At 47.3% G+C, this 57671-nt stretch carries 49 protein-coding genes and 1 tRNA gene (1 of these 50 running past the window's edge); 11 read left to right on the top strand and 39 right to left on the bottom strand.

The annotated features are described in order from the left end of the window. Positions 1-88 precede the first annotated feature (88 nt). The 3 genes from OL444_RS06850 to OL444_RS06840 form a co-directional block, all read right to left on the bottom strand. Entirely contained in the window at positions 89-643 is a 555-nt protein-coding gene (locus OL444_RS06850) for a hypothetical protein (RefSeq protein WP_264733967.1), read from the bottom strand. A 143-nt stretch (positions 644-786) separates the two neighbouring features. Beyond that, on the bottom strand, positions 787-1617 hold the full coding sequence (locus OL444_RS06845) for a fucose-binding lectin II (protein ID WP_264733968.1): 831 nt from the start codon (positions 1615-1617) through the stop codon (positions 787-789). Positions 1618-2645: 1028 nt separating this feature from the next. Further along, positions 2646-2718, bottom strand: a tRNA-Lys gene (locus OL444_RS06840). Between the two features lie 152 nt (positions 2719-2870). On the opposite strand from OL444_RS06840, the gene OL444_RS06835 reads away from it, so the two are divergent. Next, a complete protein-coding gene (locus OL444_RS06835; RefSeq protein WP_264733969.1) occupies positions 2871-4049 on the top strand; it encodes an acetyl-CoA C-acyltransferase in 1179 nt (392 codons plus the stop codon). A gap of 67 nt (positions 4050-4116) precedes the next feature. Here OL444_RS06835 and OL444_RS06830 read toward each other — a convergent pair whose 3' ends face one another. The 3 genes from OL444_RS06830 to OL444_RS06820 form a co-directional block, all read right to left on the bottom strand. Beyond that, a complete protein-coding gene (locus OL444_RS06830; RefSeq protein WP_264733970.1) occupies positions 4117-4761 on the bottom strand; it encodes an SDR family NAD(P)-dependent oxidoreductase in 645 nt (214 codons plus the stop codon). A gap of 93 nt (positions 4762-4854) precedes the next feature. After that, positions 4855-5745: a helix-turn-helix domain-containing protein gene (locus tag OL444_RS06825; protein ID WP_264733971.1), complete on the bottom strand. Its 891-nt coding sequence runs from the start codon at positions 5743-5745 to the stop codon at positions 4855-4857. Positions 5746-5823: 78 nt separating this feature from the next. Continuing rightward, positions 5824-6969 carry an MFS transporter gene (locus tag OL444_RS06820; protein ID WP_264733972.1) on the bottom strand — a complete coding sequence of 382 codons (1146 nt, stop codon included), beginning with the start codon at positions 6967-6969 and terminating at the stop codon, positions 5824-5826. A gap of 128 nt (positions 6970-7097) precedes the next feature. On the opposite strand from OL444_RS06820, the gene OL444_RS06815 reads away from it, so the two are divergent. Further along, positions 7098-7454, top strand: a complete 357-nt coding sequence (locus OL444_RS06815; RefSeq protein ID WP_264733973.1) for a winged helix-turn-helix transcriptional regulator — start codon at positions 7098-7100, stop codon at positions 7452-7454. A gap of 3 nt (positions 7455-7457) precedes the next feature. Here the strand turns inward: OL444_RS06815 and OL444_RS06810 are convergent, their stop codons facing one another. Further along, positions 7458-9233 carry an ABC transporter ATP-binding protein gene (locus OL444_RS06810; protein ID WP_264733974.1) on the bottom strand — a complete coding sequence of 592 codons (1776 nt, stop codon included), beginning with the start codon at positions 9231-9233 and terminating at the stop codon, positions 7458-7460. A gap of 47 nt (positions 9234-9280) precedes the next feature. Then, positions 9281-11035: an ABC transporter ATP-binding protein gene (locus OL444_RS06805; protein WP_264733975.1), complete on the bottom strand. Its 1755-nt coding sequence runs from the start codon at positions 11033-11035 to the stop codon at positions 9281-9283. A gap of 117 nt (positions 11036-11152) precedes the next feature. Here OL444_RS06805 and OL444_RS06800 point away from each other — a divergent pair, with 117 nt between their 5' ends. Then, positions 11153-12142, top strand: a complete 990-nt coding sequence (locus OL444_RS06800) for a helix-turn-helix domain-containing protein (RefSeq protein ID WP_264733976.1) — start codon at positions 11153-11155, stop codon at positions 12140-12142. 63 nt (positions 12143-12205) lie between these two features. On the opposite strand, the gene OL444_RS06795 is transcribed toward OL444_RS06800, so the two are convergent. The 4 genes from OL444_RS06795 to OL444_RS06780 form a co-directional block, all read right to left on the bottom strand. Then, a complete protein-coding gene (locus OL444_RS06795) occupies positions 12206-13534 on the bottom strand; it encodes a RagB/SusD family nutrient uptake outer membrane protein (RefSeq protein WP_264733977.1) in 1329 nt (442 codons plus the stop codon). 20 nt (positions 13535-13554) lie between these two features. Beyond that, complete coding sequence (locus tag OL444_RS06790) at positions 13555-16695, bottom strand: SusC/RagA family TonB-linked outer membrane protein (protein ID WP_264733978.1); 3141 nt, start codon at positions 16693-16695, stop codon at positions 13555-13557. Positions 16696-16940: 245 nt separating this feature from the next. Beyond that, entirely contained in the window at positions 16941-19421 is a 2481-nt protein-coding gene (locus OL444_RS06785; RefSeq protein ID WP_264733979.1) for a bifunctional glycoside hydrolase family 9 protein/polysaccharide deacetylase, read from the bottom strand. Positions 19422-19553: 132 nt separating this feature from the next. Further along, entirely contained in the window at positions 19554-19922 is a 369-nt protein-coding gene (locus OL444_RS06780) for a VOC family protein (protein WP_264733980.1), read from the bottom strand. Positions 19923-19967: 45 nt separating this feature from the next. Here OL444_RS06780 and OL444_RS06775 point away from each other — a divergent pair, with 45 nt between their 5' ends. Next, on the top strand, positions 19968-20351 hold the full coding sequence (locus OL444_RS06775) for an SRPBCC domain-containing protein (protein ID WP_264733981.1): 384 nt from the start codon (positions 19968-19970) through the stop codon (positions 20349-20351). A gap of 55 nt (positions 20352-20406) precedes the next feature. Here OL444_RS06775 and OL444_RS06770 read toward each other — a convergent pair whose 3' ends face one another. Further along, a complete protein-coding gene (locus OL444_RS06770; RefSeq protein ID WP_264733982.1) occupies positions 20407-21048 on the bottom strand; it encodes an SMI1/KNR4 family protein in 642 nt (213 codons plus the stop codon). A gap of 46 nt (positions 21049-21094) precedes the next feature. Beyond that, positions 21095-21916, bottom strand: coding sequence for a metallophosphoesterase family protein (locus OL444_RS06765; protein WP_264733983.1), 822 nt, complete (start codon positions 21914-21916; stop codon positions 21095-21097). 248 nt (positions 21917-22164) lie between these two features. Here OL444_RS06765 and OL444_RS06760 point away from each other — a divergent pair, with 248 nt between their 5' ends. Beyond that, complete coding sequence (locus tag OL444_RS06760) at positions 22165-23679, top strand: malate:quinone oxidoreductase (protein WP_264733984.1); 1515 nt, start codon at positions 22165-22167, stop codon at positions 23677-23679. Between the two features lie 76 nt (positions 23680-23755). Here OL444_RS06760 and OL444_RS06755 read toward each other — a convergent pair whose 3' ends face one another. Beyond that, complete coding sequence (locus OL444_RS06755) at positions 23756-26914, bottom strand: chondroitinase-B domain-containing protein (protein ID WP_264733985.1); 3159 nt, start codon at positions 26912-26914, stop codon at positions 23756-23758. Between the two features lie 10 nt (positions 26915-26924). Further along, entirely contained in the window at positions 26925-30053 is a 3129-nt protein-coding gene (locus OL444_RS06750) for a PQQ-dependent sugar dehydrogenase (RefSeq protein ID WP_264733986.1), read from the bottom strand. A gap of 402 nt (positions 30054-30455) precedes the next feature. On the opposite strand from OL444_RS06750, the gene OL444_RS06745 reads away from it, so the two are divergent. After that, entirely contained in the window at positions 30456-30827 is a 372-nt protein-coding gene (locus OL444_RS06745; protein WP_264733987.1) for a VOC family protein, read from the top strand. A 49-nt stretch (positions 30828-30876) separates the two neighbouring features. Here the strand turns inward: OL444_RS06745 and OL444_RS06740 are convergent, their stop codons facing one another. Further along, on the bottom strand, positions 30877-32412 hold the full coding sequence (locus OL444_RS06740; protein ID WP_264733988.1) for a sulfatase family protein: 1536 nt from the start codon (positions 32410-32412) through the stop codon (positions 30877-30879). A gap of 261 nt (positions 32413-32673) precedes the next feature. Here OL444_RS06740 and OL444_RS06735 point away from each other — a divergent pair, with 261 nt between their 5' ends. Then, a complete protein-coding gene (locus tag OL444_RS06735) occupies positions 32674-34038 on the top strand; it encodes an alpha-L-fucosidase (protein ID WP_264733989.1) in 1365 nt (454 codons plus the stop codon). A 45-nt stretch (positions 34039-34083) separates the two neighbouring features. Here the strand turns inward: OL444_RS06735 and OL444_RS06730 are convergent, their stop codons facing one another. Next, complete coding sequence (locus OL444_RS06730) at positions 34084-34482, bottom strand: DUF1634 domain-containing protein (RefSeq protein ID WP_264733990.1); 399 nt, start codon at positions 34480-34482, stop codon at positions 34084-34086. 4 nt (positions 34483-34486) lie between these two features. Beyond that, positions 34487-35323 (bottom strand): sulfite exporter TauE/SafE family protein, encoded by an 837-nt coding sequence (locus tag OL444_RS06725; protein ID WP_264733991.1) that lies wholly within the window; start codon positions 35321-35323, stop codon positions 34487-34489. 156 nt (positions 35324-35479) lie between these two features. Here OL444_RS06725 and OL444_RS06720 point away from each other — a divergent pair, with 156 nt between their 5' ends. Then, positions 35480-36310: a CvfB family protein gene (locus OL444_RS06720; protein WP_264733992.1), complete on the top strand. Its 831-nt coding sequence runs from the start codon at positions 35480-35482 to the stop codon at positions 36308-36310. An 88-nt stretch (positions 36311-36398) separates the two neighbouring features. Then, positions 36399-36626, top strand: a complete 228-nt coding sequence (locus OL444_RS06715; protein WP_264733993.1) for a hypothetical protein — start codon at positions 36399-36401, stop codon at positions 36624-36626. Here the strand turns inward: OL444_RS06715 and OL444_RS06710 are convergent. Further along, complete coding sequence (locus OL444_RS06710) at positions 36616-36834, bottom strand: helix-turn-helix domain-containing protein (protein ID WP_264733994.1); 219 nt, start codon at positions 36832-36834, stop codon at positions 36616-36618. The genes OL444_RS06715 and OL444_RS06710 overlap by 11 nt on opposite strands. A gap of 98 nt (positions 36835-36932) precedes the next feature. Here OL444_RS06710 and OL444_RS06705 point away from each other — a divergent pair, with 98 nt between their 5' ends. Further along, on the top strand, positions 36933-37166 hold the full coding sequence (locus tag OL444_RS06705) for a hypothetical protein (RefSeq protein WP_264733995.1): 234 nt from the start codon (positions 36933-36935) through the stop codon (positions 37164-37166). 11 nt (positions 37167-37177) lie between these two features. Here the strand turns inward: OL444_RS06705 and OL444_RS06700 are convergent, their stop codons facing one another. From OL444_RS06700 to OL444_RS06620, 17 genes are all read right to left on the bottom strand, one after another. Then, entirely contained in the window at positions 37178-38626 is a 1449-nt protein-coding gene (locus tag OL444_RS06700) for a hybrid sensor histidine kinase/response regulator (RefSeq protein WP_264733996.1), read from the bottom strand. A 33-nt stretch (positions 38627-38659) separates the two neighbouring features. Continuing rightward, entirely contained in the window at positions 38660-40081 is a 1422-nt protein-coding gene (locus OL444_RS06695) for an MDR family MFS transporter (protein WP_264733997.1), read from the bottom strand. Further along, on the bottom strand, positions 40078-40425 hold the full coding sequence (locus OL444_RS06690; RefSeq protein WP_264733998.1) for a hypothetical protein: 348 nt from the start codon (positions 40423-40425) through the stop codon (positions 40078-40080). The genes OL444_RS06695 and OL444_RS06690 overlap by 4 nt, the downstream gene beginning before the upstream one ends. After that, positions 40418-41377, bottom strand: coding sequence for a DnaJ C-terminal domain-containing protein (locus tag OL444_RS06685; RefSeq protein WP_264733999.1), 960 nt, complete (start codon positions 41375-41377; stop codon positions 40418-40420). The genes OL444_RS06690 and OL444_RS06685 overlap by 8 nt, the downstream gene beginning before the upstream one ends. Before the next feature lie 124 nt (positions 41378-41501). Continuing rightward, positions 41502-42506: a glutaminase A gene (gene glsA / locus OL444_RS06680; protein ID WP_264734000.1), complete on the bottom strand. Its 1005-nt coding sequence runs from the start codon at positions 42504-42506 to the stop codon at positions 41502-41504. Between the two features lie 24 nt (positions 42507-42530). Then, positions 42531-43757: a DcaP family trimeric outer membrane transporter gene (locus OL444_RS06675; RefSeq protein ID WP_264734001.1), complete on the bottom strand. Its 1227-nt coding sequence runs from the start codon at positions 43755-43757 to the stop codon at positions 42531-42533. Between the two features lie 324 nt (positions 43758-44081). Next, positions 44082-44423 (bottom strand): DUF6686 family protein, encoded by a 342-nt coding sequence (locus OL444_RS06670; protein ID WP_264734002.1) that lies wholly within the window; start codon positions 44421-44423, stop codon positions 44082-44084. 308 nt (positions 44424-44731) lie between these two features. Then, positions 44732-45514, bottom strand: a complete 783-nt coding sequence (locus OL444_RS06665; RefSeq protein ID WP_264734003.1) for an HmuY family protein — start codon at positions 45512-45514, stop codon at positions 44732-44734. Between the two features lie 30 nt (positions 45515-45544). Continuing rightward, positions 45545-46246, bottom strand: coding sequence for an HmuY family protein (locus OL444_RS06660; protein ID WP_264734004.1), 702 nt, complete (start codon positions 46244-46246; stop codon positions 45545-45547). A gap of 5 nt (positions 46247-46251) precedes the next feature. Further along, the gene (locus tag OL444_RS06655; RefSeq protein WP_264734005.1) at positions 46252-48393 is read right to left on the bottom strand and encodes a TonB-dependent receptor plug domain-containing protein; all 2142 of its coding nucleotides are present in this window, start codon (positions 48391-48393) and stop codon (positions 46252-46254) included. Between the two features lie 35 nt (positions 48394-48428). Then, entirely contained in the window at positions 48429-49352 is a 924-nt protein-coding gene (locus OL444_RS06650; RefSeq protein ID WP_264734006.1) for an SGBP N-terminal domain-containing protein, read from the bottom strand. A 92-nt stretch (positions 49353-49444) separates the two neighbouring features. Next, positions 49445-50107, bottom strand: coding sequence for a MerR family transcriptional regulator (locus tag OL444_RS06645; protein ID WP_264734007.1), 663 nt, complete (start codon positions 50105-50107; stop codon positions 49445-49447). A gap of 72 nt (positions 50108-50179) precedes the next feature. Further along, positions 50180-50902 (bottom strand): SGBP N-terminal domain-containing protein, encoded by a 723-nt coding sequence (locus tag OL444_RS06640; protein ID WP_264734008.1) that lies wholly within the window; start codon positions 50900-50902, stop codon positions 50180-50182. A gap of 207 nt (positions 50903-51109) precedes the next feature. Then, complete coding sequence (locus OL444_RS06635) at positions 51110-52135, bottom strand: hemin-degrading factor (RefSeq protein WP_264734009.1); 1026 nt, start codon at positions 52133-52135, stop codon at positions 51110-51112. Then, on the bottom strand, positions 52110-52958 hold the full coding sequence (locus OL444_RS06630; RefSeq protein WP_264734010.1) for a heme ABC transporter ATP-binding protein: 849 nt from the start codon (positions 52956-52958) through the stop codon (positions 52110-52112). Before OL444_RS06630 ends, OL444_RS06635 begins: the two co-directional genes overlap by 26 nt. Beyond that, a complete protein-coding gene (locus OL444_RS06625) occupies positions 52958-54013 on the bottom strand; it encodes a FecCD family ABC transporter permease (protein ID WP_264734011.1) in 1056 nt (351 codons plus the stop codon). Before OL444_RS06625 ends, OL444_RS06630 begins: the two co-directional genes overlap by 1 nt. Before the next feature lie 21 nt (positions 54014-54034). Then, entirely contained in the window at positions 54035-54880 is an 846-nt protein-coding gene (locus OL444_RS06620; protein ID WP_264734012.1) for a heme/hemin ABC transporter substrate-binding protein, read from the bottom strand. A 484-nt stretch (positions 54881-55364) separates the two neighbouring features. On the opposite strand from OL444_RS06620, the gene OL444_RS06615 reads away from it, so the two are divergent. Beyond that, positions 55365-55622, top strand: a complete 258-nt coding sequence (locus tag OL444_RS06615; protein ID WP_264734013.1) for a hypothetical protein — start codon at positions 55365-55367, stop codon at positions 55620-55622. A gap of 16 nt (positions 55623-55638) precedes the next feature. On the opposite strand, the gene OL444_RS06610 is transcribed toward OL444_RS06615, so the two are convergent. Next, positions 55639-56493: a DUF4249 domain-containing protein gene (locus OL444_RS06610; protein ID WP_264734014.1), complete on the bottom strand. Its 855-nt coding sequence runs from the start codon at positions 56491-56493 to the stop codon at positions 55639-55641. 10 nt (positions 56494-56503) lie between these two features. Further along, positions 56504-57671 carry the end of a TonB-dependent receptor gene (locus tag OL444_RS06605; protein WP_264734015.1) on the bottom strand. The gene runs 1478 nt beyond the window's last position, so only the last 1168 of its 2646 coding nucleotides appear in the window; its start codon lies beyond the right edge, outside the window — the gene reads right to left on this strand; it ends in the stop codon at positions 56504-56506.

The raw sequence follows: 57671 nt of genomic DNA, 5'->3' as shown, positions 1-57671 counted from the left end.
AAAAATATTGTAAGTAACGGATCGTAGGCCGAACAGATAATAAAGTTTCCAACACATATTGTAGTAGGGACACTTAATTTATTTTAAATTAAAAGCTTCTATGAAGAACCGGGCTAATTGACGTATTTTGAAGTGCCTCGTAATCCGATTTATATCGAATAGTAATGGTCGTTACTGGGAAATTTAATACAGAATGCTCTCTTCCTTCTTTGAACATAAGAACTGTAGTACCAGCATTTGTTGACCAACCGTAAACAATATTACCATAAGGTTGCCCCATTGAACTTTGCCCGGTAGTGTGTTCAGGTCCTAAAACTCTTTTCAAGATGGATAATGCATTATTATTACTATCATCAATGAGAATAAAAATTTTGTTTAACTCTTTATCATTATTGCATTGTAAGAATACATACTTTACAATCAACGAATCCTGACTATCTATTATTGGGAGATAATAAAAATTTAAATCTGGCTCTGCACTGAAAAGGTGCTTTTCTGCAAAATCTTTATAACTAATACATCCCGGTATGTCCTTTATATTAGTATGCAACGCTACTCCATTAAATGAAGTGGCAGAAATTTGACCAGTTACGTTCATTTGAAAAATTAAAAAGAAGGTGACAACGATTAATACCTTTGTCATAAATTTTTATTGAGTATTATAATAAGGAATTAGGATGACACTTTGAAGCGCCACTCTAAAAAATAAAATCAGTCGCACCCCATGCGCAGTATTCCGTTATATTTGGCCATCACCGGAGCCGTTCCTCAAAGGGCAATTTGTATCTATGGTGTAACTTTTGAAATTTTCATGGTACAATTTGATCCAGCCAGTACTGCTTCCCAATCCAAGCGTCTATTCCCAGTAGGGAAACTTACCCAATAGGAATCACGAGCACTTAGCAGCAACTGACAACCATAAAAATTAATATCCAGTTCATTTACAAGCACTAAATTGATTATGATATTACCGCCTAATGGACCAGTATGAAAGCCTATGTATGCATCTTGTAATGTCCAACTAGTAGATGAATATTTATAATCATTTATGAGCGTCCATTTATTTGGCGAAGAAGCTGGATTTGGAACTGGAATATTTAAATAATGTTCATCTCCATAATAAGAAGGATCTGTATAATATGTTTTACAGTGTGCTTCCATTTGAGGTCTGTCGTCCGTAATTGTATTGACTACTTGCGATTTTTGTGGAGAACTAGAACTTTGTCCTGCTGTCACTAAAAAAAGCGAAAGATAGGAATCGTTGTTGTCATTATCTGTAGAGTCTTCAGACATTATCTCTATTGTGGTAAACATTGCCTTCTGAGTGATTATTGGCTGCTGAACAGAATCTACTGTTGAAAATTTCTCAAATGGCTCTTCAGCAAATTCGAATAACGCCTGAATATTGTACGAAGACGGCGCAAAAGGAAGCAAAAAAGAATCATCCCCATTTGGTAGAAGCATCGGCTTGTCTTCTCCATTTCCTGTAAATACTATTTCTGCATTGTCCCAGGAAAGAGTGACTCTTTGCATGTTATATGCATTTGATATACAGCTAATTATGCCTTGAGTTTTTGCTGGGATAGCAATAATTGTTGGATTTGGTCCAGAGTCCATTGGTTAAAGGTTTACGGGTTAATAAAAAGTATTAATGGTTATGAGATTATTACTTTGGATAGTGTTTTCTAAATTAACGCTTTTCATTTAAGAATAATGAGATTCAAGGCCAAATTTTAAACCAATAAATTATTCGGTATTTCAGCATCTAACATGATAAGATGAAGGCAGGCATTTAATGGCAGCACAAACCCTAATACTGGACCTCCGTCACATCTAATATGATATAAAAAATTTTCCTCAAAGCCACCAACTGCCAAATCTCACCACAACATGCCAAAAGTTAATTAGGGCGCTGCTTCCATAGCACATTTGCTGCGACACCCCGTCATAGTGGGATTTACGCAACAAAAAATCGCTATCCTGGCAGCCGGGTTTAACTTTTTAAATGAGCGATTATGACCCGTATAGATAGGAAAACTACAATACCTCTAGACATACATCATTTTGTGGTAAAAAAAGCCGTTGAAGAAGCTGAAATACGTATTACTGCTCATTTACAGTTACAGATTGATCTATATAAGACACTATGCCGGTTACTAATATATCTATTAGGAATAATTACATTAATATTTCTCTCATCAATCGCATATTACTTTATAAAAAGTAACGTGGATATACTTCTCCTGTTTTTCAAGGTTGAGGGATAATTTAGGTTATGATAATTCATTGGGACTTGTTAAGGAATTAATCAATCGGGAATAATTATGAACGTATTTAGACATACAACCAAACGCTCTAACCATTCCTGGTTGGGGTTTAATCATAAACACTTCAACTATCAGTGTTTTCTGACATATAAAAAAGGTAAATGTTCATAAACGATTAGACAAGAGCAGTAATACAATAGCCTATAATGTAGGATGTGCAGGGAATGTAGCAGTAAAGAATAGTTTTAAAAATCCGTGAAACACTTCAATACCAATCAACGTTTAGGTACAAGATTTTGAAGCCCTTTGTATGCAAATTGTATGCAAATAAAAAAAGGATCTCAAAGCTAAAAACTTTGAAATCCTTTATCGTGGCTGTGACCCTGTAGGGACTCGAACCCTAGACCCGCTGATTAAGAGTCAGCTGCTCTACCAACTGAGCTACAGAGTCATCAATCCGTTAAAAAACGTGAGGTCAAATTTAATGGTTCTGTTGAACTTTTGTGTACTTTATTTATTTAAATTTGGTAAAACCGAAAAATAGGGGATAATTATCCAATCAGTTGATAATCTAATCGTTAGCTCATTATAAAATTTTTTCTCATGCAAGAAGCGTATATAGTAGCTGGATTCCGCACCGCAGTGGGCAAAGCAAAAAGAGGAGGATTCCGATTTTCAAGACCCGACGACCTGGCCGTAGATGTCATCACCGGTTTAATGCAGTCCTTACCACAACTCGACCCTAAACGGGTAGACGATGTTATTGTAGGGAATGCCGTGCCGGAAGCAGAACAGGGCTTACAGATAGGACGCCTCATTGCAGCAAGAGCATTAGGTATTGAAGCTTCCGGCGTTACCGTTAACCGTTATTGCGGTTCCGGCCTGGAAACCATCGCCATCGCTACCGCTAAAATCCGCACCGGTATGGCAGATTGCATTATCGCCGGTGGTACCGAAAGCATGAGCCTTGTACCCACCATTGGCTGGAAAACAGTTCCCAACTATTCCGTAGCCAGTACCACCCCCGACTTTTATTTAGGCATGGGACTCACCGCTGAAGCAGTGGCTAATCAATATAAAGTAAGCCGCCAGGACCAGGATGAGTTCTCTTATAAATCTCACCAGAAAGCATTGGCAGCTATTCAACAGGGCCATTTCAAATCAGGTATACTCCCCATCAATGTGGAAGAAGTATACCTGGATCCAAAAGGTAAAAAACAAAAACGTACCTATATCGTTGACACCGATGAAGGACCACGTGCAGATACTTCCGTGGAAGCCCTGGGTAAATTAAAACCTGTATTTGCTGCCGGCGGTTCTGTGACGGCAGGTAACTCTTCCCAGACTTCCGATGGCGCCGCCTTCGTGGTAGTGATGAGTGAAAAGATGGTCAATGAACTGGGGTTGAAACCTATCGGCCGTTTGGTAAGCTGCTCTACTGCAGGCGTAGATCCAAAGATTATGGGTATCGGCCCGGTTGCCGCTGTTCCCAAAGCGTTGCAACAAGCCGGTAAATCCTTACAGGACATTGATCTCGTAGAATTAAACGAAGCCTTCGCCTCCCAGTCGCTTGCGGTTATCCGTGAACTGGGTATCAATCCGGATATCGTGAATATCAACGGCGGTGCCATTGCCCTCGGACATCCATTGGGATGCACCGGCGCCAAACTCACCGTACAGATCCTGGGCGATATGAAACGGTTAAACAAAAAATACGGCATCGTTACCGCCTGTATCGGTGGTGGACAAGGAATTGCCGGCATCATAGAAAACATCAACTAACTACAACATAGCTATATAAAAAAAGAGAAGCCGCAAAGCTTCTCTTTTTTTATGCGCACTTCCATGCTTAATGCACAATTTCCACTTCCTTCCGGTCCTGATACAACTGCCAGAAAATATCCGCTAGAATAGCAGGTGAGTGGGTCGTACTTTCCGGCGTAATATGAGCGGTGACAGATAGCGTACCTACAAATACATCGGCTGCTTTCAGCCGGTCATGCAGTTGCAATGCCAGGCTACGGATGCCTGCCTTGCCAATAGACAAAGAACCATAAGCTGCTTTCGGTTCAATCGCTAATCCGCCGCCGGAAAACAGGATAGCCCCTTTATGCTTTTGCAGTTCCTCAAACACCAGCTGGGTACTTTGTAAAGCAGCGGCTACATTTACTTTAAAGTCGGCGATCAGGTTATCCGGCGTTGTTTCCAGGATGTCCTGCTGCCGGATATGCGCCGCATTGTATAACAATACATGTATATCTCCCAATTTTGTTTTCAGCGCCTGTATGGCCTGCTCCAGGGCTTCCGGCCGGGTTACATCGGCGGAGTGGGTATAGGCAGTAATACCTTTTGCGGTCAGCTGCTGCAATAAGGCAGCAGCCTTTTCTGCATCGCGGTTAATAAATCCTATCTGAAATCCTTCGCGACCAAAACGCTCTGCCAGGGCCAATCCCTGCCCTGCACCTGCTCCTACGATGATGATTGATTTTGCCATCTTTGAAATATGTTTTTGATAGTGCAAAGATATTTACCGTCCTCCAATCTACCGATGTAAAAAGCAAAGCAATAGTTGTAAAAATCAATCCATTTACTTACGATAGGCGGCAGGCGTCATCTGTACATTTTTACGAAAGAAATGAATGAAGTGAGGCAGCTCTTCAAATCCCAGGCAATTGGCTATTTCTGATACATTCCATTGGGTACGCTTCAGCAATAACCGGGCTTCCTGTATGATTCTTTCGGCAATCAGCGCCGAAGTGGTTTTCCCAGTAATTTCCTTTAATGCTTTGTTGAGATGATTAACATGTATAGATAAAGCCTCCGCAAAGTCGCCGGGGGTACGCAGGGCTATCTGTTGCGATAGCGATGCCACCGGAAACTGCCGCTCCAGCAATTCTGTAAACATGGCGGCAATACGGGCAGCGGCGTTGGAATGCTGCAGTAAGCTAACCTCCGGCTGCAGCTTCGATGCCTCATGTACCAGGTCCAGCACACAGTTTCTCAATACATCATACTTGTATAGGTAATCAGTACTGATTTCGGCAAACATCTTATGAAAAATGCGAACCACTTCCTGTTGCCGCGCCGGCGTGAGTTTATAAAATGATTGGGCGCCGGCACTGAAAACGGGATATTCCTGCAGCTGAATACCACCGTAGCGGGAAAAGAAATCAGCCGTAAAAATGCATAACATACCGGATTTCTTCATGGTAACAGGTTCCAGCTCATAAGGCACATCGGGTGTGCAAAATACCAGGGTATTATCTTCCACAGTAACCGTCTGCTCGGCATAATGGTATTTACACCGGCCTTTTACCAGGATGATGGTATAAAATTCCTTGCGGCCGAAAGAAGAGCACCGCGATTGCATATCCGACACTTTAAATACATTAAAATGTCCTACTTCTTTCCGGATATTATCCGGCAAATACTTCGAATGACAAGAGTAAAATTCTGCTACGCTTAAATTTTTCCGCATGTATCAAAGTTATAAAAATCAAATCACCGGCAAAACCTGGTAGTCACAAAAAAATTCAGTAATACCGGCTTCGTTGTATTACACCATCCGGGCCAGTCTTTTATAATTAGCGGCACATACCACCACTAAAGACAATAATAACAATACAACACTCGTCCACATAATCTGATGTACCCCGGCGTGAGCAATAGTTACACCACCAACAGTAGCGCCAATCGTTACCGCCAGGTTGCCACAGGAAGTGAAGATACTATTCACCAGCTCCGGTGCTTCCGGCGCCATGGTAGTGACATTGATATTACTGATCAGAAATCCGCCGGTATGGATAAACCCCCATAAACAAACCATGACGATCATCGGCACCATATATATCCCGGCAAAATACAGCAACACATGTGTTAACAGTAACAACCCAATAAAACCCATCGTCGTATAAAGCCGGCTCCTGCTCAACAGTTTTCCTGCCAGCCAGTTGCCGGCTACGCCGGTAATACCGAATACCAGCAGCATCATACTGATCTGTGCGCCGTTCATCCTCGTTACTTCCCGCAGATATACTGCCATATAACCATAGCTGGCATACATGGCAGCCACGATCAGACAGGCCAGCCCCAGACTCACCCACAGGGCCGGCTTACGCAGTACCTGCAACTGTGTACCGAAACTGGTTTTTACGCCTGGCATATCCGGCAAAAACAATAATAATCCGAGAAAAGAGATTCCGTTAACAACGGCACATAAAAGAAAGGATGCCTGCCAGCTAAACAGGTCTGCCATCCAGGTGGCCAGCGGTACACCCAGCACACTGGCAATGGTAAAGCCACCGAATACAATACTCACCGCCTTCGGCGATTCCGCTTCCGGCACGGAGTTGGCCGCCATGGTAAGCCCGTTTGACCAGTATACCGGATGCATAAATGCCGGCAACATCCGGGCAATTAACAACATCGGAAAACTGGTGGATAAGGCAGCAATAATATTACCGCCTGTGAAGACAGCCAAAACAAGTATCATCGACTGTTTCCTGTTCCAGGAAGAAAAAAACAAGGTTACAAAAGGACCGCTGACGGCGATGATCAGTGCAAACGCACTTAACAGCCAGCCGGCTTTATCCGTAGTGATATTAAAAGCTGTGGCTATCTGCGGTAAGATACCGATGACACCAAATTCTGTGGTGGCAATTCCAAATATTCCCAGCGCAAGTACATAAAGTATGCGTTTCATAATTCTTCCTGTTTGCTGATTTTTTTTGTGCAAATTTGTAGGAAATGCACGCATACTTTGTATCATACACTTTTATGTATGATACTCACCTTTTAGAAAGTATTGAACGGAACCTAACGCTTATAACCATGCCTGAGTTTATTTACGATAACAAACTTTTTTATACGCCAATTGAATTTGCGCTAAACCATATTGGTGGCACCTGGAAGATGCCCATCCTGTGGCGGCTCCGGACGAATGTGTTAAGGTATGGCGAGCTGAAAAATGATATTCCGCATATCACCCATAAGATGCTGACCACGCAGCTGAAGGAGCTGGAAGAGAAAGGCTTTATTACCCGTACGGCCTATCCGGTAGTACCGCCGAAAGTAGAATACCGGATTACCGAAAAAGGCCAGCAGGCAATACCTGTGATTGAGCGAATTATGCAATATGGTCTGGAGCTGATGAAGGACGCAGGTATCCAGCATCCCCCCAGACCCTGACATTTATTTTACGATGGGCACCGTATCATGAACAGATACAACCGCAGAGCGGTTACCGGTAATTTTCCAGCCACCGCTTTGTTGTTGTATTTCCCATAGATGATGATACAGTCCTTTCTTTTCCATGAGCTGTGTATGCGTACCTGTTTCCGCAATACAGCCTTCCTGTAATACCAATATTTGCTCCGCGTGTCTGATGGTGGCCAGCTTATGCGCCACCACTACTACTGTTTTGTCTTTTACCAGCTCCCGAATGGCCTGCTGAATGTAGATCTCATTTTCAGGATCCAGCGAAGCAGTGGCTTCATCCAGCAATACAATAGGCGCATTCTTAAGCAGGGCGCGGGCAATACTGATCCGTTGTTTTTGACCACCGGAGAGTTTGTTGCCCCCTTCACCGGTACGGGCATGCAGGCCTTCCGGCAGATCCCATGCAAAATCCAGAACCATGGCACGGGCAGCGGCATCCCTCACTTCTTCATCGGTAGCATCCATTCTGCCAAATCTGATGTTGTTGTAAATCGTATCATCAAACAGGTATACATCCTGGAATACTTCACTGATAAGGCTATACACCCGGGAAGGATCCATCTCTTTCACATCCGTACCACCTATTTTCACGCTGCCGGACTGCACATCCCAGAAGCGCGCCATCAATGCGGTGATAGTGGTTTTACCGGAACCGGAAGGCCCTACCAGCGCTAGCATACTTCTTTCCGGCACTTCAAAGGATACATTTTGTAATACCGCTTTATCATCCTGGTAACCAAAGGTCACCTGCTCAAAGCTGATATTGAAACCGGCAGGCACATATCCTTTACCGGCAGACTGCTCCGGCGTACGCAACACTTCAATCACCCGATCCAGGCTGATATTCATGTAACGCAGAATCACATAATCTACCAGCACTATTTTGATAGGCTCATATAAACGGTAGCCTACAATCAGAAAGGTAATCACTGCTGCAGGCGTCAGGCTGCCATTGGTCAGGAAGGTAACCGCCAGGTATATCATCAGCAGAAAAAAAACTTCCAGTGCCAATCCTGCTACCAGTACGAAAGGACCCGGGATGGCCTCTGTACGGATACTGGCCCGGCGAAAATCATTCAGGGCCGTTTCCAGACTGGTAAACCGTTTGCCGGTCATACCAAAGGATTTGATATGACGGATTCCCTGTACATATTCCAGGAAACGGGCACTCGTTTCATTCCGTGCCGCCACATGTTTACTCCCTTGTTGTACGATCAGGTAATTGGATATGCGAATCATCACCCAGCTAAGCGGCAAAGCGCATAACAGCACCAATGCCAACCGCCAGTCGGTGATAAACAGGAATACGGAGATAATCAGTGTGGCAAATACAGCACCGGCAATATTACCAATGGTGTGCGCAAATATCATTTCAAAGTTGGCGACATCCTGTAATACGACTGCAGCCAGATCCCCTGGGTCCCGTTGTTTGAAAGTACCCATGGACAAACGTTGCAGATGATCTCCCAGTTTGATGCGCAGGTTGGTAGACAACGTATAAGCCATGACGTTGGTACCTATCATCGTTTTGGCGGCCAGCCATAATTGTACGCCCAACAGCACCACCATAATAATAACGTATAACCATATCCGTTGTGCAACCGGATTCCCGGAAAAAAGTTCCTGTATAATCAGTAGCAGGAAACCAGTAGGTACTGCTACCAGCAAGCCATGCAGCAGCTCTGAAAGAAGGCTCTTTCTTACCAGTGCAGGCGCTGTTTTAAAAGTATAAAAAAGATTGCTGATCATTGTTGCGATTGTTACTAAAGTTGTCTGATATAAATTGCCGTTGCTGTCTATGCCGTGATGGCAAAGTTTTTGGCCCGGGTATGGGCATTCCACATATTGGCATACAGTTCACAGCTTTCCAGTAGCTGTGTATGCTGATCACTGCCTACCACCTGTCCGCCTTTCATCACCACAATCTGATCACAGCTGGTAATGGTGCTGAGACGATGCGCAATAATGATGACGGTTTTATTACTGATCAGTTTATTGAAAGCCTGCTGAATCAGCTGCTCATTCTCCGGATCACTGAAGGCGGTTGCTTCATCCAGCACCAGCACGGGGGCATCTTTCAGGATCGCTCTGGCCAGCTGTATCCGTTGTTGTTCTCCTCCGCTGAGGTGTACGCCTTTGCTACCATAAAAAGTCTCATATCCCTGCGGAAGCTTGCTGATGAAGTCGTGGCACTGCGCCGCCTTTGCGGCAGCAACAATTTCTGCTGCTGTTTTATCCATGCCCATCCGGATATTTTCGTACAGGCTCTGATGAAACATAAAGTTATCCTGAAAAACAAAAGACACCTGCCGCATCAGCTCTTCCGGCGCTACTTTGCGGATATCCTGCTGCCCAATAAAAATGTGTCCCTCCTGTACATCCCAGAAGCGGGCTACCAACTGGGCAGCAGTAGACTTACCTGAACCGGATGGTCCCACCAGCGCAGTAATAGTACCTTGTGGCACGGTGAAATTTACACGCTCCAGCACATTCCGCTTCCCATCATAACTGAAAGAAACATTTTCGAACCGGATGCTGAAATCATCCGACAACACCTCGTGACCAGCTGTTTCCTGCTCATGACTGAACAGGATTTCATCCAGCCGCTTTACACCATGGTTGATCAGGGAAATCTGGGAGCCCAGGTTACTGAGCGCAAACAGCGGGCGGATATAACCCACGCCCAGTATCAGGAAGAGAAATAATACCGACAGGGTAATTCCTCCGGAGAAATACAGATAACTCCCCAATGCCAGTACCGGCAGGGAAGCATTGCTGATAAAACTGATAAAAATGCCAAATCCTGGCGAAACATCCCGGATATAGGCAATCACCATCTCTTTAAAGCGATAGGCCCGGCCACTGTACTGATCAAAGCTGCCCGCGGTATGACCAAATATTTTGATCACAGGCATCCCCCGTACAAATTCAACAATGCCTGCATTCATCTCTTCCAGAGAACGATGGTATTCCCGTAATACATCCGTACGTTTTTTACTGAACAGTAAAGGCATCACCGCTGCCAGCAGTACTATCGGCAAACAGCTGCTGATGGCGAGCCGCCAGTCGGTAACAAATAAATATACCAGGGTAATAAGCGGGAGGGTAATTCCTTTTACAAAATCAGGAATGCTATGCGCAATAAAATTTTCAATCCGCTCCACATCATCTGCCATTATCTTCTTTAAAGCGCCGGAATTGTTTTTGTTAATAAAACCTAATGGCAGCTTTCCTAACTTTTCTGCCATCTGCTTCCGTAGCTCATATAAAATATTAAAAGCGGCTACGTGTGAAGCCATACCCGATGCATATAGCAAGGCATAGGAAGCCAGGGAAGCGCCTGCCGCCAGCAGGATATTATGTTGAATCAGGGCAACATCAACAGGCGGGGTAAGCATGGCCTTAATAATGGTATAGATCAGGATATAGGGCACTATAGCCAGTAATACGTGCGCCACAGCCAGTATCGCCGACAAAAGCAACAGCTTTTTCCTTTTCCCGGCAATTTCCAGCAGCCGGCTTACGCCACTCCGGGGTTTCGTTTCTTTCATAATAGCGGTGTTATTGATATTCCGTTTAAATAATGATAACTTTGGTTCAAAGGTGTTGCTTATCTAAAAAAGAACTTTATATAAAACGGATAGCTTTTAATACTAAACGGAGTATTTATGTCCATGAGCATAAGTGATGAAGCAGGGCGTTGGATTAATTTAGGTCAGTATCCACTTGCTGCAGACCTGCTTGAACCACTGGTAAAAGAACGGAGAGAGCGATACAGTTTTCCTTTCGGAGATATGGAGCTGGTACAGATCACCCTGCCTAATATCTTTATTGTTTACGGAGATATGCACATCCGTAAAGAAGAGCTGCGTTTTCACGCTATTAACCGACCCAACTTTGTGGAACTCCACTTTGCCCTGTCCGGTGGCGGTGTCATGGAAAACAAGATGAACGGGCACAAATACAATTTTATCTCTCAGCAGCATAACATGCTCTATACCCGGGAGTTGGATGGCATTGGCTACTACAATACCGGGCAACCCTATAAATTTTTTGAAGTACACTTTACCAGCGAGCATTTCCTGAACCTGGTAAAAGATACCGGTACCTTACTCGCGCGATTCTGTGAAAGTATAGCGAAAGGAAAATCTGTAGATCTGTCAGACGAGAACCAGGCCATCACGCCTGAGATGCATCACTGCATCCGGGATATTATGAACTGCCGTTTTCAGGGAGGTTTAAAACTGCTTTTCTTGCAGGCTAAGTGTATTGAATTACTGACACTGCAAGCCTACTCCTTTGAAAAGGCACATCAGTCCGGCCCCCGGTCTGTACTAAAGTCGGCACATGATAAAGAGGCGATCCATCAGGCCCGGGAATACCTCATTCAAAATATAGACGCCACGCCTTCTTTACCAGAGCTGGCTAAAATTGTAGGTATCAATGAATTCAAACTGAAAACCGGTTTTAAGGAAGTATTTAACCATACCGTTTTCGGCTACCTGAATGAAATCCGGCTGCTGCAGGCAAGAGAACAGTTGTTATCCGGTTATCCGATTAAAACGATTGCCAACGAACTAGGTTATTCTTCCGTGCAACATTTCGCTACTGCTTTCCGCAAGAAATTCGGCGTTCCTCCCGGGAAAGCCAAACAATAAAAGAGAAAGGGCGTACTGGTTTGCCAACCAATACGCCCTTTCTCTTTTATACTATTTACCTCCCTAGAAAGCCGGATCATCCGGTGTATTCGGATTATCATTTCTTTCTACAAAAGGATAAGGGAAATAATTCCTTTTACGTTCCGTCACGGGGCGGCCAAAACGACGGCTGTCTTCCAGCTCCTGTCCTCCCATAAATAATTCTATGCGACGGTGTTTATAAATCAGTGTCAGCAGCGTAGCTTCATCTGCAGTATTTACTTTCGGCAGATCAGCCCCTACGCGGAACGGATCATCTGCCGGCTTTTTCGTCACTACCCGGTTCAATGCTTTCAGCCCTTCTTCTACATTGTGCTGGCGGGCATGGCATTCTGCCTGTATCAGCAAAATCTCGCCCGGCAGGAAGATAGGAACAGAGTCTACATTGGTAGAGAAAAATCCGTTGATGCTGAAACGCGGACCCGGCGGAACAGGACGGGAAATATAGAAAGGTACCCGTTTGTCTGTGAGATCCGGCTGCAGGGCTACCGGCAATCCCATCGCAGAATCTACCACCTGATAAATGTTATTGGTGGAGGTAACGAGGGTAAAGATCGGATTCATCACCTGTGGATTATATTGCAGAGAAGACCGGCCATTTGCTGTCAGGTCTACTTTTCCCGCCGCTTCCAGTGCGATGGTATAATCCCCGGCATACAAAGCATAACGCGCCTTTAATGCATACAGGGTATTCACCACGTTGATACTTTTCGGAATGTTACGCAGAAAGGCATCACTGATAGGCGCGGCATTCACCGCATTAATGGCATTATCCAACACCGCTACTGCCTTTTTATACCCATCTTTTCCGGAGATGAATGTCACGTTGGGCGCTGCATCATTCGGTTTTCCGCTGGTTGACGGCACTTTTTCCCAGAAATTAGCCTGTACCCCAATGGCCAGGGCCTTGAAGATAGACGTGTACGCTACCAGGCCGCTGGCATAACCTTTATCAGGGAAGGCCAGGGTCTGACTTCTCCGCAGGATACTGTCGGCTTCATAATTGATTTTGTTGGTAACCGCCCACATGCCTGTTACGATAATATTGTTATTCAGCAGCGTACTACCACCGGTACCCAGCTGCGCTTCATCTGTATTACCTCTGTTGGTAACAAATGTTTCGCCGGTCAGCAAACTGCCGGAAGTAACGGTGGTATACAACAGGCCTACCCGGTCGCGCGAATACCAGTTTTGTAAGCCCACTGCTGCATTGGTCACTGCGTTTACAGTACTGTAGGCTTCTTCTGCCGAAGGACCTGACGGATCCTGATAATCTTTTTTGCAGCCTATAGTGGCAGCCAGTAGTGCTGCGATCAGCCAGCTATAGGTGATGGAGCTTATATATCGTTTCATGATCTGCTTGTTTTGAGGATTTAAAATTTAGCACGCAACGCAATGTTGTAAGTTCTGGGAACGGGTACGGTACCGAAGTCGATGCCACGCAGGATGGTACTCTGACCAGCGGCATTTACTTCCGGATCATATCCTCTGTAGTTATCCCAGGAAATCAGGTTTCTGCCACCTACGGTAACGGTGAGGTCGCGGAAGCCTTTTATTTTACCTACATTATAGCTTAGTGCCAGCTCGCGGAGTTTTACAAAAGAGCCATTATCAATCCTCCATTCCAGGATATCGTAGCTGCCGGCAATATAACCACGTGGCAGCAGGCCCAGGTCTTCCTGTTCTGCTACTTTACCGTTATCCACACCCTGGCGGGTTCTGAAATCCGCATTAAATACATCTACACCCTGTACCGCATCCAGCTGGATGTGCAAGCCGAATTTTTTGTATTGAAAATCATTGGTGAGGGTAGCAGTATAACGGGGATTAGGATCACCTATTTTTTTATTCAGCGCCGCCGTATTGGTGGTAGATGGTAATCCGGTAGCCGGATCACGTACAGGCGTATACGTTAATGGTCCGTTTTGTACACCTCTTTCCATCAAAGGAATGCCTGCCGCATTAGTGAGGATATTACCATTGGCATCCCGTGCATAGAAGGTACCGTAGAAAAATCCGATGGGTTCTCCGTTCGCGATGCCGATAGGCGCTCCGCCGACGGTGTTATATAACGCCAACGCCTGTCCGATATCCAGGGCTTTGTTGCGGTTACGGTTAAAGATAGCCGTCAGATCCCAGGTGAAATTGGTGGTTTTAACCGGAGTGGCGTTCAATACTACCTCTATCCCGTTGTTCTGTAAGGAACCGATATTGTTCAGGTAGAAAGAATAACCTTTGGTAGGCGCAATCGCTCTGCTGATCAGCAGATCTTCCACCCGTTTCTGATAGTAGTTAACGGATAAGCCTATACGGTTATTCAGGAAAGCCAGGTCAGCACCGAACTCCAGTTCTTTCTGTCTTTCCGGTTTCACATCCGGCGCCGTGTAGGTATTAGGCGACTGGAAGGAACCTGCGCCAATAAAGGCTGTGGCATTATAGGTATTGAAGCGGCCATAGGCAGGAATACCGGTAAGGTTACCGGATTCACCGTAAGCAGCACGCAGTTTCAACAGATTCCACCATTTGGATACGGCCAGTTTCTCCCAGTAGTCGGTACCGGATAATACATAGCTACCACTTAATTTGGTGTACAGCTGATTTCTTTCATTTTTTCCGAATACAGAAGAGCCATCCAGTCGCAGGGCGCCAGTCAGGAACAACTGGTTTCTGTATTTGAAATTCTGCTGGATAAATTCTCCGGAGATCGATAACTCGGTACGCTGATCAGCGCCGGGGATGATGGTAGTAGCCCGGTCTGCTGTTTGTACAAACGGCGGTAAGCCGCGTCCCTGCTGCAGTGCGTAGTGCTGCCGCTGGTATTGCAGGGAATAACCTACCTGCGTAACGGACGACAGGTTTTCGTTGATATCCCAGTTATAGGTAGCATTCAGGTCGTGGTTGATGAGAAACGACGTGTTGGAACCGGTACTGGCATAACCATTCTGTGCAGCATCCAGTTTGGGGCCGCCACCAAAGAAGCCAGGGCTTACGTTATAGGCAAAAGCCGGCATAAACGTAGTACCGTCCTGGTTATAGTGGTCGATACCCAGCCGGTAGTCTACCGTCAGGTTTTTAATAGGGCGAAGTTTCACACCCGCACCGGCAATGATACGGCCTACCTGTTGCTGTTGGCGGAAATCCTCTATCACGGAAACCGGGTTTACCCGTCCGCGCTCACCCACACTCATCAGTTGGCCCAGTGCATCTCTTTTCTGAATATCATAATAGTTACCCAGGATAGTCACGGAGTTCATGGGTGAATAAAATGTATTCCCATCCGGCTTTTCATTTGATTTGCTGTATACGTAGTTCAGGCTGGCATTCATGCTGATCCAGCTGTTGATTTCCTGGTCCAGGTTCAGGCGGAAGCTATAGCGGCTGAAATCTGTATTCTTGATAATACCCTGGTTATAGAAGTAACTGGCGGAAGCATAGTATTTCGTTTTATCTTTTCCTCCGGCTACAGAGAGATTATTATCAGTACCTACACCGGTACGGAAAATATAATCCTGGTAGTCATAACGATTTACCGGCGTCGTATTTTTCACATCCGGGGTAAGAATGTTCTGGGTAGATACATCCGGGGAGCCGCCGAATTTCAGCGGGGCCTGATTTACTTCCAGTTTTTTACGCAGCTGGTTAACGGAAAAGCTGGTAGAGAAGCTTACTTCCGGCGCACCACTGCTACCTCTTTTGGTAAAAATCTGTACTACCCCTGCGTTGGCACGGGAGCCATAGATGGCCGCTGCCGCTGCACCATTCAGCACTTCCACCCGTTCAATATCTGCCGGATTGATATCTACGATACGGTTCTGACCTACATTTCCTACAAAAGTACCGCCGGAGCCACCAGTAGCGCCACCACCTGCATAACTGGGATCGGCGTTGGTAACACGGGTAGAGGAGTTATCAATAATCACCCCGTCAACAATATATAACGGCTCTGTAGAACCGGAGATGGTACTGATACCCCGCAGTTTTACGGAGATACCACCGGCCGGATCACCGGAGTTCTGCGAAATCTGTGCACCGGCTGTTTTACCCTGCAAGGCTGCCAGCACGTTGCCGGAAGCGCCTTTATTCAGATCGTCGGCTTTTACGGTGCTGATATAGTTACCCAGTTGTCGCCGGGTCGTTCCTTCAGATGTACCGGTGACCACAATTTCATCGAGTTTGGATACTGCGGTGGAAAGCTGTGTCGACAACGTATAGGTGTTGGTGTTAGCTGTGATGACCAGCGTATTTTCTTTGGTGGAAAAACCGATGCCGGAAAATGCCAGGGTATAACTACCCGGTTGCAACGGTGTATTAAATGTATAACGTCCTTCTCCATCTGTTTGGGTACCTACTTTGGTACTTCTGATAGCAACGGTGATACCAGGTAGCGGAGCGCCTCCTTCATCCGTTACCTTTCCGGTGATTTTAACCTGCGCCCATGCTGCAGTTGCCAGGCAGTTGAAGAATAAGAACAGCAAGAACAAACTGCATCTTGCCATTCTCCTAAGTGGATGCATTTTCATAACAGAATTTTAAAATTGTTGTTTTTCAAGTTGATTCGCGAAACTGGGGGTAAACACACCGGACGTTGCTAAACCATTCAAGGTTTCAGGTAAATTATTCTTCGGTTACTACGCCGCACAACCTGTGCGGTGGTGGTACAGTGATGATATACTGGTTGATGAGCGCCGAATTAGATTTCGGTTATTTGCTTCTTTCAGCGAAGGAAATTCGGCAAAAAAACGCAAGTCACCAAAAATAGTTACGGTAATAATACCGGCAGCGGTACAAACTGATAGCCTTTTTGCCGGAGAATATGAATCAACCGGGGTAATAAGCGATAAAACTTATCTGTCCGGCGGGGATCTGTGCCCATGTGCGTTAAGAGCAAAAAACCATTCAGTCCGCCCGGATGTGTAGCTTCATACTGCAGAATTGCCTGGTAAATGGCTTCCGACGACCGGTAACGTTTCCCCATAGCCGGAAAAGTATAATCGGCATTTGAGCCGGTACCCGGGGTAAAATTCACCAGTCGTTTCCCGGCGGCGGCAGTCCAGGCAGCGATGCTATCATTATACCATTCATAAGCCGGCAGGAAATAAGCAGGAGCGGGAATACCCAGCGCAGTCATTTTTGCGGTATTAGCTGCCAGGTCAGCGTGAAATTGTTCCCGCGTGACCAGCAGGCTATCGCGCCGCAACCAGTCGCAATACAGCAGGTGCTGGTCTGAATGGGGCCCCAGATAATGCCCATCTGCCTGCAATTGCCGGATGAGTGGCTGAAAAGCCGGGGTGGCATAAAAGCGCCCGGTAAAAAAGAAAGCACCAGGCACCTGTTGCTGCCGCAGGATATGCCGGATAGTGGTACCGCCATCTGCAAATTCATCGCCGGTAAAAACCAGCGTCAGTGTTTTCCGGGTACTGTCGCCCCGGATGATGCCACCGGCATCGGTCGTATATTTTTTCCGGCCTTCTGCTGCCTGCGCAGCCAGCAGATATACCAGCGATGCCGTACCATCCATGGTAGGTTCATTCGTACTGTAGTCACCGTTATCATCATGATACACTGCCAGCTCACTTTGAAAAGGAGCATATTCATCCGCTTCCGCGAGACGGATACCGATCAGGTTTTTATAAATAGCGGTATATACCGGCCCATCTACCAATCCGCCATCCAACGGGTAATGCCCGATTGTAGCCAGGGAAGAATGCGGATCAACCGGACTGTCGCCGGATGCGGGCAAGCCGCCTATCATACTGGTACCCCAGGGATTACATCCCAGCAACCAGTCGATATTGGCCTGTTCCAGCTCCATAAAGGCCGTGCTGCCGCTTAACTGCCGGTACCAGTAACATTGTGTGGCAAAAGCAGTAGTGAGGTTATTACTGCACCAGATAAAAGGGATACCACGATAAAAAGCATTCTGCCGGGCTTTGGCCCACACCCGTTCTATACCGGTACGATAATAATTAATAAGCGCTTCCCGGCGAGTGCCGGTGGTTTGTGCCGCCAGCGCGGCATGGCCGGGATTAATGAACGGATACCATTGATAATGCGCGGCAGTATCTTTTCCCAGCCAGGGCGTTATGGTTTCCTGCTGCGCATATTGCCAGGCGGCTTCCCGGTAGGCCGGTTGCCGGGTCATATTATATAGTGAAGCGGCGGCCAGCTCCATATCATCGGTCCAGTTATCTTCTGCATATATATAAGGAGACCGCACTGAAGCCGTCTGACAAACGCCTGGTTGTTGTACGCCCATTGCATAGGCCGATAATGCACGGGTACGGAGCAACGCAGCATAGCCGGTATCGGTGGCCTGCAGCAACGATGCGCCCAGCGCAAAAGTGCTGGCAAACTTTCCGGCAGTGGAAGCTACGCCGGTGGTCTTATTCTTATACTTCCCCAATCCTTGTGGTAATCCATTACAGAAATATACCGGCCGCTCCCAGCCTTTCCCATAAAAATCATCTTCTTTCGGCAGCCGCATCCCCTGATGATCACGGTCATCGGCAATCTGGTTGAACATCCAGTCTGCTTTCGGATGCATCTTCAATAGCCAGTCAAGTCCCCATCGGGCTTCATCCAGCACATCTTTCACCTGATTACTGCCAGGCATACCATTGGCGGTAAACTGATCGGCAAATACTTCCGGGAAATCGCGGCAGGCAGCCAGCAGGTGCCAGGCAGCATTGGCGGATGTAGTCACATATTGCAGGTAATCGCTGGCATCATGCCAGCCACCGGTGACGTCTATATGTGTACTGTCGGGCATCGGCCCATACATCGTATAGCCGTCATGGGTATGACAGGAGTCTTTCAGAAAAGGATTATAACCACAGCGTTGCTGCCGCAGGTAACGTAACAAAAAGTCGGCAGTACCATCGTAAACGTGATCGCCTATACGAAAAACAGGAGAAGCCGTGGCGCCGGCTCGCAGGTAATATTGCCCCTCCGGCGTATAGCCGCTGAAGTTAAGCCGGGCTGTCTGAGAAAAAGGGCCATAGCGACCATATGCAGCACCGGAACGGCCGGTAAACACGACCTGACCAGTAACAGCATTCACCAGCTGAAAAGTGGCGGGCAGGGTATCGTGTTGGGTAGCCCATACCGCTACTTTGCTGCCGCCCGGCAGATAGCCCAACTGATTAATACGTATCCAGGTAGTGGGAGGCTGCTGAGCAACCATTAAAAAAGGACATAACAGGAACAGCCAGCACATGACATATCGTGGAAAATATTTCATCTTACGGATTCTGGTGAAACAGATCAGCCGGAGATATCTCCGGCTATAAAGCCAGATCAATAATATTCATTTTCTGCGGGATGATCACCACCGTTGCTCACATATTCCTGTTATCCGACCACTGCTCCTGCGTTATGCCGGCTGCTGCACAATCACACATACTTCTTCGGCATCTCTCAGGGCAAATTCCAGGGCGCCCCAGGGCTTCAGTGTAATTTCGGCGGCATTGGGATGCAACAATTCCGGGTGGCTGCTATTAACAGCGGCAAAGGCAGCGTGGATATCGTCTGTTTCCAATCTTATTTCCGGCCGGTCTTTGACAGCCCATTCCCGGCATTCGATCAGGTGGATGACCAACGTATCCCGTTTAATAATATAAAAGGGCTGTTCTCCTTTATCATCACTATAGGCAACTGCAAAACCAAGGGTATCTACAAAAAGCTGCAGGGCTACTTTTATGTCCGAATAAAAAATATTCGGGATCAGTTTGGTGAATTGCATAAGATCATTTTATAGAAAAGGTAAATAATAATTAGCTTTGAAACCATGAAAGATTACAAAAAACACTTCATCATACCCGCACTGCCGGAAGAAGTATATGCAGCCCTGACCAACCCGGCTACCATACAACTGTGGAGCGGAGAAGCCGCTGAAATGTCTACAGAACCCGGTTCTGAATTTGCGCTGTGGGAAGAGAGCATTGTAGGTAAAAACCTGGAATTTGAGCAGGACAAAAAAATTGTACAGCAATGGTATTTCGGGGAAGATGAAGAAACGCCTTCCATCGTTACCATCAAACTGCACAGTTCCCCAAAAGGAACGGATGTAGAGCTGAAGCATACCAACATCCCGGATGAAGCGTATGAGGACATTACCGAAGGCTGGAATGATCAGTACTTTGGCGCCCTGATTGATTTTTATAAAGAATAGTAGCCTGCCAGGCATTGAAGCGGCCGTGCTGCTTCAATGCCTGATGGCGATCAGGTCAATCTTCATTGACCTGATAAGGGAAACTGCTGTCCAGCCATTCAAAGTTCATTTCCTGTTCTACAATCTCGTCCAGTTCTTCACCACTCAGCTTACCTTTCGCAAAGGCTGCAGCCACAATGGCTTGTTGCCGATCGGTGAGATAAGGCGTATGTGTCTGTAAAATGTTGCGGCAGTTGACTGCAAAATCCCCGTCTTCAATTAAGCCCGGATAATCCGGGTCCATATCCGTTATTGCTTCGAGTAATTGCAGAAAAATAAAGTCCTGCAGGTTTTTCGCCAGGATACAGGCTTCGTTGGCATCATGCCATACCTGTACCACCGGCACATCATCGCCATCCTGCAGATTGAAATAAAAAGCAAACCAGTCACCGGCGCCATTGGTGGCGAAAGGGATGAACTGGTGCTCCGGGTCAGCAAATAATAATCCGTCTTCCAGGAGCAATGCCACCTGTTCCGGGTTCATGACCTCCAGATCGTTGGCAAATAACAAGAGCGGCGGCGTGTGTTTAATGTCCGGAAATACGGTTGTATACCAATCCGGCCCAAACTGGCCCCAATCCAGCATTCCATCCTTGTTCAACTGTTTGTACAAAGCAGGATAGCTAAATGCATATTGTTCTTCTAATTCTTCCAACATAGTGTAATGATCGGTTTTGCCGGCCTCCAATATATCTATAAAAATATTATACTTTGGCGAAAGTCCTTTCTGCCTGCTTATGATAAGGATTCATGAGATAAGACACCATGCTGCCATCTGTCTTTAACTCCACCACCCGGAAACCCCGGTAGTCGGTACCCCAGCTACCACCCATGTGGCCATCAAACAGGAATGGTATTTTATCATCCAACAGCTTTACACCATCCTGGTCATGATCATGCCCGTTAAAGACGGCCCGCACATTTGGATATTTCCGGATCAGGTCCTGAAATTCGGGACAATCTACGCCGCTTTTGGTCCACTTCACCGGGGTAATATGCAGGAATATAAAGATGTTGGACGCTGATTTATATTGCTCCAGCTTCGCTGTAAACCAGCTGACATCCGGACACAGGTACTGTCCTTTTTCATTGGCGGTGTCGCCCAGTAAAATTACCTGGTCTTTTATCACCACATCATGACAGAGCGGAAAACCCCAGGCCTGTTCCCAGGCAGCAGGTGTTACCATATCGTGGTTACCCCGGGTTACGTATAGCCGTGGGTGTAATTGTTTCAATAAAGTAGCAGCAGGTAACAATAAGGCAGGGTCATTGTGAATCACATCTCCGTTCAGCACAAAAAACTCACAGGGGTATTGTGCCTGGTAAGCCGCAAATGCTTTTTGCAGATCATGATAAAATTGCGTAGCATCCGTACCAGGTTGCCCGTAATGCCAGTCTGAGGCCACGACAAAGCGGAAAACCGTCTCGCGGCTGAGATGCTGCCGGGTGGCGGCCGTCACTATTTTTCCACAGGCTTGTATCACCACAGCTGCTGATACGCCTCTTAAAAAATCTCTTCTGTTCATCTGATTAAGTTACAAATTTTAAAGCGATAAAAGTAAGCTACACTGCGCCACTATAGCAGTATTAACCGGATTAATTAACAGAAACATAAAGTCTGTGTTGGTTTTCCCGGGCCGATTATCCAGGTATGCAACTTTCAATTTATTCAGAAAGAATTGTAAATAGTTTGTTAATTGTCACGTAATCTGTCATTTTATGCCATCCCTTAAATGATTTGATTGTAACTTCGCACCTCGAATAAAAATGGGTTATGTTTAGAAGCAAGAGTACGTCTGAAACAGGTCCGGATGTTGTATTAATTGGCGCTGGTATAATGAGCGCCACACTGGGGACCCTCCTGAAAGAGCTCGACCCCGCGCTCACGATAGCAGTATATGAAAGACTGGATGTAGCGGCTGCAGAAAGTTCCGATGCATGGAACAATGCAGGTACCGGCCACTCCGCATTTTGTGAGCTCAATTACACCCCCCAAAAGCAGGACGGATCAGTAGATATCAAAAAAGCAGTAAACATCGCAGAACAATTCGAAGTCTCCCGTCAGTTCTGGTCTTACCTGGTAGAGAACAATGTTGTTTCCGATCCGCATAAATTCATACAAAGTATTCCTCATATGAGCTTTGTTTGGGGAGAAGAGAATGTGGATTATCTCAAAAAAAGATATCAGGCGCTGCAACAGTGTCATCTTTTTAAAGGGATGGAATATTCAGAAGACCCTGAACAACTGAAAGCCTGGATGCCGCTTGTCATGGACGGCCGGGAACCAGGACAGAAAGTAGCAGCTACACACATGGAGCTGGGTACGGATGTAAACTTCGGCGCATTAAGCCGCGCCCTGTTCGATCACCTGGCACAAATGGAGGGCGTTTCCCTGCATTTCAACCATGATGTACGTGATCTGCAAAAAGAAGCCGATGGCAGCTGGCAGATCAAGGTAAAGAACCGTGAAAACGGAGACAAACAAACGGTAAACGCAAAATTCGTATTCATTGGCGCCGGCGGCGGCTCCCTGCCCCTGCTGGAGAAATCCGGTATTCCGGAAGGAAAAGGCTTCGGCGGTTTCCCCGTTAGCGGACAATGGCTGCGTTGCAACAATCCGGAAATCATCGCAAAACATGAAGCCAAAGTATATGGTAAAGCATCTGTAGGCGCGCCTCCGATGTCTGTACCACACCTCGATACCCGCATGATCGATGGCCAAAGAGCCCTGCTCTTCGGACCATACGCGGGCTTCTCCACCAAATTCCTCAAGAACGGCTCTGTATTCGATCTTCCTTTATCCATCAAGCTGAATAACATCCACCCGATGGTGTCTGCCGGCCTCGATAATATTCCGCTGACCAAATACCTGATTGCTCAGGTACGCCAAAAGCCACAGGACAGGCTGGAAGCACTGCGTGAATATTTCCCGGAAGCAAAAATGGAAGACTGGGAACTGGAAATTGCCGGACAACGCGTACAGGTTATTAAAAAAGATCCTGAACACGGCGGTATCCTGGAATTCGGTACAGAAGTGGTGAGTGCGGCAGATGGCTCCATTGCAGCCTTGCTGGGCGCCTCCCCGGGTGCTTCTACTGCCGTATCCATTATGCTCAATCTGTTGAAACGTTGCTTCAAAGATCAGATCGATACAGAAGCATGGCAGATCAAGCTGAAAAAAATGATTCCTTCCTACGGTCAATCCCTGCTCAACAACCCACAGCTGTGTAATCAGCTGCGTACCTGGACTACCGACGTCCTGGAACTGAGAGAAATGGAAACCGTATAGTGCTATAACATTTCATAAAAACGCCCCTTTTGCGATATATGCAAAAGGGGCGTTTTATTTTACTTATTCAGCCAGTCTATTGCTTGTATATTTTCTGCACGGCCACGCGGCCGTTATGTACCAGCTTGAGTACATAAATACCTGCCGGCAATTGTGCCGCTTCATAGTTACGGCTATGGTTTCCAGCCGGTAACTGTTCATGAATCAGTTCACCTGTTAATTTGCCATTCAGGTCATATACGCCCAAAGTAGTATATCCTGCCTGTGGTAAGTTAAACTGAATGGTAAACCGACTCACAGAAGGATTCGGGAATACCGTAAATACCACCGGCGTTGCTGCTTTGGTGGTGGCTTGTTCTTCCGGCATCATAGCGGCAGTAATGGCCACACCGGTTTTCACCTTTATTTCCGTATAGCTGTTCCATTCATTCACGTTATTGCCATGGCCCAGAATACGTATATACTTCGCCGTTACTGCATTAAACGTAAAAGACTCAAAGTTCAGGGAGCTACCGCTGCTTTGCAGGTTAGTGGCTACATTGGTCCAGTTGGTACCATCATTGCCTACCTGGATATCAAATTTGGCCTTACGGGCGTCGCCTTTGAAGAAGGCGATTTCCACACCAGTGATGCGGGTAGCGCTGTTCAGGCACAACTGAATCCATTCGTTGGTACCGGTAGCAGACCAGCGGGTATTCAGGTCGCCGTCTATCGCGTTGGCAGCCACATTACCATCATCGCTGCTGGCTTTTGCCGGTACACATGCTGGGGTGGTAGTAGTATCTGTCGGAAATTCATCCGCCGGATTCATGATTTTATCCCTGATCCACACACCGGCCGGTTTCAGGTTAGCCACTTTCCAGGGGCCGCTGCCATCACTGGTCGTAGTATGATTCCACACGGCACCTGTAAGCGGATCTCTGGAATAGTTCCAGTTCGTCCAGCTTATTTTTTTACGCCGCATCAGGTCAATATACTTCTGCGACATGGTAAAATCATTCGGCCCATCTCCGGAAGCTTCCTGGGTACCAAATTCCGTTACAAACACAGGAAAACGGTCTGATGCCCAATCCAGTTCATTCAGATAATTAGTCTGATGGTCCTTCGCATAGAAATGGAAGTTATACATGATGTTGGGGAAATTCACCGGATTATTCACAATATCCTGGGCGGACCGGCCGTCAGAAACGCCGAAAGAAGACCAGGCATGTGTACCAATGAGAATCACAGCATCGTTATCAATCGCGCGGATAACCGGAATGATCTGATCTGCGTATGTTTTGATCCTCGCCCAGGCTACCTTGTTGGGTTCATTACAGATATCATAGAAGATATTATTCCGGTTCTTGTGAGCGTTGGCAATGGCCGTGAAGTAAGTTTTAGCCATACTCAACTGCGTATTCGGATCTCCCTTCTTCAAATGATGCCAGTCTACCAGCACATACATGCCCCGGTTGCTGGCTTCTTCTATCAGTTTGCTCGCCTGCGCGGTGAAACCCGCAGGATCTGTTTCATACCCATCTTCATCCACATACAGGGAGATTCTCAACACATCCGCTCCCCAGCCATAGGCAAGGGTATCAAGAGAGGCTGCTGTTAAGCTCTTACCCCAGCCATGCCATTGTATACCATGGGTACTCATACCACGCAGCTGAATGGGCTGGCCATACTGATTGCACAGTTTCAATCCGATTACTTTCAGCTGGCCGTTGCGGGCTACCGGTGAATTGGCAGGTGCAGCGGCAATCACAGAGGGTGCAAGCGTGATGGCAGTCACCTCATCTGCTGCTGCCGGGCCGCCCAGATAAGAAGGGCCTACATCCGCGGGATCCAATGGCCGGTTCGTAGCAGCACCGGTACCATATTCATCACAGCCTACATCTTTACGTCCTACTCTCGGATGGCCTTCTATATCCCAGGCTACCTGTGTATCCACATCCAGTCCACTGATAGCACGAATGCCGCCCCAGCCACCTTTACCGGAATCTATTGCCACACTGTTAGCGGCCAATCGCCAGCTGGCAGCGGTGAGCTGCGGATCTTTCACGTCGATACCACCGGGATTGCTGATACCCAGAGGACCGGTGAAAATATTACCCCGCCAGTCTTCGTCACCGGTGAGATTATTGGCTACGTTGGTACCATTGCTTTTTACCAGGTTGTTAGCTACAACCACCCCGGCAGGCGCTAACGGCCTGCCGCCATTATTCAGGTCTATCGCTTTACCACTGGAGTAATCTCTGATGGTATTATAGGCGATCACACAACTATCTATCTTCGGATTGAAACGTACTTCTCCTGCAGGATAGGATTCGCCCCGTTGCAGGATGATCACGGCATCCCCGGTGGTGTTGGCGGCATCCAATCCGGAGAAATAGTTATTCACGATATAATTCTTCGATCCGATCACCCGCACACCACCGGTGCCGGCTTTCCCTTCTCCCAGGAAAAAATTACTGTACAGCACATTGCGGTCGCCATGCCGGAAACAGAACTGCCCTTTGGACTTCCGGAAAGTATTAAAGCGATACAGGTTTTCACTGGATTTGTTGGATACGATTTCATTTTCTCCGTCACACTCTTCAAACAAATTGTATTCAAAAATCGTCCGGGAGATATTGTCCATCTGACCACTGTAGCCGGTGCGGATCGTTTCTCCACCGTTGGCGCCCAGCTCCGGGCGCTTAGCGAAGTGATTGTGATCTACCAGGTGATAATCCGCATTTTTATCTCTCACTTCTACCTGCATGGTAGGATCGGCGGTATTTTTTCCTTCAAAACGGTTATGATCTACCCGTAGTTTAAATCCATCCAGCACAATCCATTTTTTACCGGCGTTGTAATTGACCATCGCACATTGGGTCACGCGGTTATAGCTGCCTTTGATGGTGATGATGTTGGCATCTATTTTACCATTGGTCCAGCGTAATCCGCTTACCACAGTGTAGCTGCCGGAAATAGTGAGGGTAGAAGCACCGGAGATGGTGACGCCACCCGGTGTTTCCGCTTTCAGGGTAATCAGTGCCGCCGCGGTTCCGGAAGCGCTCAGGTCAATGGTCACATCTTTCCAGGTGCCATTTTTAAGGATAATATTATCGCCGGGTTTGGCTGCACCGATAGCGGTATTCAGCTGCGCCGCGGTTGTTACCAAGCGGTCTGTTGCCAGTACAGATCCCTGTACACACAAGCCACCGATGAATAACCCTGCTGTTTGTATAAGCTGTTTTAACTGCATAGATATTCGTTTATTCTTTGATTAATTTTTTAGTCACTGCTTTACCGTTATGTACCAGTTTTATCACATAAATACCGGCGGGAATATTGGCAGTGGAAATTGTTTTCGTATAGGCGCCTGCCGTTAGCTGTCCATTGATCGGCATCTGTACCAGTTTACCGGACATATCATAGATACCCAGGGTAGTATAGCCATTACCGGTCAGCTGGTATTGCAGGGTGAATTGTTCGCCTACCGGATTCGGGAACACATGCAGTGTCACCGGTGCGGTTGTTTTAACTGCCGGGGCATTACCGGTTGTATTTACTTTCACTTCGGCATAGCTGTTCCAGTCATTTACATTATTGCCATGGCCTACAATACGTATATACTTCGACGTTACTGCGTTAAAGGAGAAGTTTTCGAAGTTGACGGAAGTACCACTGCTCTGTAAACCGGTAGCCACAGTGTTCCAGTTATTATCATCGGTGCTGGTCTGAATATCAAACAGGGCGCGGCGGGCATCTCCTTTGAAGAAAGCGATCTGTATGCCATTAACGGTAGCGGTATTGCCGAGGCACAACTTGAGCCACTGCGGGTTGCCGGAGGCAGACCAGCGGGTGTTCAGGTCACCGTCTATAGCGTTGGCCGCCACATTGCCATCATCGCCACTGGCTGTAGCAGGTATACAGGCCGGGGCTACGCCGGAATCCGGAATGATCCGCAGCTTAGGCACATTCGCGCCAGCTTCTTTTGAGTTGAAGAAAATACGGGGATCATGTGCCTGCTGGCTTTTCAGCACCAGGGAGATTAATTTATGTCCCAATGCACGCTCACTTTTCACATAGCTGGTAATATCCCAGGAATAGTATACGGCACTACCGTTGTTGATGGTGGTGGTTGCCAGGGCGGTTGTACCGCTGGCTGGTTTATTGTTCCAGGTAATGGCTGTTTCTGACCAGGTAGTATTGCTGACAGGATACACACTTACGGGCACCGTTGGCGCCGCGGTACCATCTACATTACCATAGAGCTGCAGTACTGCGGATGATACGCCCCGGATGTCTGTTGTATCCAGTTCAAAAGTAAGATACGCTTCCCGGGCATTATTCAGCTGACCGGCAGGGGATACTTTGGTAATCAGGAAGGCAGAATCAGTTACGCCATGTTTGATAGCGGCGTTGCTGCCATCGCGTACATAGGCGTCCTGCACCGGTGTCAGGTCCTGTGCCGGTTGTCCTGCTTTAAAGTAGGCAAGGAAGGTGGTATCCTGGTCGCCAACAGTGATGGACTGTACCCGATTACCACCATGCGCCCAGCGGTCAAAAATATAGGTAGTACCGTTCAACACCTGCGGAGAAGGGGCTTCCAGCGGTCTTACCATGCCGGATAATCCTTCCTGGGTGTCGGGGGTTGTGATAGGTACACTGTTCAGTTTCAGCTGCAGGCCGGCAGGCTGTGTGGCCAGCGTCAGGCGGGAAGTCACCGGAAATAATTCCACATAGGAAGTATCCCATTCGCCTCTGCTGTCCTTAACGGCCAGGTATATACGATACCAGATATCTGTTTCCGTATGTCCTTCGGCTGAAATGGTAAAAGTACCGTTCTTAACGCTGTCACGCAGTTGTGGTCCCGGGTGGATGTGATTGGCATGATGGAAATCCACCCACCAACGGAAAGCGCTGGCGGGCAGCGTACCATCTTCCGCATCGGTACCGGTGCCGGCATAGGTGATGACATCACCTGCGCGGAATTTGCCGTTATTGACAGGTGCGGTAATCGTTGCTACTGGTAGATTATTAGGGCTGGTAACTGTTAGCCGGGCATTGTTACTGGTAACACTGCCGGCGCTGTTGGTAACTACAACGCTGTATAAGCCGGAATCTGCATACTGTACATTGGCTTTGGCATAAGTGGCCGCAGTAGCGCCGCTGATGTTGCTGCCGTTTTTCCGCCACTGGTAAGTGGGAGCCGGATTGGCAGTGGCAATAACGTTGAAGGTAGCAGTTTGCCCCTGTGGCACAGCGATAGATTGAGGCTGTGTGGAAATAGCCGGCGCCTGTGTACCGGTATAAATAACTTTAAACAGCGCACTGCTGTTGCGGCTCAGGTAATACAGGTTGCCATCCAGCCCCTGTTTGATGTAAACGAGGCCGCCGCCCAAACCGGTGGCAAAAGAGGTACGGGCCGGATTCAGGTAGTTGATCCATCCACCGCAATAGTCCAGGAAAAAATATTTCCCGTTATAGGCAGCAGGATAGTTGCTGATAGCACCGTTAAAAAAAGTACCGCCATTGATAGAGCAACCTTCGCCATCCGGAGGACTGGCAGTGCGGTTGATACGATAGTAATGTATCGGATTGGTGATACCACTGCAGCTACCGGAACAAAGGCCTTCCTGGGCAGGCCAGCCGAAATTACGACCACTGGCGGTAGCGTCATCTATTTCCTCCCATTTGGCATCTCCAACCTCATTGATGTAGAACTTACCGGATACGGGGTCCACACTGGTGGTGAAGGGGTTACGTAAACCATAGGCCCATACCCGGCTGCGAACGGCGCCGCCACTGAATGGGTTACCGGCAGGTACAGATCCATCGGTATTGATACGCAGGATTTTTCCCAGGTAGCTGTCGAGATCCTGGGAATTGTCGCCCAGCTTATTATCGCCGACAGACACATATAGTTTTCCATCCTTACCAAATATCAAACCACCGCCGTTGTGAAAGAGGGCGCCCAGATTGGGAAGGTCCAGTATCGGTGTTTCTGAACCGGCAACATCACCGGTGAGGGTGTAGCGGCTAACGCGGTTATGCGGGCCGGTAGTGTGGGTGTAATAAATGTAGATATTACGATTGTTGTTGAAATCAGGATCTACGGCGATGCCGAGCAATCCGCGTTCTCCCCCGCTCGTGGTAGACACAGTCAACACCGGGGTAGACAGGAGGCTCCCGTTTTTAATGATCCGGAGTTTTCCGCCCTGCTCTGCCACCAGGATGCGGCCATCGGGGAGAAAGGCCAGGGCAGTAGGACTGCTAAGCCCATTAACCACCTGCACCCGCTGGAAATTTGCCGGCAGGGACTGGGCCAATAGGGTCATTGGTAGCAATAGCCATAGCAGTGGCAATAGCAAACCAATAGTTGCGTAACTTTTTTTCATAAGGAAGTGTTTATTAGTTGGAGGATGACATAATATGTCCGGTACAGGTACAATACCTTCCTGTTACGTATAGCCATATCAGTTATACGCAGCAACAGTTGCCGGTCCGGGAATAAGTTGTTACTAAAAAGAACGGGTTACGGGTAATTCATACGGTATATATTTTTTTTATGATTAACAAATCATGCGATAAAATAACAGGGAAACAAGGTTCTTCAACACGGTGCTACGGATAGTTTCCGGTAGTAATAATTATTAGCAGTCGGTTTAGTCTGGTCAGTCAGAGAATGGGCGTTGCGTCCGGGTATTAGGCTAATAAAATAAAGTTATGCAATCGTTTGCAAAATAAAAAGATATTATCTTATCAATTTACTATATTATTTTATCAGAAAAAAAGAGTTTATGCCAAAACCTAAAACAGGCACCATTATATGGACCGATCTGACGGTAACAGATGCCACCCGTATCAGTGAGTTTTATAAAAGTGTAGTAGGCTGGGAAAAAGTGCCATTGAGTATGGGCGCCTACAATGACTACAGCATGAACGAACCGGCAGATGGACAAACCATTGCAGGCATTTGCCATGCACGCGGCAACAACAATTATTTACCACCACAATGGTTGCCTTATATCATTGTGGATAACCTGGATGTCAGTATTGAGAAGTGTGTAGCGCTGGGTGGGAAAGTACTGGGAGAAAAAAGAGCGTGGGAAGACATGCATTATTGTCTGATACAGGATCCGGCAGGCGCCTATGTGATGATTTGCGGATAAAACAACAGCGCTGTGCAGCACGGGATGCTGCACAGCGCTGATTACTTTTTTATCTGCTGCGGCCGGCTTTTTTAAGTGCCTGCAGATTAGCCGCCAGTTCTTTTACGATCTGCGGATACCTGACAGCAACATTATTTTGTTCACCGGGATCTTTGCGCAGGTCATACAACTGCGGCGCCGGATCATTGCCTAGTTCAATGTCTACTGCCTCGTCGTAACGTGCGCCGTTGCCTGGTTCTATGTATTTCCAGTTGCCTTTGATAATGCTCAGCGCACCGGCATGTTCAATCAGGGAAGTACGTCCTTTCTTGTCTTTGCCGGTAAAGGCAGCCATCATATCAAAGCTATCCGGTCCTTCCTGCTTTTCCAGCGGATGCCCAGTGGTTAAGGCGCCGAAAGATGCCATGAAATCCACCTGGCTTAGCAGGGCTGCGGAAGTACCACCAGCTTTTATGTGGCCTGGCCAGCGAATGATGAGCGGCACACGGGTACCTGCATCGAAATTGCTGTATTTACCACCGCGCAGCGGGCCGCTGGGTTTATGCCCGTTGAGCAATGCCACTGCCTGATCCTGGTAACCATCATCTACTACGGGGCCGTTATCACTACTGAAAACAAGGATCGTATTTTCCGTCAGGTGTAAACTATCCAGGGTATGCATAATTTGTCCGACCGTCCAGTCGAGTTGCAGGATAGCATCGCCTCTTACACCTAAACCGCTTTTGCCGGCAAAAGCAGCACCTGGCACCCGCGGTACGTGAATATCATGTGTGGCGAAATAGAGGAAAAAAGGATGGGATTTATGTTGTGCGATAAAGTGCTGCGCTTTGGCAGTCAGCGTTTCCGCAATCAGGTCATCTTTCCACAGTGCAGCGGTACCGCCCTGCATAAAACCAATGCGGCCAATACCGTTTACAATGGCATCGCTATGGCCCTGGGAAGATTTCATCACCAGCAGTTCCGGATTCTTTTTTCCCGTAGGTTCGTTACCGATAGGAGCGGTGTAACTTACCTTAATCGGATCATTGGGATCTAAACCGGCTACCCGGTGGTTTTCCACATATACGCAGGGAACACGGTCTGCCGTAGCAGGCATAATCCAACAATAGTTAAAACCAATTTCCAACGGACCTGGTTTCAGTTCTCCATTCCAGTCCGGACCTTTTTCATCGCCCACACCGAGGTGCCATTTACCCACCGCAGCTGTTGCATAACCCGCGCGGCGCAACAGGGAAGGTAAGGTGGTAATAGTGGTATCTATAATCAGGGAAGCGTTGCCGGGTGCAATACCGGTGCCTTTTTTACGCCATGCATACTGACCGGTGAGCATGGAATAACGGGAAGGAGTACACGTAGCGGAAGAAGCATGCCCGTTGGTAAACCGGATGCCCTGCGCCGCCAGCCGGTCAATATTGGGCGTATGTACCTTCGTGGCGCCATTACAGCTGATATCGCCATATCCCAGGTCATCTGCATAAATCAATACAATATTGGGGCGCGAATAGCCACCCCGCTGCTGTGCCGTTACCAGCCCGGCGATACAAATAGCCGCTGCCAGCATAAAGCTGCCTTTCATGTTCACCATATCTGATCTTTTTGTTGTGGATCTATGCTAAGATAATACCTGCCATCTTAAAATGGTAATTGTTTAACCCATAAAAAAACAAGGAGAAGAAAACACGAGGAATGGTTAAAATCTAGTCATTCTACCCCGTTTTTATTTCCGATCTTTCTCTAATCATAACACACAAAGCAGTACAACAGCGCGCATGCGCTTATTTTTTACACCAACTTGCAATCGTTTGCAATTTTACCGGAACTTTTATCACCAAATAATGACCACTACATGAAAAAACTAATTTGCCTGTTACTAATCCGGTGCCTGCTCCCCACCGCCGCTCACGCCCAGACTGCCGACACAGGCGGGCAACGTATGCAATGGTGGCGGGAAGCGCGTTTCGGCCTGTTCATCCACTGGGGCATCTATGCCGTGCCGGCTGGCGTCCACAATGGCAGACAGATAGGCCGGGGTGGAGAATGGATTATGAACAGGGGCAAAATATCCGTAGCCGATTATCAGCAATATGCGCGGCAATTTAACCCTACTGCCTACGATGCCGACGCCTGGGTGAAAGCAGCCCGCGATGCCGGTATGAAATACATTGTGATCACGGCCAAACACCACGATGGATTTGCCTTGTTTAAATCCAACGCCAGCAAATGGAATATTGCAGACGCCACGCCTTACGGCAAAGACCTGTTAAAGCCGCTGGCAGCAGCCTGTAAGAAGTACGGCCTTAAACTGGGCTTCTACTATTCCCATGCGCAGGACTGGAACAATCCAGGTGGCGCAGCTGCCCGCAAAGCCACGGCAGAAGGCTGGCCCAATCCCGACTCTGCTACCATAGACGCCTACACGCAGGCTAATTCCGGCCACTGGGACCCGGCACAAACAACCGCCTCCATGTCGGACTACATCGACCGGGTAGCGGTACCGCAGGTAAAGGAATTGCTCACCAACTACGGTGAAGTAGCGGTACTCTGGTGGGATACGCCTACCGGCATGACAGCGGAATACGCCCGTAAACTACAGGCAGTACTGGCTTTGCAGCCTGGCATTATCACCAACGACCGGCTCAAACGCCCGGACTTTCCCGGCGACTACAAAACCCCGGAACAGAAAATTCCTACCGCCGCCGAGCTGGATGGCCGCGACTGGGAAACCTGTATGACGATGAATGGTACCTGGGGCTATAAAAGTTATGATAACCGCTGGAAATCAACGGGCACGCTGATACGTAACCTGATAGATATTGCTTCCAAAAATGGAAATTATCTGCTGAATGTAGGTCCTGATGCTACCGGCGCATTTCCGGCAGCCAGTATAGCAGCGCTGAAAGGCATCGGCCAGTGGATGAAGATAAACGGAGAAGCTATTTATGCGACGCAAGGCAGCGCCATGGGCACACCTGCCTGGGGACGTTATACCCGGAAACAGGCGGATGGCAAAACAGTGTTATACCTGCATGTATTTGACTGGCCGGCCAATGGCAAACTGCTTATACCGGACCTGAAAGATAAGGTCAGCCATGCACGGCTGCTGGCAGGTAATAAAAAACTGACCACGCATACCACCGCAGCCGGACTGGAAATTGAGGTACCGGTAGCTGCACCTGATACCATCGCTACGGTGATAAAAGTAACCTTGTAAAACAGCCACGCCCCTACGCCATTGGGGCGTGGGGGCGTGGTATATTTATCCGGCAATACCGCCCAGCATGCTGAACAGCATTACACTCAACACAATCAAGGTAATCACGACATAGAGATAATCTTTCTCCAACAGAAAAGAAATAACGGAAAAGACTATACGTAGAATAGGTGTAGCCACCAATAATACAATCCCCAGCTGAATAATATCCCTTCCCTGGTTAGCCAGCACACCACGCCAGATGCCCGGCAGGTTGTCCAGCCCTTCCCGCACGCCGGTAAACTCATGGTACTGCGGTAATTCATGCCCATGACGGTACAGGTAAATAAGACCGCCGATAAAAACAATAATACTGGAAGATATAACGCCTACACGTAGTTGCTGCCCGATGAGCTGCTGAATATCCTTATCGCCCCAGAAATTTTTCGTGAATAATCGCTTCATAACGTTATAATTTTCCGGTAAAACCATTGTAGATCATCTGCAGGGCAAGAAAGGTAATGACTACGCTGAAGACTATACGTAAATTTTTCGTGTTGGCGCGGATGAGCAGGCGGGAACCTCCCAGCGCACCGGCCAATACGCCCAGTACTACCGGCATACACAACCCGGGAGAAATATATCCCCTTTGCAGGTATACCACGGCACTGGCAGCTGCTGTTACGCCGATCATAAAATTACTGGTAGTGGTAGACACTTTAAAAGGGATACGCATGATGTTATCCATAGCCAGTACCTTTAATGCACCGGAACCAATGCCCAGCAGGCCAGACATAACGCCCGCAAACATCATCATCAGATAACCGCCCGGTACGTGCCGTACACTGTAGGCCACCGGCCCTTCCGGAGAAGGATAGGTACTGTTTAGTTTTAACTGGCGGGCCAGTTTACTGCCTTGTTCATCGGCTGCATATGCCACCTTTTTCCGCATAGACATAATAGCAGAAAAGATCAGTACGCAGCCAAAAATAATAGCCACCACACTGGTTGGCAGATACACGGCAATGAGGGCGCCTACGATAGCCCCCGTGGTAGTGGCAATTTCCAGGAACATCCCTAGCCGGATGTTGGTAATACCTTCCTTTACATAAGCAACAGCAGATCCGGAAGAAGTGGCGATAGAAGCTATCAGCGCGGTGCCGATCGCATAACGGATGTCAACGTGGAAAACAAGCGTTAGCAAAGGAATAATCACTACACCGCCGCCTAAGCCGGTCAGCGATCCCAATAGGCCGGCCAGAAAGGCCCCGCAAAGCAGGATCAACGTGAAAGACAAAATTGTCATAAGAATGGGTTGGTTGGTTTGGTTTGGTTTAGATCACAAATTACAGGTATACCTACACACTGATAAATCTCTGATGACTGCAAAAGTAAGCAGAATATGATTCTGACAATCCGGTAATCTATAAGTAACTTGCACCCTGATAACTAATTGTATTTTATGATAAAGGTGGGTGCATACAACCTGTTAAGGGTAAAAAAAGAAATTGATTTTGGCGTATATCTCGAAGGCTTTGACCAGGAAATCCTGCTCCCTGCCCGGTTTGTACCCGCCAATACACAGGTGGGGGATGAACTGGAAGTATTTCTTTACCACGATTCCGAAAACCGCCTGATTGCTACTACCCAGCGTCCGTTAGGCATTGTAGGGGATATTGTGAACCTGAAAGCCGTGAGTGTCACCAAACAAGGCGCTTTCCTCGACTGGGGCCTGATGAAGGACCTGTTTGTCGCCAAATCCCAGCAGCTTACCCAAATGGCCACCGGCCAGGAATACCTGGTTAAAATATACATTGATGAACTGACCGGCCGTATTGCGGCTACCGAAAAAATAGAACGTTTTCTGAGCAACGAAAACCTCACCGTCAATGAACTGGATACCGTAAACCTGATTGTATACCGCCGTACCGATATCGGGTATGTGGTGATCATCAACAACCTCCACACCGGTATCCTGCATCACAGCGAAATATTCCGCCCCATCGATATCGGCGATCAGCTGAAAGGCTTTATCCGGCAGATTAAAGGCGATAAAATTGATGTGGTGATCGGCCAGCCCGGATTTAAACGCGTGGAAGATGAAGGAGAAAAAATTCTGCGGCTGCTACAGGAAAACAACGGCTATCTGCCCTATCACGATAAATCTACTCCGGAAGAAATCCAGGACTTTTTCGGCATGAGCAAAAAAACGTTTAAGATGACAATCGGGAATTTGTATAAGCAACGGAAGGTCATTTTCACCCAAACCGGGCTTAAAGCAGCGGAAGAATAACCGGATCTGCCGTTTTAACACAATACAGCTTGCAGTTATAGCACAAATATGTTATCTTTAGAAAGACGATCACCCTAACCTTATCTTTATGAAGAAAACAACCCTTTTTGTTATAACTGCAGGAATTGCCCTCATACTGGCCGCCATTCCTATTAATAATACGGGATTAACAGACGTAAAAACCTGTTTTGTACTGGGGTTGGCCGGCCTTGGACTCCTGCTGCTCTTTTCTACCTGCTACCTGACCCTTTGCATCAGCAGACAGGCCAGTGCCGCTGCAGGCCACTACCAGCTGTTGCAGCAACCTATAAGGTAACCAGTTCTCCCGCACTCACGCCCAACGCTTCTGCCAGTGCTATAATCGTACTCAGCTTAGGCTCCACTTTACCATTTTCCAGTTTTGTCATGTAGCTGGGTTCCAGATTTGCTTCAATAGCCAGTTCCACCTGCGTCATGTCTTTTTGCCTGCGCAACCTTTTCAGATTGGCACCAAACTGTTGACCGATATGCGGATTCCTTTCCATTACGAAGGAAATATAGAACCTATCCGCACAATTATACTAGTACAACATCACTAGTATAATTGTACTATATTTATAATTAACTAATAATCAAATAAGAAATGACAGAAAATAAAGAGAAGCTGGAAATCATTTTGATAAAATTTTTACAGGATCTGGCAGCTTTGCCCAATCAACCGATAGAAATGTTATCCATTACTTTAACAATGGACGCCGCCTGCTTTCCTACAAAAGGACATACCTACGGCGTCATGATAGAGGGGCAACGTAAACAGATCAACGAACAAAGAGGTACCGATCCGTTACTCTATCATATTGCCTGCTACGAAAAGTGACGACCCGCCACTCACCCGGTCTGTACAACCGGAAAACCAATCAGGAAACTGGTACCGGTACCCGGCATGCTCTCTACCTGTATCGTTCCTTTATGATGCAGGATAATGTTCTGGGTGGCTGTTAAGCCCAATCCGGTTCCTTTTGTTTTACTGGTAAAGAACGGTTCAAACAGTTTGACCAGGTTCTCTTTGGGGATACCACTACCGTTGTCGGATATACGAATATATGTTTTATCCTGCTCATGATAGGTATACACACTCAGGATACCTTCTCCCGCTTTCATGGCTTCAATACCATTGATAATAATATTCAGCAAGGCAATCAGTATTTTATCTTCATCCGCCATCATCAGCTGATCCGGTGTCTGCAATGTTTTATCCACCCGCATATTATGCAGTTGCAAGCGGTCTGCAGCCTGCTGCAGTGCTTTCTCCGCCAGGCTGTTGAGCCCCTGTGGCTGCATATTCAGCTCCGACATACGGGTAGATTGCAATAACTCTGTCACCAATTGATTAATGCGGTGACAGTTACGTTCCATAATATCCAGGTAAAGCTGGATATCCGCATTCTCTTCTACCTGATCTGCTTTCAGCTGCGATACGGCCAGCAAAATATTGGTGAGCGGATTACGCACTTCGTGTGCAATCAACCGCGCAATACGGCCGGTAATGGCAAATTTTTCCTGTTGCTGTTTCTCCCGCTCTTTTCGCTTACGCTCTGTGATATTCTGGATGATGCACAGGTACAATTGTTTTTTTTCATCCAGCAGCGAGGCATTGATCATAACATCCAGCAATTGCCCGGCCTGATTCCGGAAAACATACTCCTGCTGCACCACCCCGTTCTCCGTACAAAGCTGATCCAGGAAGGCCTGTATGGTACCTTCTTCTGCAAACAGATTGGGCAAATGACGACTATACAATTCCGTTTCCTCATATCCCAATACCTGCAGTGCAGCCGGATTGGCAGCTACAATCTTATGTTCACAGTCTGCCAGTAAGATGAGGTCATTGGATTTTTCGAAGATGCTGAAATAACGCTTTTCACTTTTTTCAATGGCGTTCAGGTGGCCGAATTTGTCGAGGGTATACCGGATAGCCCGCTCCAGCAGTGCGGCATTGATTTCGCTCTTTACCAGATAGTCTGATGCACCTGCCAGCATTGCTTCTTTATCGATAAGATAATCTCCTTTCCCGGTAAACAGGATCACCGGTGCTTTATACCCCAGGTTGCGGAAGTGATGCAGTACATCAATACCGGTATGTGCACCCAGACGGTAATCTACCAGGTACAAATCATGGGTCCGCGTTTCAATAGCGGCCAGTGCTTCTTTGTAGGAAGATACCCACTTCAGTATATATTGATCAGGCGAGATATCCTGGAGTAAAGCATTTACCAGGAAAAAATCATCTTCATCATCATCAATCATTAAAATATACTTCTTACCATTCGTTACCATATCTCAAAAATTACCCGGTTCAGGAAAAACCGGTCAGGTATCAATATGTGCATCACTGTTTTTCAGCACCACATTGCTGCGTGGCAAAAACCATGCGGGAATAAGTGTTACCAGCAATATAATCAATGAAATATGAAACCCGTGTTTTAATGCGAGGTGATGCGCGTAATGATTGGAAGCACCGGCAAGGATGTGTTGATTAAAAGAGGCCTGCGTAATAATGGCCAGCACCGCAATTCCGATAGCACCGCCTACCTGTTGCATCAGCGTACTGATAGAAGACGCCATGGTTACTTCTTCCGGACGTACGGCACTCAACGTAGCAGCATTGAGCGGCGCCAGCAACAGCCCCATGCCCAATCCCCTGACGGTCATAGACAATATCACCATGCTAATACTGCTGCCTTTGTCCAGTATGGAAAAAAGATACATGGATACCGCCAGCAAAAAAAGACCACACATGGAAATCTCCCGGGAACCATGCTTATCCGACCATTTTCCGGCAAAAGGCATCAGGGCAGCCATAAAAACGGCATTGGGCAAAATCAGTAGTCCCGACATTCCTTCCGAAAAGCCCATTTGCTCCTGTAACAAAAAAGGCATCAGGAACAAGCCACCATACAACGCCGCCGAACGGGAAATCGTTACGAGAATACAACTAACGAAAGCATAGTTGGTAAATAATCCCAGGTCAATAATAGCCGTGGTTTTGTTACGATCCAGCCATATAAACGCCATCAACGCCACCACCGCTACTCCCAATGTGGCCAGGATAGCCGGCGAACCAATACCTGCTACTTCTGCTTTGGCAACCCCATATTGTAAACACACGAGGAAAATAGTCAGCAGTATGAATCCCGGTAAATCAAATGGCAGCTTTAGCTTAGGCTGTTTACGCAATACATCCAGGTATTTAAATGCCAGCACCACCGTGAGGATACCAATCGGGAGATTGATATAAAAGATAGATGGCCAGCCGAATTTCTCTGTCAGAATACCGCCCAGTGTGGGGCCCAGTGCCGGCCCTACCAGGTTGCCCAGTCCCCACCATCCCAATACGGCGCCCCGCACCCTGGCTGGAAAAATATAGGAAATGATGGCCATGGAAGTAGGCGCCATTGCACCGCCACCTAATGCCTGAATAACGCGGGCCGTCAACAATGACTCCAGATTGGTGGATAATGCACACAACAATGATCCGATGGTAAACAGGGAAATGGCGCCGATATACAGATTAAAAAATCCGATCCGGTTTTTCAGCCAGCTCGTCAGGGGCATCAGTACCGAAAAGCTGAGCATGTATACGGTAATTACCCACTCTATTTCATCGAGCGTACAGTTAAACTGCTTGCTCATAACGGGCAGGGATATATTAACAATGCTGGAATCTATACCCGCCATGGTAGTTCCCATAATCACCACCATGAGAATACCCGTTCTGTTAATATCTCTCATACCCTGTCTTTCATCATAAATATCAGCTGTGCCTTGGCTACAAAAGGATTCAGCGGATTGCAGTTAATCATAAACAAATAGGTAGCCAGTTCAGACAATTGCCAGTCTGTTACCAGCTCGCCATCTTTGAAGCAATAAATTTTTCTGAAATTAAAATCCACTGGAATCTGCAGTGCTGCGCAGGCATGCATGGCTCTGTCCAGTGGTTCCTGTTCCATCCCTTTATCCACATAGCCTAACTCCTGCATAATCTCGCTGGCAGTATACAGTAACGGCGGGTTTTTCAACTGGGAAATTTTTTCCGTTGCCATTACCTCTTCCAGATAATCAAAAAGTTTAAGCATGACCATTCTCGTTTAGTTGTGAAAGTTGCTGAAACAATTCTTTTTCCTTGTCAGAAAGTTGGGTGGGTATATGAACGATCGATTTCAGATACAGGTCGCCGGCTTCTCCTTTGTTATCATAGGCCGGCATGCCTTTACCTTTTAACCGGAATATTTTGCCACTGTCGGTACCCGCAGGAATATTCATATTGAGTGCCGTACCCGGGGTAGGTATGTGCAATTTACCGCCCAATACTGCGGTGTACAACGGTACAGCCACATTGGTATAAATGTCCTGTCCCCTTAATTCATATTGCGGATGTGCGCTCAGTTGAATGGTAATTAACAGGTCGCCGTTTTCACCACCTTTACGCCCCGGGCTGCCCTGGCCTTTTAAGCGGATTACCTGCCCTTCAGATAAGCCAGGTTTGAGTTTGATATTGAGCCGGCTGCCGTTTACTTCTACCTGGCGGGTAGCGCCACTGTAGGCATCTTCCAGCGATACTTCCATGGTAGCCTGTATATCGCGGCCACGACCCGGCTTTTGCTGCTGCCGGCGCTGACTGCCCGAAAAACGGCTGCCAAACAGCTGTTCAAAGAAATCAGAAAATTGCTCACCGCCTTCACCGCCAAACATATCTTCCATATTCCCCTGATAGGAATAGGATTGTCCCTGCCGGCTACCTCCATACTTCGACCAGTCAAAATCCTCCGGCCGGCCGCCATGCTGTTCATAATACTTATAATTCTCCCCAAACTGATCATATTTTTTCCGCTTCTCTGCATCACTCAATACTTCATATGCTTCGTTGATTTCTTTGAATTTATCTTCTGCGGCTTTATCCCCGGGATTCTTATCGGGATGATACTTTACGGCGAGTTTACGGTAGGCTTTCTTGATTTGTTCTGCTGTTGCTGCTTTGTCTACCCCTAATATCCTGTAGTAATCTTTTACATCCATATCTCTAAACATGTTAAGGTTAGCACTTGTTTTATGAATTTACGAATTACCCGGGAATCCTATATTTAAAAAATGGTGAACAGTAACGGAAACAACCATATACTATTCACCATGATGCTGTACTGAAACAGCCTGTTTATTTGCCCAGGTACACATTCGCCTGCAGCTTCTCTGCAATATACCCGATCGCTTTCTGTGCTTTTACACTGTTACCGGCTTTATCCAATGGCGGCGCGAAAACTGCGATCGCATATTTTCCCGGCACCACCGAAATAATACCGCCGCCCACGCCGCTCTTGCTGGGTAAACCTACATTAAACATCCAGGTACCGGTGGTTTCATACAAACCGGTCGTGCCCATAATAGCCAATACTTTCGGTACATACTTTTCTTTCACCAGTCTTTCCTTTGTTAGCGGGTTAACACCGCCATTGGCCAGTACAGCCGCCATCACGGCCAGATCGCGGGTATTGACGCCATAGGAACACTGTTTCGTATACACGTCGCAGGCTACCAGCGGATCATCATACATATAGCCATAGGATTTCAGCAACAAGGCGATGGCCTGGTTATGTACATTTGTAGCCGCTTCTGATTGATACAGCTCATCCAGCACTTTCAGGTCTCTCCCCGCCAGCTTATCAAAATAGGCATCTATCTTCTCCCACATCGTGGCTTTACCATAATAACCTGTGATTAAACTGGTAGTAGCCATTGCACCGGCATTCACCATCGGATTGGCAGGTTTCCGGCCGGCCATTTCGATGGCGGGTATCGAGTTAAAAGCTTGTCCGGTCTGATCGGCGCCGATTTTTTCCAGGATCACACTATCGCCGAAAAGCTCCATGGCCATACAAAGTGTGAATACTTTTTCTATGGATTCAATACCGAATTCATATTTGGTTTCTCCGATCTCGTAGATTTTCCCGTCTTTGGTAGCCAGTACAATACCGTACATATCCGGATTTACTGCTGCCAGGAAAGGAATATAGTCTGCATTTTTTCCGCTCTTATCATCTTTATACAACTCAAATGCTTCTTTGATCACCGCCTGGTAATCGACCGTTTTCTCCCGTTGCTGGGCGTATCCTGTGACAACGCCTGATAACAGTACAAGCAGTATGGTAACGATCCTTTTCATATTATTTTACTTTTATGTGGATGATCAGAATTTGAAGAAAGCACTGAATTGTGCCCGTATATCATCTCCTGTTTTATAATCTGAATTTTTCCTTATTCCGTACAATACCTCTCCGCCTATCTTGAAAAAGCCTGTAAAATAATAAGTCATACTCAACGAGCTATAATGCGTGGCTTTCAGCAAGGTGACCGGCAGGTTCAGCTTATCCGTATCAAGATTCAGATAACCCCATCCGATGGTTGAGCCCAGGCTCTCCGACCAGAAATGGTCGTAATACAGCCAGGTGGCCAGCATACTGATCTGCCGCAATCTTTTGTCGTCTATGGCGGCATAACCATCCAATCCTTGTCCACCCAGGTCTTCACTGTATTTGGCAAAGCCATTGCCATAGGCAAACTGAAACTTAACCGCATTATCGCCCTGCAAAGTAATACTTCCGGAGAAATTAAACGCGCCACCGATACCCCGCCGTTTTTCCTGCTCACCGTTACGATACTCCAACGGATGAAACAAGCCCGATACCCGGATATGACTGCGGGCATCTTCTCCGAAATTTTTCTGAAAGGCGACAGAAACATCCGGATAAAAAGTGCGGACTTTCCAGGTAGCCGGAATATTAATATCTGCCCCTGGTTGTTCCACCGCTACGGAAAAGGAAAAAGAGTCTTTCAACTGCTGGGTAAACCGCAGCTGTGCCTGTCGTATCCAGACATAGGAATTCGGGCCCCAGTAATCCAGGATATTAGGCCAGTTATCGGCATCCATAAAATTGCTCCAGTATTGCCCAAACGTCCATTTACCATGCTGAATATACGCATGCCTCAGCCGGGGCGCGCCACTGGTACTTCCCCACAGATCAAACTCCAGCACGGCTTTCAGGGCACGCCCTTTTTTATCAGGCTGCCCGTAGGCACTGAATGAAAACCGCGACTGACGGATAGAGAAAGCGGTATTGCCATCGGTGGTGGAGGGTACCGGAATGGTAGATGGCTGAAACGCATGCTGGTTCTCTATCTCCATAAAATCATGTATAAAATCGGCCTGTACATAGCCATTGAACTGCAACCGGATTCCTTTCACATCGGTAAACAGAAACCCATTATAACGGCCACCTTCCAGGAGGTTACGGGTCAGCCCTTTACCATGCTCTATTGTATCACGCTGCGCATAGACATGCATGCTGATCATCAATATAACGCATAAGACTATACGCTTTCCAGCCAGCAGCGGAAAGATAATATTGGTTTTCACATGAGGTGGTTTATAATGGAAAAGTCGTACTGCATTTGGTGATACCTGCGGATATTCCCCTACGAACATCCGTAACGTATAACAGACCAGCGCTGTATTTGTTCAGACAATTATCCCCCAACGGGGACCACATATGGTCACCGCAAAAACAGCTACCCCCAAAAACAAGACGCGATACCCGGTCACACCGGATATCGCATCTCTACCTACAGGCAGCAGTAAAAGACATACCAACTCCCACCTGAGGAACACTCACAGTAGAAAAATAGCGTCATCCAACAGGAGGATACTCCCGTTGCCAACAGCAAAAAAACAGTTCAGGGATCAATCCTCTTCCATATATTGGGAAGGTGCATCCAGGATTTCGTAGACGGACAACAATCCATGTACCTCTGCGGTAATATCCGCCAGCCTGGACACTTCTGCAGGTGTCAGTAACATCATTACGTGGTCTGCAGGTAATGGCAAACAAATCATTTTTTCATTGCCGGCCTGTTCAAAGGTCTTCTCTTCTGCAAGACGGGACACCATCTCCGCAAAGCAAACAAACTCCGCACCCGTCAGGTTAACAACGGTGGTACCAAATGCGAGCTGTACTCCTTTACAATGAGGACAACGAATCACATATCCGGCAGTACCATGGTATAAAGTCTGGTAATTACACATAGTCAATGGGTTTGTGCCTCCAGCGGCCATTGGAATGGCCGCTGTCAGGACTTATTTCATCACTCTTTTACTGTAATAATGGTGGTACAAACAACAGATGCATCATGTATAGCAAAATTACTCCGGGGTATCAAATACATATTGCAAATGTAAAGGGTGGAATATTGCCGGGTGGATCAAATCAGGAAAACGACTTACGCAAAAGGGAAACATTATAGTTAGGAATACAGCCATATATACCTGAAAAAGCGGCAACCAGCCTGTCATAGCCGATTACCGCCTTTTATGCGATGGATGGTATTGATTTTTTATTTGATATTCAGGTCCCGGGAACCATTCATTTGTATGGCATAACGGAAACTGATATAACCTGTTTTATTATCTCTGGTAGGATCTGCCGGACTATCCTTGTACACACTTGTTATCTGCAGTTTGGCAAAATTACCTTTCGCTGTTTTCACAATAACCGTGCGGGGAAAAGTATAAACGATATGGGATTTTTTAGGATTGCCCGGAAACAACGCGCCGCTGAAATCATAAAAAGCATACCCATTACCCGTACCCATAAAGTGATCCAGACCAATGTAATCATTGGTGACCATTTCTTCGTCTTTGACGGCTACCGAAGTAATATTGCTGAAAGAAGCACCAAACAGGCTTTGTGCCACCGGCAGGGAAGTAGGCTTATTGTTGGCCGCATCAAAAAATTTCGGTTCTATTGTGTTGTCCAGTACCAGGTATACCGCTCCTTTACCAGGTCCGCCAAAGCCTGGGCTATTGGCTGCTTTTCCATTATTAGGCGCAATACTGCTGTTATAGATACCGGTAAAGGCAACATCCCAGTTATTGGTTTGTGCCTGTGAAGCCGGTACGATACGGTTTTGCTCCAGGCTGAAATAAATAGTGGTAGCGCTGCCGGCAGAATTGGCCGCCGTATCCGCCATCATATTGTTAATCGTATATACCCCTGTTTTTACATTTTCACCGGCAGGAACAGGAGGAGGTGTCGGTTCCGGCTTATCATCACTCCCTTTCGAGCAGGCCGCCAGCATCATGATAACGGCAACGGCTAATGGAAAACTGCATTTCATATCTGATATTTTTATTGCGTGATTGATCGGTTAATTGTTCGGTGTTGTCAGGTTTCTGCTGCCATCGGTCTGCAGAAAATAGCGGAAAGTAAAATAAGGCGCCGGCCATAACAGGTCTGTTACCGTAGGCGGATTGCCTTTGTACATGCTGATCAGTTCCAGTTTGGCAAACTGCCCATCTGCGGTGCGTATTACAAAAGTGCGGTTGGGGATAGGGCGGGCCAGGTGCGTGGTTAAACTATAAAAGTACCAGCCCCGGTTCGAAGGCAACGGATAACCATCCCAGCCTGTACTCACCATATTGTGGGCCTTGAAATATTCATCGTCCGGTGCTGTGGTTAAAGTGGCATAAGGCTGGTCATAAAAAACGATTTCACCTACACCATTGCCACCATTACCGGGGCTCTTGCTGTTTTTGCCATTATTGACCACTACCATGGCATTATACAACTCCGTAAAAGCCACATCCCAGCTGTTGCTTTTCAGGTTGGCCGCCGAAGTATCCCATGATTGTTTACCGGTTTTAAAACTGAACAGAAAAGGCTTGAAAGGTCTTTTCTCCTTGTCGTCGATGCCCCCGCCTACAGAAGCACGGGTATCGCCGGCCATATCATAGATGACCGTACTCTTACCATCTTCGTAGGAACGTGTATTTTTAACTTCGTTATTGTCTTTTTTACAGGCAGTCATACCTGCCAGCAGCAACACGATAATGCCATAATTTAAACGCATGGTGATTATTTTTTAATGTCTTTAAAAAAACGCCAGGTAAGCCCACCCATAATAATACGGCCAGGTTGCGCAGGCATCAGCATATCTGTATAGTTCAACAGGTTATCAGCTGTCACCTGTATGGATAAATGTTTGTTGAATAATTTTTTTTCGAGGGAGGCATACAAAAGATAGTAGCCTTCCACATAGGTATCATACTTATCAATGAACCGGTTTCCATTGGCATCATCAAAACCATATTTACCGCGGTAGTTCACCCGGCAGCTGGCCGTAATACCCAGGGGTTCATATTCATAAAACACCCGCAGGTTCAACATATGCCGGGAACGGTTTTCGAGACCGAAGTAATCGGACGCTACTGCTTTTCCGGATTCACCGGTATTGTTATTGCGCACGGTTCTGTAAGGATAGGCGCCGGCATTAATGGAATCAATCACACCGCGGTCCTTGGCATACAACAGCTGATATCCGATACTCACATCCATACCTGTAAACGGTTTCCACAGCAAACTGGCTTCCAGTCCTTTCATATAGGAACGATTCAGGTTCATATAGGAAAATACCTGCTGGTAATTGGTTTTGGTAGCCACCTGTATGGTGTTGATCAGGTTATGAACATCGTGATAAAATGCATTTACATCCAGCTTAATATTGGCAGGAAGACTAACGGTGACGCCTACGTTATAAGAGACGGAAGTTTCTGGTTGCAGGTTTTTGCCGATCCGGTCTGCCACAGGTCTTATTTCGCTGATTTGTCCGCTGGCCTGCATTTCTTTCAGGGCGTCTTCCATTACAGCGGCGCCCAGTACGGTATATCCTTGTTGCAGGTTGGTGAATACCTGGTAGCGTTCTTTAAAATCCGGTGTTTTGAACCCGGTACCCAGTGAGGCTTTCAGTGTTAACTGCGGCAAAGGGGAGTAGCGCAGTCCGGCGCTGGGATTTAAGCGGCCGCCGTAAGTATTGTGGTGGTCATACCGCAGGCCTGCCAGTGCATTGAATTTTTCGTGTGGCTTCCAGTCGGCCTGTGTATAGGCAAACAGCCCGTTCATATTACCTGCTTCCCGGTAGTTCACGTTATTCATGGTTTCCAAAGTAGCGCCGGCGCCGGCTGTCAGCGACCATTGGCGGCCCAGTTCCCGTGCGGCCCGTACTTCTGCCCGGTGCAGGTACTGGGTAAAAATGCTCTGGCTGTTTACCACGCCTCCCGCATCCGGCAGGGTAGTTTGCTGATCAGAAGTATACCTGGTCAGATAGTATTGGGTACTGAGGCGGGTACCGCCTTTGAAGTTGTTGTGCAGGAGTACCGAAATATTCATGTCTCCTTCTTTCAGTACATCTTTGCTGGTATGGGTAGCGCCTTTTCCATAACTGTTTTCTGTCACGGAACGGCGATCCGCATAACGCCCGGTGAGACTCAATGTACTGGCCGGGCTGATGGCGTATCTGGCGCGGCCTTGCAAAGAAAAGCTATTGTAGGGTGGTGCAGTGGTTCCCCGGGTGAGATAGGGGTTTACACTGAAACCATCTGTATGATAATAGTTGGCAGACAGGTAGGCAGATCCTTTCCCTTTATGGATAGGCGTTTCCCCTTCCAGGGTAGCATCCGTATTATTCAGGGAACCATACCGGATCGCTGCCAGCGCCTGCGGCGTTTTGATGCCCTGACGGGTAATAATATTAATGACACCTGCCAGTGCTTCACTTCCAAACAGACTGGAAGAAGCGCCTTTAATAATTTCAATCCGTTCTATATCGGAAACGGTTATACGGGAAAGGTCAAAATCGCCGGCATTCCGCCCTACCATGGGTTGTCCGTCTATCAGGATCATGGTGTAGGCAGAACTGAATCCCTGCATCTGCAGTCCCACTGCTCTTCCACCACCTTTGATGTCGTTGACGATAGCCAGGCCGGTTTGTTCACGCAGCACTTCATCCAGGCGGCGGCTTCCCATCATGGCAATCGTTTTACGGCTGATAACCGTTACCGGCATAGCCGCTTTATTCACCAGGCTTTCCGTTTCCGTTCTGGCCGCAGTCACCTCTACCCCTTTCAGGTTGCGGGGTACGTGGCTGCTATCCTGCTGTGCCAGTGCCGGGAAACTCCCCATACACAATAAACAGGTGAATAAAAGTTGATCGATACGCATTATTTAAATATTTCGGGCTTTTGTTAAAATCAATTTCACTCTACTACAATCGGACTTTCCGCCCCGAATACATCTTCAATCAAATAAAACCGGTATCCCAGGAAAATACCATCGTAGGTACCTGCTGGCATATTATCCGGTACACGCAGGGTTACGGTGGTAGCAGTAGATCCTACTACTTCCAGGGAAGGCCCCAGGTCACCGTTTGCCAGCAATTGTGCGGTTTTAATGGTTTTAATACGTTGTCCTTTCAGCGTAAAGGTTTGTCCTTTCTTTATACGCAGGTCGCCGTAAGTGTCTAGTTCAGGTGCTTCTCCCATATATAAAAACATCGTAGCCGGGTTAACGGTATGGTTGCCTGATTGTACCATCAGCTTATACATACCTGTGTCCAGGGTAGCAGGTGTAGTATAGTATACCATGTCTCTGCGGATAGAATCTATTCTTAAAGGAATCTTATCTCCTTTGGTACTGATGAAAGACAACTTCGTACGTACAGCGTCAGGCAGCAGGTAATAGGCGCTGAGGCGGCCGGGACTGCCAGGGAAAGTATTGATAAAGCTGCCGGCTGGCAGATTGATAACAGGTTGTGGCTGACTGGAGACTATTTTAAGATGATATTGCGTGGTTGTTCCGTTTTCGGCGGTAACCGTAAAGGAAGTACCGGCAACAAAGGGTACAGCTACACCGGAAGCCGGGGCCACTGTGGCTTTATCCGTCACCGTCAGCTGCGGGGTAATAGTAGCCGGCATCGTCTGCTCATAAGGCCAGTAGATAACAATATCCTGGCCCGTGATGGCTGCCGACAGCGGCTTACCGGCAGCATCGGCAATCGTAAATGATTCCAGCTGCGTATAAGGTAATTTTGCTGTTTCTTTCGTACAGGCCTGTAGTAAAAAGGCAGCTGTCAGGAATAGAACAGCTGCGCACGGAAGAATATATTTTCTGAATATGTTCATTGTATAGTAATTTTATCCAAAATGCCTGTACCGGCCTGTTTTATGTTGCACTTTCCGAGGGTGCGCACACATTACAAGTGCCGGTACTTTTTTTATTGCAGGCGCTGGTAATCAAATGACAGATAAGGGATTGGCTCCGTTCCTGTCGGGTTAGCCGGCATATCTTTATAAATGCTCAGCATTTTAATTTTATAGATTTCAGTGACAGTAGCACCGGAAACTTTGTAGGCAATCAATGTTCTGCCCACAACTGGTAATACTTTGTGATTATCGTTGAAGAAATAGTTATACCAACCTGCTGTGGCTGAATTATAACCCAGTTTATTGTTTGGCGCCGCTGTGAGGTTAGCTACTGCGTTTGCAGCAGTGATGCTGCCATACGCTAAGGTAGCTGCATCAATATATCCCAGGGTAAAACCGTTCACTCCATTCACATCCGCATTAAAATATCCGTTCAGCAACAGGGCACGGGAGGCGCTCACGGCTGATACTTTTGATTCGGTGCTCAGGCTGTAGTAAAAAGGAGCCGGAGATGCCGGTGGAATGATGCTATCGCTTTTCAGGTTTCTAACCTGTGCGATATCACCTACACCAATGGCACGTGCCAGCAGGGAACCATTTTTAGCAACCTGACCTTGCGCCAGGGCGTTGGAAGCGGTTCCGTCCAGTGGTTGTACGGCATTCTCTTTCTGACAGGAAGTGGCTATCATGGCAATCAATGCGACAGCTGCTATTTTTCTGAGTAAATAAGTCATGTTTTCAAGGAGTTTATGATATGATGAATTGCTGTTAAGGTTACAAGCCGTCACAGACATTTTGGATGAACATTATCTGGTTATCTGTTGAATGATCACAGGGTTTTTCAGTTTCACTGTTTTACTGAAAGAGGTGACACGGATACTGTATTTACCGGATGGCAATGCTGCCGGATCTGGTGGAATGGCTCCGGAAAAAGTAGTAAAACCCAAAGGCGCATTGGTGAGGGTAGTCAACGGATAACCTTTCCCTGCTTCATTGACGAGGGTGACAAAAGTAACTTTGGCATTCGGGATCAGGTTATCGCCCTGAATAGTCACTACTACATTTTCCTGTTTGGGATAATGGGTCAGTACCACCGGCGCATCTGATTTCTCTGAAAATTCATTAGCCTGTATATCCGGTTGCTGCCCGTTGATAATCAGTTGATAGGTATAGGAACTACCGTCTTTGGCACGTACGGTATAGGTAATAGCACTGTCCATGGCTGCTTTCAGCGGCCAGTTTTCTACCAGGGTGTTGCTGGCCGGTGTAACCGTAGCACCTGCCGGTACTTTTATTTCCGGCAACAAAGAAAGTAGACCGGAATAATAAGGAACATATAACGTAATGGTGGCATTTTTATCATTCACTGCTCCCAATAAGGGACCGTCCTGTACGTTGGTGACTGCAAACTCCAGGATACGGTTTTCCGGCAGGGCAGGAGCGTCCGTTGTCTTTTTACAGGCGCCCAATACCAGTATACAAAAAGCAACTGCCAGTATTGGTTGAATAGCTACATAAAGAGGCCTCATATTTTCGTATATTCGTTATAGTTATATGCATAACATGCCTTGCCTCCGCCCGGAAGCGGCGCTGTTGTCAATAACTGACGTTAATAAGTTATTTGTTTTTATTGGGTATAGTCTGCGGGCGGAGTTCTTTAAAATTGCAAGGCAAAAATAGCAGCGCCGGAATTAAAATACAGATCGAATCCGGAAAAAATAATGCAGACCTGTTAACTATAACTGTTTCAATAAATTACGCCACTCCGGCAGCTCAGGAATACCCGGTTTACGCTTTCCGAAAAACTGTACAATCATTTCACCAGCTGCATCAAATACTTCAAGAGAAGTAACACCGCCTTCTCCTGGCTTATCTACCACCCAGCACTGCGCAACATCCGTGGTTTTCAGGTGCAGGTTAAAATCAGGATCCATTACATTGATCCATCCGGGAATTTCCAGGATATTCTTTACCGCACCGGTATGTATCTGTATATTTCCCGGATTGCCTACAAACACCATAATTTCCAATCCGGAAGCAGCAGCCTGCTGTAAGATACTTTTCACGCTCTCATTGCTCACCTGCCGGGAGAAAGTACCCGCAGCAATTTCCAGCGCCTGTAAACGGCCCGCCCGGTATTTCATGAGCATCGGATAAAAATCGTGGGTATCTTTCAGTGCACCCCAGTCTGCGAGGAATTTTTCCTTGTCGATGTTTGTGGCATTCGGTGGCGGCGGTGCACTCACGGTAACGGTTATATTTTCCGGCTGTTCAGCAGCAGTATAGGTGGCCACTAAAGCATCCCAGGCAGCCAGGTCAGTTTCCGGCTGTGCATATATTTTGATCACGGCTTCTCCGGCAGCATCAAATACCTGCAGGGATCTTTTAAAGCCGGTTGTTTCATCATCAGCTACGGCAAAACCAAATACCCATTTCTGCAGGAACATGCGCAAATCAATATCCTTCCCCAGTATCAGCCCTACATGTTTATTTTCGGTGCTTACTTCTTCGGCAATACCTTTCCGTTCTATCACGCAGCTTTCATTACGGGTAAGCACCATGATGCGACCCAGCGAAGGCAATTGTAACAGCAGCTCCCGGTAATCGCTACGCAGGTGCTTTACCAGCGGCCCCGTACAGGCAGCCACCAGCTGTGCTTCACTTACCTGCAGGGTACGGGCAGCATCCCGGATACGTACTTTGGGCTGTTCCTGTTTGAATGCCAGCCATTGTGATTTAAGAGAGGAGATGATTGTTTCCATTTGCTAATATTTTTTTTGATGGGAGATGATGAGTAGTAGTAATAATCAATGGGTAACTACAGGATGGATGAGTGAGCACCTGTGTATCAATATCAAAGCAGTGGCGTATATGCGCCGCAGTTAATACTTCAGCCGGCCTACCGGCCGCATAGATACCGCCCCGGTGCAACAGGACAAGTTTATCTGCATAGGCTGCCGCCAGCTGAAAATCATGCAGTACGGCTATCACCAGTACCCCTTTTCGGGTAAGTTCCTGCGCCAGCTGTAATGCCAGTTGCTGATGTCGTATATCCATTCCCGTTACCGGTTCGTCCAGCAGCAACATTTTCTTCCCGGCATAATCTGTCGTTTGCAAATCCGGCGTTTCCAGCAGCTGGGCCAGTACCCGGGCCATATGTACCCGTTGTTGCTGGCCTCCTGACAACGTGAGCCAGGAGCGTTCCCGCAATTCAGCTATCTGCAGTACCTGCAGGGCATAATCAATGATCGCTTTATCCAGGGCGGGCGTAGCATGATAAACATAACGCCCCATGCGTACAATTTCTTCCACGGTGAAAGGCAGCTGCAGGTGCATCTTTTGCGACAACACGGCCCGGCAACGGGCCTGCGCTGCAGCCGGCAACTGTTGTAAGGACTGCCCGCCGAGCTGTATATCACCGGTAAAATGCGTGTATTCTCCCGCGATCGTTTTCAACAACGTGGATTTTCCGGCGCCATTCGCGCCCATTAATACACACAGCTCTCCCGGCGCCGCCTCCAGGCTTATCTGATGCAGGATGGGCTGTTTGCCGAACGACAAGGAAACTTGCTGGATACTTAACATTATACGATCAGTGTTCTTTTTTCTTTGATGATCAACCAGATAAAGAAAGGTGCGCCGATAATGGCGGTCACGATCCCCACCGGTAACTCTGCCGGTGCTAATACTGTCCGGCAAAAAAGGTCGGCAATGGTTAATAAAGTAGCACCTGCCAACGCCGCACATGGAAACAATATACCATACCGCGGTCCGGTAAATTGCCGCACAATATGCGGTACTACCAGGCCTACAAAACCAATAATGCCTGTTACGGATACACCAGCTGCTACCGCCATGGTGGCCAGTAACAACAATTTTACTTTCAGCGGTTGTACGTTTACCCCGCTGTGCATCGCTTCTCTTTCCCCCAGCGCAAATACATCCAGGGCAGCCGATAATCGTGGCAGCAACAGTACCGGTAACAATATAAAAGGCGCTGCTACCCCTAACGTTTGCCAGGATGCGCCACCCAGGCTTCCCATCGTCCAGAATACAATGCTGCGCAGTTGTTCGTTGGTAGATAAATAGGTCAGCAATCCTACCAGCGCCATACACAATGCATTGATGGCAATGCCGCCCAGCAGCATCATGGTAACAGAAGAACCACTATCGGTACGGGCTATACGAATAATTAAATATGCCGCCAGAAATGCGCCGCCAAAAGCAGCGATATTGAGGGCGTAATAATGTAGCCAGCCGCTGTTGAACCAGGCTGGCATGGCCAGCTGAAACACAATCATACCCACCGCCGACAACGATGCACCGGAGCTGATACCAATCAGACCGGGATCTGCCATTGGATTACGGAATAATCCCTGCATGGCAGCCCCTGCCACCGCCAGGCCGGCGCCCGTGAGCACGCCCATTAATACCCGCGGCAACCGGATCATCCATAGTACGCCCTCCATAGCAGGTGCATAGCTAACGGGAACGGCTATACCAATTTTATGCAACAGGATGGCCAATACCTGCAGGGGAGAGATATACATCGCACCGGTACCGGTGGCAATCAATACCACCAGCACCAATACGATGCTGAGTAAGCTCACTGTTCCTGTTTTCTTCAATTGTTGTTTCAAATCCGTCAAGGTTAATAAGCATTATCCGCCGATCTTCTGCGACAGTTCTTTAATAGCGGGGATAACCCGTGGCCCGAAGCCCGACAGTAATAAGCCATCCATCACAATTACTTTCCGGTTTTTACCGGCATTGGTTTGTGCAACACCCGGCACTTTCAGCAATCCATCTACACCGCCCAGGCTTTGCAATCCGATATCAAATAACAGCACTACATCCGGATTAGCGGCTACCAGTGCTTCTGCCGTTAACGGCTTAAAATCATGGAAACCGGTGGCTGCATTGGCAGCACCAGCCAGGGTTATCATTTTGTCCATCGGCGTTCCTTCACCTGCTACCATCATGGTACCGGCGCCACGCGCGTATATGAACAGTACTTTCTTATTTTGTTTGGCAATGTGCAGCGCTGCCTGTTGCTGGTCTATCTGCTTGCACAAGGCGGTACCTTTGGCAGGTACATTCAGTGCGGCAGCGATCTGGGTGATCAGTTTTTTGGTTCCCGCTACAGAATAATCCTGTTCTACAATTACATTGGCGATGCCTACACTTTTAAACTGGGCAATCACTGCCGGGCTTAAAAAATTAGCGGTAGAAAGAATCAGGTCCGGTTGCAACGCCAATACCGGCTCTGCACTGATATTACGGTTATGTCCCACTTTGGGCACTTTCTCCATAGCAGCCGGATAGATACTGGTTACATCTACGCCTACAATCTGCTGCTGAAAACCAAGGTCACACAGTATTTCTGTTACTGTACCGTTTAAAGACACAATCCTTTTATAGGATGACTGTGCATAGGTACTAACGCTAACGCCTATCTGCAGGCATAGCAAAAACAGCACGGTGCTGCACCGTAATTTGAATGACATAAATATGTTGTTTAAAATGTGGGAATAGATAATCTGAATCTGATCATCATCTAACCGGGAAAAATCAATACCATGACAGCTTTCCGGCAGATGAATAGAATGGTTGCCCCACCCGGGATAGGGCAACCATCGGCCCGCAGGAACAATCTTTACTCCGCCATGCTCCCGCAGGTTATTCTAAAAGGGCATAGTTATCCCTTCTGGTATGCAGTTCATTAAAAAGCACACCAAATGTCTTTTGTTATTACAGTCTTGAAATGAGTTGATGAAAAACACGTCCTTCCAACAGTGGTTGCTGGCAGAATCATGCAATTATTGTAGCGGAGTAATTTTTTGCTGACACAAACTTACGTCATAAAAATGTAATCAAATGATCGAATCGGGAAAAAATATGACAATTATAGGAAAATCGGGAAAATTTAGTTCGTCATGCAACTAAATCGGTTTTTTATGTGTTAAAGAGACAATTAAAAAAATATCATCCATGGATTGGGACGAAATACTGGACCCTGTTTCGCCATTGTATCAGGAAACTATGCAGGAACAAATGAGAGTTGTAGACATGCAGGACGGGCTGATAGCCGCCGCCAAAAAACTATTGGAAACACACTATCCGGATATACAACAGCTGACACCCCGGCACGCCCGGCAGCTGGAAACAGCGATTGTGAAACATGCGGTCAATATGGCCATTGACATGCATCTTATTCTTCAGGGGAGGGAAGCCGGTGAACCATTGTAGCCACTATACAACAAGCCTATTCTACTTTAAAGGTCATTCTTTGGGTATTAATACCACCAACAATACCATAACCATTCGTAATGTTTGTAAACACCCTTACCGGTTCTATAATGATACTGTTGCCGGTGGTGATCTGGGAAGCAATGGTGCGCAGATACTTATAACTATTATAGGTCAGGGTGCTTACTTCCACCATCATGTAGCTGGTATGTACAATGGGATCATCGGTCTGCAGTACGAAGGTGACTGTTTTTCCATTAAAACGTTCATCACTCATAATCAGACTGCTGTAGCTGGAGCCGGTAAAAAATTCGATCAGGTTATTATTGAAAGTAGGATCCAGGCGAAACAAACGTAACGTATCCGGTTTCATATCCGGGCCGCAGGCAAAAACACGGACACGATAAAAATTATTGCCACGCACATCATCACTCAGGGTAAAGCGAACCCGGTTACTATTCCGTTGGGCGCCCGGCATACCAGCCTGTGGCCCCACCGGCAGGGTATCTGTACCGGCAACCGGCTGCATGCCGGCTGCGGAGGCCCGTATGGTATATTGTTTACCCAGCACTGCTTTTTCAGCGGATACAAAATAATGCTGGCCTTTGATCTGCCTGATCTGCGGTGTGGGAAGGGCTTTGCCGTCTTCTTCCAATACCACGTCCGCATTCACCATCGCACCGAAAATGGCTTCATCATAGATACTCGTTGCCACACTGCGGTTAATACGTATATAAATGACACTATCGGGTTGAATAAGACTGTTAATCACCAGCTTATTTCCTTCATACGGCAGTGCCGTATCGACCCGTTTTATACAACTGCTCATCAGCAGCACCAACCCTATCGCATATACGAAAGCAGACTTCATCGATGTTCATTTAAAAACTTACGGAATAGGTAATACTTGGCAATATTGGCAGAATGGTTATCTTATTGAGATAGCGTTTTTTCGTCACCTCATCTTCCTGGAGATAGTAAAATAATGCATTCTTCTGATTATATACGTTATATATACTCAGGTTCCAGGTTTTCCGCCAGCGCTTTTTCTGTTTACTGTAAGTAATACTGAGGTCCAGGCGATGTTCGTCGGCGGTTCTGAAATTATAGCGGCTATCATACCTGTCTACGGGCATCGTTTCCGGCCCCGGATCCCAGGGCGAGGCATTGCCTATTCCCAGGTAACTGGCCACCGGCAAAGTGATAGGGGCGCCGGTAGTATAATGCCAGGAAGCAGATATCTCCCAGTTTTTACTGAGTTTCTGCATCACCACGGCTTCCAGATCATGCCGGTGATCGTATTTATAAGGGAAAATTTCACCGCGGTTAATGCCGGGGAAACGCCGGGTAGACCACGCCAGGGTATAGCCTATCCATCCGGTAGTGTTGCCTTTCTTCTTCTGTATCATCAATTCTCCGCCATAGCTCCAGCCTTGTCCTACCGTTACTTTTTCATCCCACCGGCTTAAATTCGGGCTGGTCATTAAGCTGTCGTCCCGGTATTCCACCATATTATCCATGGATTTGAAATACCCTTCCAGCGAAAATTCAAAATTATGATCAGTAGTGGTTTTAGCAATACCCGCAGCTACCTGCACGGAGAACATCGGCGCTACCCGCTGGGTAGAAGGTACCCATATATCCGTAGGCAGGGAGGCACCGCTGTTGGTCAGCAGGTGAAGGTACTGCGTCATATGTGTATAGGCAGCTTTTATGGCCCAGTTGCGCGGTAAAACATATCTCATACCCAGGCGTGGTTGTATCGACGGATAAAACCGGCCTTCCACCTGGAACCCCGACATATGCAATCCCAGGTTGGCAAACAGGTGCTGACTCAACTTCCATTCATCTTCTATGTATACCGACATCTCCACACCGCGGGAACGCATCTCCTGATCTATGGTATCCAATGGTTTCAACCGGCTGTCCATATCTTTCAGCACCGAACTGCTTGGCTTAAAGTAATTCAGGCTGCCGGCCGCACCGAAACGCAGGGAATGGGAAGGGTTGGGCCGGAAATCAAAATCGATCTTCGTACCTACGTTCTGC

The organism is Chitinophaga nivalis, assembly GCF_025989125.1.
GTDB lineage: Bacteria > Bacteroidota > Bacteroidia > Chitinophagales > Chitinophagaceae > Chitinophaga > Chitinophaga nivalis.
This window is presented reverse-complemented; position numbering and strand designations above follow the sequence as displayed.

Excerpts from the sequence above, each read along its gene's own strand:
- OL444_RS06740 (WP_264733988.1), bottom strand. The coding sequence starts at position 32,412 with ATGGTGAACATGAAAGGCAGCTTTATGCTGGCAGCGGCTATTTGTATC.
- OL444_RS06755 (WP_264733985.1), bottom strand. The coding sequence starts at position 26,914 with ATGCAGTTAAAACAGCTTATACAAACAGCAGGGTTATTCATCGGTGGC.
- glsA (WP_264734000.1), bottom strand. The coding sequence starts at position 42,506 with ATGAAAAGGATCGTTACCATACTGCTTGTACTGTTATCAGGCGTTGTC.
- OL444_RS06765 (WP_264733983.1), bottom strand. The coding sequence starts at position 21,916 with ATGAACAGAAGAGATTTTTTAAGAGGCGTATCAGCAGCTGTGGTGATA.
- OL444_RS06785 (WP_264733979.1), bottom strand. The coding sequence starts at position 19,421 with ATGAAATATTTTCCACGATATGTCATGTGCTGGCTGTTCCTGTTATGT.
- OL444_RS06710 (WP_264733994.1), bottom strand. The coding sequence starts at position 36,834 with ATGGAAAGGAATCCGCATATCGGTCAACAGTTTGGTGCCAATCTGAAA.
- OL444_RS06620 (WP_264734012.1), bottom strand. The coding sequence starts at position 54,880 with ATGTCATTCAAATTACGGTGCAGCACCGTGCTGTTTTTGCTATGCCTG.
- OL444_RS06690 (WP_264733998.1), bottom strand. The coding sequence starts at position 40,425 with ATGCTTAAACTTTTTGATTATCTGGAAGAGGTAATGGCAACGGAAAAA.
- OL444_RS06825 (WP_264733971.1), bottom strand. The coding sequence starts at position 5,745 with ATGCGGAAAAATTTAAGCGTAGCAGAATTTTACTCTTGTCATTCGAAG.
- OL444_RS06610 (WP_264734014.1), bottom strand. The coding sequence starts at position 56,493 with ATGAAGTCTGCTTTCGTATATGCGATAGGGTTGGTGCTGCTGATGAGC.
- OL444_RS06685 (WP_264733999.1), bottom strand. The coding sequence starts at position 41,377 with ATGTTTAGAGATATGGATGTAAAAGATTACTACAGGATATTAGGGGTA.
- OL444_RS06770 (WP_264733982.1), bottom strand. The coding sequence starts at position 21,048 with ATGTTGGAAGAATTAGAAGAACAATATGCATTTAGCTATCCTGCTTTG.
- OL444_RS06800 (WP_264733976.1), top strand. The coding sequence starts at position 11,153 with ATGTCCATGAGCATAAGTGATGAAGCAGGGCGTTGGATTAATTTAGGT.
- OL444_RS06810 (WP_264733974.1), bottom strand. The coding sequence starts at position 9,233 with ATGATCAGCAATCTTTTTTATACTTTTAAAACAGCGCCTGCACTGGTA.
- OL444_RS06845 (WP_264733968.1), bottom strand. The coding sequence starts at position 1,617 with ATGGACTCTGGACCAAATCCAACAATTATTGCTATCCCAGCAAAAACT.
- OL444_RS06775 (WP_264733981.1), top strand. The coding sequence starts at position 19,968 with ATGAAAGATTACAAAAAACACTTCATCATACCCGCACTGCCGGAAGAA.
- OL444_RS06790 (WP_264733978.1), bottom strand. The coding sequence starts at position 16,695 with ATGCATCCACTTAGGAGAATGGCAAGATGCAGTTTGTTCTTGCTGTTC.
- OL444_RS06695 (WP_264733997.1), bottom strand. The coding sequence starts at position 40,081 with ATGAGAGATATTAACAGAACGGGTATTCTCATGGTGGTGATTATGGGA.
- OL444_RS06640 (WP_264734008.1), bottom strand. The coding sequence starts at position 50,902 with ATGAGGCCTCTTTATGTAGCTATTCAACCAATACTGGCAGTTGCTTTT.
- OL444_RS06670 (WP_264734002.1), bottom strand. The coding sequence starts at position 44,423 with ATGTGTAATTACCAGACTTTATACCATGGTACTGCCGGATATGTGATT.
- OL444_RS06655 (WP_264734005.1), bottom strand. The coding sequence starts at position 48,393 with ATGCGTATCGATCAACTTTTATTCACCTGTTTATTGTGTATGGGGAGT.
- OL444_RS06815 (WP_264733973.1), top strand. The coding sequence starts at position 7,098 with ATGCCTGAGTTTATTTACGATAACAAACTTTTTTATACGCCAATTGAA.
- OL444_RS06645 (WP_264734007.1), bottom strand. The coding sequence starts at position 50,107 with ATGACTTATTTACTCAGAAAAATAGCAGCTGTCGCATTGATTGCCATG.
- OL444_RS06660 (WP_264734004.1), bottom strand. The coding sequence starts at position 46,246 with ATGCGTTTAAATTATGGCATTATCGTGTTGCTGCTGGCAGGTATGACT.
- OL444_RS06745 (WP_264733987.1), top strand. The coding sequence starts at position 30,456 with ATGCCAAAACCTAAAACAGGCACCATTATATGGACCGATCTGACGGTA.
- OL444_RS06700 (WP_264733996.1), bottom strand. The coding sequence starts at position 38,626 with ATGGTAACGAATGGTAAGAAGTATATTTTAATGATTGATGATGATGAA.
- OL444_RS06820 (WP_264733972.1), bottom strand. The coding sequence starts at position 6,969 with ATGAAACGCATACTTTATGTACTTGCGCTGGGAATATTTGGAATTGCC.
- OL444_RS06730 (WP_264733990.1), bottom strand. The coding sequence starts at position 34,482 with ATGAAGCGATTATTCACGAAAAATTTCTGGGGCGATAAGGATATTCAG.
- OL444_RS06805 (WP_264733975.1), bottom strand. The coding sequence starts at position 11,035 with ATGAAAGAAACGAAACCCCGGAGTGGCGTAAGCCGGCTGCTGGAAATT.
- OL444_RS06635 (WP_264734009.1), bottom strand. The coding sequence starts at position 52,135 with ATGGAAACAATCATCTCCTCTCTTAAATCACAATGGCTGGCATTCAAA.
- OL444_RS06650 (WP_264734006.1), bottom strand. The coding sequence starts at position 49,352 with ATGAACATATTCAGAAAATATATTCTTCCGTGCGCAGCTGTTCTATTC.
- OL444_RS06715 (WP_264733993.1), top strand. The coding sequence starts at position 36,399 with ATGAAGAAAACAACCCTTTTTGTTATAACTGCAGGAATTGCCCTCATA.
- OL444_RS06750 (WP_264733986.1), bottom strand. The coding sequence starts at position 30,053 with ATGAAAAAAAGTTACGCAACTATTGGTTTGCTATTGCCACTGCTATGG.
- OL444_RS06735 (WP_264733989.1), top strand. The coding sequence starts at position 32,674 with ATGAAAAAACTAATTTGCCTGTTACTAATCCGGTGCCTGCTCCCCACC.
- OL444_RS06615 (WP_264734013.1), top strand. The coding sequence starts at position 55,365 with ATGGATTGGGACGAAATACTGGACCCTGTTTCGCCATTGTATCAGGAA.
- OL444_RS06850 (WP_264733967.1), bottom strand. The coding sequence starts at position 643 with ATGACAAAGGTATTAATCGTTGTCACCTTCTTTTTAATTTTTCAAATG.
- OL444_RS06665 (WP_264734003.1), bottom strand. The coding sequence starts at position 45,514 with ATGAAATGCAGTTTTCCATTAGCCGTTGCCGTTATCATGATGCTGGCG.
- OL444_RS06720 (WP_264733992.1), top strand. The coding sequence starts at position 35,480 with ATGATAAAGGTGGGTGCATACAACCTGTTAAGGGTAAAAAAAGAAATT.
- OL444_RS06795 (WP_264733977.1), bottom strand. The coding sequence starts at position 13,534 with ATGAAACGATATATAAGCTCCATCACCTATAGCTGGCTGATCGCAGCA.
- OL444_RS06760 (WP_264733984.1), top strand. The coding sequence starts at position 22,165 with ATGTTTAGAAGCAAGAGTACGTCTGAAACAGGTCCGGATGTTGTATTA.
- OL444_RS06630 (WP_264734010.1), bottom strand. The coding sequence starts at position 52,958 with ATGTTAAGTATCCAGCAAGTTTCCTTGTCGTTCGGCAAACAGCCCATC.
- OL444_RS06835 (WP_264733969.1), top strand. The coding sequence starts at position 2,871 with ATGCAAGAAGCGTATATAGTAGCTGGATTCCGCACCGCAGTGGGCAAA.
- OL444_RS06780 (WP_264733980.1), bottom strand. The coding sequence starts at position 19,922 with ATGCAATTCACCAAACTGATCCCGAATATTTTTTATTCGGACATAAAA.
- OL444_RS06725 (WP_264733991.1), bottom strand. The coding sequence starts at position 35,323 with ATGACAATTTTGTCTTTCACGTTGATCCTGCTTTGCGGGGCCTTTCTG.
- OL444_RS06705 (WP_264733995.1), top strand. The coding sequence starts at position 36,933 with ATGACAGAAAATAAAGAGAAGCTGGAAATCATTTTGATAAAATTTTTA.
- OL444_RS06830 (WP_264733970.1), bottom strand. The coding sequence starts at position 4,761 with ATGGCAAAATCAATCATCATCGTAGGAGCAGGTGCAGGGCAGGGATTG.